This is a genomic window from Actinoallomurus spadix, assembly GCF_024055725.1.
Classification (GTDB): domain Bacteria; phylum Actinomycetota; class Actinomycetes; order Streptosporangiales; family Streptosporangiaceae; genus Actinoallomurus; species Actinoallomurus spadix.
The window spans coordinates 114,212-171,882 of the sequence record NZ_JAMXMX010000001.1 but is presented as its reverse complement, the minus strand read 5'-3'; the positions used below and the strand labels follow the sequence as shown (position 1 = coordinate 171,882).

Annotated in this window: 40 protein-coding genes and 2 pseudogenes (2 of these 42 running past the window's edge); 22 read left to right on the top strand and 20 right to left on the bottom strand. The window is 70.8% G+C overall.

Going from position 1 to position 57,671, the window contains the following annotated elements; all coding sequences use genetic code 11:
* The 3 genes from NE235_RS00710 to NE235_RS00700 all read left to right on the top strand — a co-directional run.
* On the top strand, positions 1–780 hold the 3' portion of the coding sequence (locus tag NE235_RS00710) for a carbohydrate ABC transporter permease (protein ID WP_252798665.1). It extends 165 nt beyond the left edge of the window; only the last 780 of its 945 coding nucleotides appear in the window; its start codon lies beyond the left edge, outside the window; the stop codon is at positions 778–780.
* Positions 781–796: 16 nt separating this feature from the next.
* A complete protein-coding gene (locus NE235_RS00705) occupies positions 797–1,669 on the top strand; it encodes a carbohydrate ABC transporter permease (RefSeq protein ID WP_252798664.1) in 873 nt (290 codons plus the stop codon).
* 106 nt (positions 1,670–1,775) lie between these two features.
* Positions 1,776–3,368, top strand: a complete 1,593-nt coding sequence (locus NE235_RS00700) for a glycoside hydrolase family 13 protein (RefSeq protein ID WP_252798663.1) — start codon at positions 1,776–1,778, stop codon at positions 3,366–3,368.
* A 106-nt stretch (positions 3,369–3,474) separates the two neighbouring features.
* Here NE235_RS00700 and NE235_RS00695 read toward each other — a convergent pair whose 3' ends face one another.
* A complete protein-coding gene (locus NE235_RS00695; protein ID WP_252798662.1) occupies positions 3,475–5,247 on the bottom strand; it encodes an immunity 49 family protein in 1,773 nt (590 codons plus the stop codon).
* 189 nt (positions 5,248–5,436) lie between these two features.
* On the opposite strand from NE235_RS00695, the gene NE235_RS00690 reads away from it, so the two are divergent.
* The 6 genes and pseudogenes from NE235_RS00690 (at position 5,437) to NE235_RS00665 (ending at position 11,360) form a co-directional block, all read left to right on the top strand.
* A complete protein-coding gene (locus tag NE235_RS00690; RefSeq protein ID WP_252798661.1) occupies positions 5,437–6,750 on the top strand; it encodes an ABC transporter substrate-binding protein in 1,314 nt (437 codons plus the stop codon).
* A 2-nt stretch (positions 6,751–6,752) separates the two neighbouring features.
* Entirely contained in the window at positions 6,753–7,763 is a 1,011-nt protein-coding gene (locus NE235_RS00685) for a carbohydrate ABC transporter permease (RefSeq protein ID WP_252798660.1), read from the top strand.
* Complete coding sequence (locus tag NE235_RS00680; RefSeq protein WP_252798659.1) at positions 7,756–8,613, top strand: carbohydrate ABC transporter permease; 858 nt, start codon at positions 7,756–7,758, stop codon at positions 8,611–8,613. The genes NE235_RS00685 and NE235_RS00680 overlap by 8 nt, the downstream gene beginning before the upstream one ends.
* A gap of 29 nt (positions 8,614–8,642) precedes the next feature.
* Positions 8,643–9,989, top strand: coding sequence for a GH1 family beta-glucosidase (locus NE235_RS00675; protein WP_252798658.1), 1,347 nt, complete (start codon positions 8,643–8,645; stop codon positions 9,987–9,989).
* A 323-nt stretch (positions 9,990–10,312) separates the two neighbouring features.
* Positions 10,313–10,591 (top strand): annotated as a pseudogene (locus tag NE235_RS00670) (Uma2 family endonuclease); the annotation flags it as partial.
* Between the two features lie 121 nt (positions 10,592–10,712).
* Positions 10,713–11,360 carry a hypothetical protein gene (locus NE235_RS00665; protein WP_252798657.1) on the top strand — a complete coding sequence of 216 codons (648 nt, stop codon included), beginning with the start codon at positions 10,713–10,715 and terminating at the stop codon, positions 11,358–11,360.
* Here the strand turns inward: NE235_RS00665 and NE235_RS00660 are convergent.
* Complete coding sequence (locus tag NE235_RS00660) at positions 11,333–12,382, bottom strand: helix-turn-helix transcriptional regulator (protein ID WP_252798656.1); 1,050 nt, start codon at positions 12,380–12,382, stop codon at positions 11,333–11,335. The two genes, NE235_RS00665 and NE235_RS00660, sit on opposite strands and share 28 nt — an antisense overlap.
* 169 nt (positions 12,383–12,551) lie before the next feature.
* Between NE235_RS00660 and NE235_RS00655 the strand changes: the two genes are divergently transcribed.
* From NE235_RS00655 to NE235_RS00645, 3 genes and pseudogenes are all read left to right on the top strand, one after another.
* Positions 12,552–12,974, top strand: coding sequence for a VOC family protein (locus NE235_RS00655; protein ID WP_252798655.1), 423 nt, complete (start codon positions 12,552–12,554; stop codon positions 12,972–12,974).
* Between the two features lie 96 nt (positions 12,975–13,070).
* Complete coding sequence (locus tag NE235_RS00650; protein WP_289848033.1) at positions 13,071–14,090, top strand: aldo/keto reductase; 1,020 nt, start codon at positions 13,071–13,073, stop codon at positions 14,088–14,090.
* Positions 14,091–14,121: 31 nt separating this feature from the next.
* A pseudogene (locus NE235_RS00645) lies at positions 14,122–14,364 on the top strand (DNA glycosylase AlkZ-like family protein); the annotation flags it as partial.
* A 65-nt stretch (positions 14,365–14,429) separates the two neighbouring features.
* On the opposite strand, the gene NE235_RS00640 reads toward NE235_RS00645, so the two are convergent.
* Positions 14,430–16,625 (bottom strand): discoidin domain-containing protein, encoded by a 2,196-nt coding sequence (locus tag NE235_RS00640; protein ID WP_252798653.1) that lies wholly within the window; start codon positions 16,623–16,625, stop codon positions 14,430–14,432.
* 208 nt (positions 16,626–16,833) lie between these two features.
* Between NE235_RS00640 and NE235_RS00635 the strand changes: the two genes are divergently transcribed.
* On the top strand, positions 16,834–18,063 hold the full coding sequence (locus tag NE235_RS00635; protein WP_252798652.1) for an ROK family transcriptional regulator: 1,230 nt from the start codon (positions 16,834–16,836) through the stop codon (positions 18,061–18,063).
* 7 nt (positions 18,064–18,070) lie between these two features.
* Here the strand turns inward: NE235_RS00635 and NE235_RS00630 are convergent, their stop codons facing one another.
* The 5 genes from NE235_RS00630 to NE235_RS00610 form a co-directional block, all read right to left on the bottom strand.
* Positions 18,071–21,751: a discoidin domain-containing protein gene (locus NE235_RS00630; RefSeq protein WP_252798651.1), complete on the bottom strand. Its 3,681-nt coding sequence runs from the start codon at positions 21,749–21,751 to the stop codon at positions 18,071–18,073.
* A 211-nt stretch (positions 21,752–21,962) separates the two neighbouring features.
* The gene (locus NE235_RS00625; protein ID WP_252798650.1) at positions 21,963–22,748 is read right to left on the bottom strand and encodes a hypothetical protein; all 786 of its coding nucleotides are present in this window, start codon (positions 22,746–22,748) and stop codon (positions 21,963–21,965) included.
* The gene (locus tag NE235_RS00620; RefSeq protein WP_252798649.1) at positions 22,739–24,085 is read right to left on the bottom strand and encodes an ATP-binding protein; all 1,347 of its coding nucleotides are present in this window, start codon (positions 24,083–24,085) and stop codon (positions 22,739–22,741) included. Before NE235_RS00620 ends, NE235_RS00625 begins: the two co-directional genes overlap by 10 nt.
* Entirely contained in the window at positions 24,075–24,848 is a 774-nt protein-coding gene (locus NE235_RS00615; protein WP_252798648.1) for an AAA family ATPase, read from the bottom strand. Before NE235_RS00615 ends, NE235_RS00620 begins: the two co-directional genes overlap by 11 nt.
* Positions 24,845–26,476, bottom strand: coding sequence for a Mu transposase C-terminal domain-containing protein (locus NE235_RS00610; RefSeq protein WP_252798647.1), 1,632 nt, complete (start codon positions 26,474–26,476; stop codon positions 24,845–24,847). Before NE235_RS00610 ends, NE235_RS00615 begins: the two co-directional genes overlap by 4 nt.
* A gap of 106 nt (positions 26,477–26,582) precedes the next feature.
* On the opposite strand from NE235_RS00610, the gene NE235_RS00605 reads away from it, so the two are divergent.
* Complete coding sequence (locus NE235_RS00605; protein WP_252798646.1) at positions 26,583–27,605, top strand: tyrosine-type recombinase/integrase; 1,023 nt, start codon at positions 26,583–26,585, stop codon at positions 27,603–27,605.
* 231 nt (positions 27,606–27,836) lie between these two features.
* On the opposite strand, the gene NE235_RS00600 is transcribed toward NE235_RS00605, so the two are convergent.
* Positions 27,837–28,457, bottom strand: coding sequence for an HAD family hydrolase (locus NE235_RS00600; protein ID WP_252798645.1), 621 nt, complete (start codon positions 28,455–28,457; stop codon positions 27,837–27,839).
* A gap of 4 nt (positions 28,458–28,461) precedes the next feature.
* On the bottom strand, positions 28,462–29,220 hold the full coding sequence (locus tag NE235_RS00595) for a DeoR/GlpR family DNA-binding transcription regulator (protein ID WP_308205999.1): 759 nt from the start codon (positions 29,218–29,220) through the stop codon (positions 28,462–28,464).
* Positions 29,221–29,294: 74 nt separating this feature from the next.
* Here NE235_RS00595 and NE235_RS00590 point away from each other — a divergent pair, with 74 nt between their 5' ends.
* The 3 genes from NE235_RS00590 to NE235_RS00580 all read left to right on the top strand — a co-directional run bounded on the left by NE235_RS00590 (position 29,295) and on the right by NE235_RS00580 (position 36,350).
* Positions 29,295–30,524 carry an MFS transporter gene (locus NE235_RS00590; protein ID WP_252798643.1) on the top strand — a complete coding sequence of 410 codons (1,230 nt, stop codon included), beginning with the start codon at positions 29,295–29,297 and terminating at the stop codon, positions 30,522–30,524.
* 756 nt (positions 30,525–31,280) lie between these two features.
* Positions 31,281–34,916: a GH92 family glycosyl hydrolase gene (locus tag NE235_RS00585; RefSeq protein ID WP_252798642.1), complete on the top strand. Its 3,636-nt coding sequence runs from the start codon at positions 31,281–31,283 to the stop codon at positions 34,914–34,916.
* A gap of 219 nt (positions 34,917–35,135) precedes the next feature.
* Entirely contained in the window at positions 35,136–36,350 is a 1,215-nt protein-coding gene (locus NE235_RS00580) for a DUF5005 domain-containing protein (RefSeq protein WP_252798641.1), read from the top strand.
* Between the two features lie 119 nt (positions 36,351–36,469).
* On the opposite strand, the gene NE235_RS00575 is transcribed toward NE235_RS00580, so the two are convergent.
* Positions 36,470–37,486 carry a LacI family DNA-binding transcriptional regulator gene (locus NE235_RS00575; RefSeq protein WP_252798640.1) on the bottom strand — a complete coding sequence of 339 codons (1,017 nt, stop codon included), beginning with the start codon at positions 37,484–37,486 and terminating at the stop codon, positions 36,470–36,472.
* Between the two features lie 363 nt (positions 37,487–37,849).
* Here NE235_RS00575 and NE235_RS00570 point away from each other — a divergent pair, with 363 nt between their 5' ends.
* Genes NE235_RS00570 through NE235_RS00560 form a run of 3 tightly spaced genes read left to right on the top strand, consistent with a single transcriptional unit; the run spans position 37,850 to position 40,827 of the window.
* On the top strand, positions 37,850–38,737 hold the full coding sequence (locus NE235_RS00570; protein WP_252798639.1) for an ATP-binding cassette domain-containing protein: 888 nt from the start codon (positions 37,850–37,852) through the stop codon (positions 38,735–38,737).
* On the top strand, positions 38,734–39,792 hold the full coding sequence (locus tag NE235_RS00565) for an ABC transporter permease (protein ID WP_252798638.1): 1,059 nt from the start codon (positions 38,734–38,736) through the stop codon (positions 39,790–39,792). Before NE235_RS00570 ends, NE235_RS00565 begins: the two co-directional genes overlap by 4 nt.
* A gap of 48 nt (positions 39,793–39,840) precedes the next feature.
* The gene (locus NE235_RS00560; RefSeq protein WP_252798637.1) at positions 39,841–40,827 is read left to right on the top strand and encodes an ABC transporter substrate-binding protein; all 987 of its coding nucleotides are present in this window, start codon (positions 39,841–39,843) and stop codon (positions 40,825–40,827) included.
* Between the two features lie 202 nt (positions 40,828–41,029).
* On the opposite strand, the gene NE235_RS00555 is transcribed toward NE235_RS00560, so the two are convergent.
* From NE235_RS00555 to boxC, 6 genes are all read right to left on the bottom strand, one after another.
* Positions 41,030–41,770, bottom strand: a complete 741-nt coding sequence (locus NE235_RS00555; RefSeq protein WP_252798636.1) for an enoyl-CoA hydratase/isomerase family protein — start codon at positions 41,768–41,770, stop codon at positions 41,030–41,032.
* 4 nt (positions 41,771–41,774) lie between these two features.
* On the bottom strand, positions 41,775–43,268 hold the full coding sequence (locus tag NE235_RS00550; RefSeq protein WP_252798635.1) for a 3-hydroxyacyl-CoA dehydrogenase: 1,494 nt from the start codon (positions 43,266–43,268) through the stop codon (positions 41,775–41,777).
* A gap of 10 nt (positions 43,269–43,278) precedes the next feature.
* A complete protein-coding gene (locus NE235_RS00545) occupies positions 43,279–43,800 on the bottom strand; it encodes a gamma carbonic anhydrase family protein (RefSeq protein WP_252798634.1) in 522 nt (173 codons plus the stop codon).
* Positions 43,800–44,660, bottom strand: coding sequence for an amidohydrolase family protein (locus NE235_RS00540; protein WP_252798633.1), 861 nt, complete (start codon positions 44,658–44,660; stop codon positions 43,800–43,802). The genes NE235_RS00545 and NE235_RS00540 overlap by 1 nt, the downstream gene beginning before the upstream one ends.
* A 120-nt stretch (positions 44,661–44,780) precedes the next feature.
* Positions 44,781–46,196, bottom strand: a complete 1,416-nt coding sequence (boxB, locus tag NE235_RS00535) for a benzoyl-CoA 2,3-epoxidase subunit BoxB (RefSeq protein ID WP_252798632.1) — start codon at positions 46,194–46,196, stop codon at positions 44,781–44,783.
* 2 nt (positions 46,197–46,198) lie between these two features.
* A complete protein-coding gene (boxC, locus tag NE235_RS00530; RefSeq protein ID WP_252798631.1) occupies positions 46,199–47,914 on the bottom strand; it encodes a 2,3-epoxybenzoyl-CoA dihydrolase in 1,716 nt (571 codons plus the stop codon).
* Between the two features lie 209 nt (positions 47,915–48,123).
* Here boxC and NE235_RS00525 point away from each other — a divergent pair, with 209 nt between their 5' ends.
* Entirely contained in the window at positions 48,124–51,588 is a 3,465-nt protein-coding gene (locus tag NE235_RS00525) for a GH92 family glycosyl hydrolase (RefSeq protein WP_252798630.1), read from the top strand.
* 170 nt (positions 51,589–51,758) lie between these two features.
* Entirely contained in the window at positions 51,759–53,534 is a 1,776-nt protein-coding gene (locus tag NE235_RS00520; RefSeq protein WP_252798629.1) for a cellulose binding domain-containing protein, read from the top strand.
* A 16-nt stretch (positions 53,535–53,550) separates the two neighbouring features.
* Here NE235_RS00520 and NE235_RS00515 read toward each other — a convergent pair whose 3' ends face one another.
* The 3 genes from NE235_RS00515 to NE235_RS00505 form a co-directional block, all read right to left on the bottom strand.
* Positions 53,551–54,579, bottom strand: a complete 1,029-nt coding sequence (locus NE235_RS00515; RefSeq protein WP_252798628.1) for a metallophosphoesterase family protein — start codon at positions 54,577–54,579, stop codon at positions 53,551–53,553.
* Positions 54,580–54,594: 15 nt separating this feature from the next.
* Positions 54,595–57,174 (bottom strand): SBBP repeat-containing protein, encoded by a 2,580-nt coding sequence (locus tag NE235_RS00510; protein ID WP_252798627.1) that lies wholly within the window; start codon positions 57,172–57,174, stop codon positions 54,595–54,597.
* A gap of 196 nt (positions 57,175–57,370) precedes the next feature.
* On the bottom strand, positions 57,371–57,671 hold the end of the coding sequence (locus tag NE235_RS00505; RefSeq protein WP_252798626.1) for an ABC transporter permease. The gene runs 710 nt beyond the window's last position; only the last 301 of its 1,011 coding nucleotides appear in the window; the start codon falls outside the window, past its right edge; the stop codon is at positions 57,371–57,373.

Here is a 57,671-nt window from a genome sequence, read left to right as displayed (position 1 = left end):
GTGCGAGAGGCGCTGCTCGGGTTCCAGCGGACGAACTTCGTCGGGCGATCCGAGTGGGTGGGCCTGGACAACTTCCACCGGGTGGCCGGCGACCCGGCGTTCGGCAAGGCGTGGCTGAACACCCTGGAGTTCACCGGCCTGGCGCTGCTCTGCGGCTACGTCCTGCCGTTCGTGACGGCGATCGTGCTGAACGAGCTGCGCCACGCCCGCGCCTACCTCAGGTTCGTCGTGTACCTGCCCGTCATGCTGCCGCCCGCGGTCGCGGTGCTGCTGTTCAAGTGGTTCTACGATCCCGGCCCGGGCCTGTTCAACCAGCTGCTGCACCTGGCCCACCTCCCCGGCCTGAACTGGCTGGACTCCACGAGCACCGCGCTGCTGTCCCTCGTCATCGTCTCCACGTGGATGAACATGGGCAGCGGCACGCTCATCTACCTCGCCGCCCTGCAGAGCGTGCGGAGCGAGCTGTACGAGGCGGCGGAGCTGGACGGGGCCGGGCTGCTCCGCCGGATCCGGCACGTCACGATCCCGCAGACGCGGCTGATCCTGCTGGTGATGCTCCTGCTCCAGGTGATCGCCACCATGCAGGTGTTCGTCGAGCCGTACCTGCTCACCGGCGGCGGGCCGCAGGACGCCACGGTCAGCGTCGTCTACCTGATGTACCTGTACGCCTTCCGCTTCAACAGCTACGGCGGGGGCAGCGCCCTCGGGCTGATGCTGATGGTCGTCCTGATGGTGTTCTCCGCGGCGTATCTGCGCGTCACCCGGGACGGCGGCCGATGACACGAGGAGACCGGAGATGACCCGGACGTTGATCTCGGACCGCGCGCTGAACACCCCGCGCGGCCGGGTGATCTACTGGACCGTTCTCGTCACCGTGATCGCGCTGTTCACCGCGATCTTCGTGTTCCCGCTGTACTGGATGGCGACGGGCGCGATGAAGTCCTCCGGTGAGCTGGCGCGGACCCCGCCGACGCTCTTCCCACGGCACCCCCACCCGGGGGTCTACGGCGACGCGTGGCGGCGGCTCTACCTGGGCAGGTTCCTCCTCAACACGCTGGAGTACGCCGCGGGCGCCTGGCTCCTGCAGCTGGCGGTCTGCGTCCCGGCGGCGTACGCCCTGTCCAAGCTGCGGCCGCTGCTCGGCAGAGCGGTGCTCGGCATGATGCTGGCCACCCTGATGATCCCGTCGACCGTCCTGCTCGTCCCGCTCTACCTGACCGTGCGGGACGTGCCGATCCTGCACGTCAACCTGCTGAACACGCCGTTCGCGATCTGGCTCCCGGCCGCGGCCAACGCGTTCAGCGTCTTCCTGCTCAAGCGGTTCTTCGACTCCATCCCCGGGGAGCTGCTGGAGGCGGCGGCCATCGACGGGGCGTCGTCCTGGCGGATCCTCTGGTCGATCGTCCTGCCGATCTCGCGGCCGATCATCGCCGTCGTGTCCATCTTCGCGGTGGTGGGCGTCTGGAAGGACTTCGTGTGGCCGCTGCTGGTGCTGCCCGACGGCAACAAGATGACGGTGAGCGTGGCGATCTCCTCGCTGTCGGAGCAGACGCCGCAGAACATCCTCATCGCCGCCCTCGTGATCGCCGGCATCCCGGCCGTGGCGGTCTTCCTGGTGTTCCAGCGCCACATCATGGCCGGCCTGACCGCCGGCGGGCTGAAGGGATGAGCCGCGCGGACCGGGTCCCCGGACGGCCCGCCGCGGAGAGCCGCGCCGTCCCGTACCCCCCGCCACTCCGTACGCCGCCGACCACGAACGACATCGAGGGAGATCGATGACCGGCACGGCCGAACACGTTCCTTCCGGCACCGCCCCGGACTCCGCGGGATGGTGGCGGGGAGCCGCGATCTACCAGGTCTACCTGCGCAGTTTCGCGGACGGCGACGGGGACGGCGTCGGCGACCTGGCGGGGCTGCGGGCACGCCTCGGCCACCTCGCCGGCCTGGGCGTCGACGCCCTCTGGCTGAACCCCTGGTATCCCTCGCCGATGGTCGACGGCGGTTACGACGTCGCCGACTACCGGGACATCGACCCGGTCTTCGGCACGCTCGCCGAGGCGGAGAAGCTCATCGAGGAGGCGCACGGCCTCGGGATCAGGGTCATCATCGACATCGTCCCGAACCACTGCTCCGACCGCCACGCCTGGTTCCAGGAGGCGCTGCGGTCCGCGCCGGGTTCCGCGGCGCGGAAGCGGTTCTGGTTCCGGCCGGGACGCGGCGACGCGCCGCCGAACGACTGGAGGTCCATCTTCGGCGGCCCGGCGTGGACCCGGGTGCCGGACGGCGAGTGGTACCTCCACCTGTTCGCCCCGGAGCAGCCCGACTTCAACTGGACCGACCCCGAGGTGCGCGAGGAGTTCCTCGACGTCCTGCGCTTCTGGTTCGGCCGGGGCGTGGACGGCATCCGCATCGACTCCGCCGCCGTGCTGGTCAAGGACCCGGACGCGGAGCCCGACGGCCGCGACCCGTACACCGACCGGGACGGCGTGCACGACATCTACCGCGCCTGGCGGCGGACCTCCGACGAGTACGGCGACCGGGCGCTGATCGGCGAGCTGTGGCTGCCCGACCAGGAGCGCTTCGCGGCCTACCTGGCCCCCGATGAGCTGCACACGGCGTTCAACTTCGACTTCCTGGGCTGCCCCTGGGACGCCGCGGCGCTGCGCCGGGTGATCGACACGACACTGGAGACCCACACGCCGCTCGGCGCGCCGCCGACCTGGGTGCTGTCGAACCACGACGTGACCCGGCCGGTGACGCGGTTCGGCCGGGAGGAGACGTCCTTCGACCTGAACGAGCGGCGGCACGGGGCGCCGACGGACCTGGCGCTCGGCCTGCGCCGCGCCCGGGCGGCGGCGTTGCTCGCGATGGCGCTCCCCGGCAGCGTCTACGTCTACCAGGGCGAGGAACTCGGCCTCTGGGAGGTCGAGGACCTGCCCGAGGACGTGCTGCAGGACCCCATCTGGTTCCGCTCCGGCCGTACCGACCGCGGCCGGGACGGCTGCCGTGTGCCCATCCCGTGGACCGGTGACGCGCCCGGCTTCGGCTTCGGCGGCGACCCGTGGCTGCCGCAGCCGCCGGCCTGGCGCGACCTGACGGTCGAGGCGCAGTCGGGTGATCCGTCCTCGACGCTCGGCCTCTACCGGCGCGGGCTGTGGCTCCGGCGCGAACTGCTCGGTGACGGCCGCATGACCTGGCGGCCGATGGGCGAGGACGTCCTGGCCTTCGACCGGGAGAACGGGGTCACCTGCGTCGTGAACCTCGGCGCCACGGCCGTACGCCTCCCGGAGGGACGGGAGATCCTGCTGGCCAGCGCCCCGCTTCAGCAGGGCGGACTTCCCCCCGACGCCGCGGTCTGGCTGCGCTGACCCGGGCATGGCGCGTGCGGCGGGGTTCTGCGCGCGGGCGGCGGACTTCTGCGCGTATGCGGCGGAGTTCTGGGCGCGTAGGCGACCACGCGCACCGCACGCGCGCTCAGGTCGGGAACTCCCCCCACCAGGACCGGACGGCCAGGTGCTTCGGCAGGTACGGCGACGCGGTGTCGACGGGGAACTCCCAGTCTCCGGCGAGGCACGCCATCGCGAGGGGCCCCAGGGCCACGCGGCCGCGCGGATCGCCGCTCCTCGGGCCGTCCCAGTAACGCTCGTGAAGGGCGAGGGCCTCGGTCAGGGCGCCGGCGAAGGCGGCCTTGTCACCGGTGATGAGCCGGTGGAAGAGGGCGACGGGCTGGTAGTCGACCAGGTCGAGGAAGTCCCTGGGGGTGCGGGTCGCCACGTTCGGGTGGGACGTCTCCATGGTGGCCACCAGTTTCGCCACGACGTCGTCCATGGGCCGGCGCAGCCAGTGGCTCTGCAGCGTGTCGATCCAGTGGAAGACGTAGTCGTCCTCGGTGCCGGCCCGGCGCAGGTCGTCCAGGGGAACCCGGCTCAGCGTCGCCAGCCGGTCCCCTTCCCGGCAGATGAGGGCGAGCCACCAGGCGTCGAGCCAGGCGCGGGCGTTCGCGTACGGCGCGGGGCCGGTGGCGGGCAGGTCCAGGACACGGTCGCCGATCCGGCACGGCACGGTGTCCTCCCGCGCGAGGGTGGTCGTGAAGATCGCGGACCCGAGCTGCATGGCGGTGACCCATGCCTCCCAGGTCTCCACCATCGCGGCGTCGGGATCGGCCGCGCAGCGGGCGTGGGCGAGGGTCAGGGCCGCCGCGAAGGCGTCGCCGAGGCGGCCCGGGTCCTGCTCCAGCCGCCCGATGAGCTCACCCGCGGCCCGCGCCGACTCCTCGATGACGCGCGCCGGATCCTCATCGGTCCGCACCGGCTCCCCAGTGCCGTCCGCGGGGCTCCCCGATGAGGTCGTCTGCTCCGCGCGCAGCCGTTTCATCGTCTCCAGCAGCTCCTGCGGCGGCCGCACGGACATGGAGCGGCTCTCGTGGTCGACGACCGTGAGGCAGACCAGGCGTCCCTGGTGCCACCAGTACAGCAGCGGGCTGATCGAGGCGGTCTCGTCCTCGTAGGCGCGGACGGCGTACTCGCTCAGGTCGTTGACCGCGTCCACCGCGGTGCCGTCGACGATCGGATGGAACGCCAGCAGGTGCCTGGTGGGGACGACCACGAGCGCTCCGGCCTCCGGCAGCTCCCGGCCGGTGACGGCCCGGGCCAGTTCGGGCAGGACGAGCGCCTTGCTCGCCACGAAGTGGGAGTCGCCGCTGAGCGCGTGCAGGGGCGCGCCCGAGCGCCCGCGCACCTCCGCGTGCCGCACCGGCTCGTCCAGGAGGTTCGCCCGGCCCGCCGCCCACAGGTCGTCGAGGCCGGCGCGGGCGACGTCGTTGTCGTTCAGGATCCGCACGGAGGTGGGCGAGTCCAGGGCCAGGGCGGCGAGCAGGCCCTCGGCCACCGGCCGGGCGTAGCGGAAGTGGTCGGCGACACGTCCGGGGAAGGCGCCGTCGGGAAGCAGCCGCAGGCGGGTGTGCCGGAGCAGGTCCGCTCTCTCCTCACCGCCCTGGGACGCGTCCTCCAGGTGGGTGAAGTGCGCGGCGACGAGTCGCGGCCATTCGTTCTCCGGAACGGTGCGGCAGCGCTGCGCCAGCGTCGTCAGCGGATATAGGTGCCCGTCCTGCGTGACGGCCTCTCCCTCGACCACCGGGCGCGCGCCCCGCCGGGCGGCGAGGTGGTCGGCCACCAGAGCGCGCAGTCGTTCGGCCTGGGGCACGGTGAGCATCGGCAGGTGGGCGTCGGGGAGGTCGTTCTGGATCATGCGTCAACCTTAGAAGCCCGGTCCCCCTGCGCTGACCGCGTCGGTGCGGGCGGCCGTCCGGGCCCGCTGGGAGCGGGCGGTCGCGGGGATGCGCATTCGTGACATCTCCGCGCTCGTCACGCCCTTGACACGCTTCTCTCAATTCTTAAATCATGCCTTAAAATTAGCCTCATGTGAGGAAGTGGCACTATGAGCGTGCGGGCCCGTACCGCCATCGGCGCCGTGATCGGCGCGACCCTCCTCGCCGTGCTCCCCGGCTGCGGGGGCGGGACGTCGACCGGCGACTCCGGGGGCAACAGCCACCCGAAGACCCTTACGTACTGGGCGAGCAACCAGGGCGCCAGCCTGGAGGACGACAAGGCCAAGCTCACCCCGGAACTGCAGGCGTTCGAGAAGCAGACCGGGATCACGGTGAAGCTCGAGGTCGTCCCCTGGTCCGACCTGCTGAACCGCATCCTCGGCGCCACGTCCTCCGGTCAGGGACCCGACGTCCTCAACATCGGCAACACCTGGTCCGCGTCGCTGCAGACGACCGGCGCGCTCCTCCCCTTCGACGACCAGACCTTCGCCAAGATCGGCGGCAAGGGCCGGTTCCAGGAGTCGGCCCTCGCCTCGACCGGGGCGTCCGGCAAGACGCCGACGGCCGTTCCGCTCTACTCCCTCGCGTACGGGCTCTACTACAACAAGAAGATGTTCGCCGACGCCGGCATCTCCAAGCCGCCGGCCACCTGGGACGAGCTGGTCCAGGACGGCAGGAGGCTGACCACCGGCGGCAGGTACGGCCTGGCCGTCGAGGGCGCCAACGTCTCCGAGAACGTCCACCACGCGTTCGTCTTCGCCAAACAGCACGGCGCCGACTTCTTCGACGCGTCGGGCAACCCGACGTTCACCTCACCGGGGGCGGTCGAGGGCGTCAAGCAGTACGTCGACTTCATCGCCCGCGACAAGATCGCGGCCGCGGGCAACGCGGAGTACGACCAGAACCAGTCCATCCAGGACTTCGCCACCGGCAAGGCCGCCATGCTGCTGTGGCAGGCCGCGGGCCCCAACCTGCAGAAGCACGGCATGAAACCCGACCAGTACGGCGTGGCGCCGGTGCCCGTGCAGTCCGGCACCCCCGGCCCGGGCCAGAACATCGACTCGATGGTCGCCGGCATCAACATGGCCGTCTTCAAGAACTCCCAGAACCTCGACGGCGCGCTGAAGTTCGTGCAGTTCATGACCAGTGACGCCGAGCAGAAGAAGCTCAACGGCGCGTACGGATCGATTCCGCCGGTCAAGACCGCCGCGCAGGACCCGGCGTTCTCGAACCCGGAGCTGACCGTCCTGCGCAACACCATCGCCACCAGCGCCGCGCCGCTCCCGCAGGTGCCGAAGGAGTCCCAGTTCGAGGAGCTCGTCGGCGGCGCGATCAAGGACCTGCTCGCCGACGCCGCGGCCGGCCGCCCCGTGACCACCCAGTCCGTCCAGCAGCGGCTGGCCAAGGCCCAGCAGCAGATGTAGGCGTGCCGGAACCGATGACGACCACCGTGCACCGTCAGGCGCCTCCGGCCGGCCGGGAGCCCCGTCCCGCGCGTGGCCGGAGCGGCCTGTTCCATTTCATCCCCGAGCGGGTCCGCCGGGCCGGCCTGCCGTACCTCCTCCTGCTGCCCGCGCTGTTCTTCGAGCTCATCGTCCACGTCATCCCGATGGTCCTCGGCGTGGTGATGAGCTTCAAGGAGCTCACCCAGGTGTACATCCGCCACTGGTGGGGCGCGCCCTGGTCCGGGACGGGCAACTACCGGGTGGCCGTGCGGTTCAACGCGCCGATCGGCCGGGCACTGCTCGACTCGTTCCTGATCACCTGCGCCTTCACCGTGCTCGCCGTGGGCCTGTGCTGGCTGCTCGGCACCACGGCGGCGATCCTCATGCAGGACCGCTTCCGTGGGCGGGGTGTGCTGCGCGCGGTGTTCCTCACGCCGTACGCGCTGCCGCTGTACGCCTCGGTGATCGTCTGGGCGTTCATGTTCCAGCACGACAACGGGCTGGTCAACCATGTCCTGCACGACCAGCTGGGCGTCACCGGCGACCGGCCGTTCTGGCTCATCGGCGACAACAGCTTCTGGTCCCTGCTGGTCGTCTCGGTCTGGCGGAACTGGCCGTTCGCGTTCCTGTGCGTGATGGCCGGCCTGCAGAACATCCCGCGTGAGCTGTACGAGGCGTCCGCGATCGACGGCGCCGGCATCTGGCAGCAGATCCGGCGCATCACCCTGCCGTCGCTGCGGTCCGTCAACCAGGTGCTCGTGCTGGTGCTGTTCCTTTGGACCTTCAACGACTTCGCGACGCCGTTCGTGCTGTTCGGCCGGTCGGCGCCGGCCGCCGGGGACCTGATCTCCGTGCACATCTACTCGGCCTCGTTCGTCACCTGGAACTTCGGCACCGGCTCGGCGATGTCCGTGCTCATGCTGCTGTTCCTGTCCCTGGTGACGGCCGGATACCTGCTGACCACGAACCGAACGAGGAAGAACCGTGCCTGACCGCTCACCGACGGCACCACCGCCGTCCTTCGTCTGGACCGGGCGGATCGTCCTCACCCTGCTGACCGTCTTCTCGCTGCTGCCGGTGTACGTGATGCTGAGCAGCTCGCTCAAGCCGCTGCGGGACGTCACCGGCGCGTTCCGCTGGATCCCCGACCACCTCACCGCCCGCCCGTACGTCGACATCTGGCGGACCATCCCGCTCGGCCGCTACTTCGTGAACTCGATCATCGTGGCGACCGCGGCGACCGGCCTGTCCGTGCTGGTGGCGACCTTCGCGGCGTACGCCGTGAGCCGGTACCGCTTCCGCGGCAAGCGCGTCTTCACGATCACCGTGCTGTCCACCCAGATGTTCCCCGGCATCCTGTTCCTGCTGCCGCTCTTCCTGCTGTACGTCGGCATCGGCAACACCACCGGGATCGCCCTGTACGGCTCGCGCGGCGGGCTCATCCTGACCTACCTCACCTTCTCCCTGCCCTTCTCCATCTGGATGCTCGTCGGCTACTTCGACTCGATCCCCCGCGGACTCGACGAGGCCGCGCTCGTGGACGGCTGCGGCCCGCTGCGCGCGCTGTTCCGCGTCATCGTCCCGGCCGCGCTCCCCGGCATCGTCGCGGTGGCCATCTACGCCTTCATGACCGCCTGGAGCGAGGTGCTGTTCGCGTCCGTCATGACGAACGACACGACCCGCACCCTCGCCATCGGCCTGCGCGCGTACGCGACCGAGACGGACGTGTACTGGAACCAGGTGATGGCCGCGTCGCTGGTCGTCAGCGTGCCGGTGGTCGCCGGGTTCCTCCTCCTGCAGCGTTACCTCGTCGCCGGCCTCACCGCCGGAGCCGTCAAGTGAACGCCGCCACCACCACAGAAAGGCACTCCGTGGATCACCTCAGCCTGCTGCCCGTGGACTTCGCCTGGGGCGTGGCGACCTCCTCTTACCAGATCGAGGGCGCGGTCGGCGAGGACGGCCGCTCCCCGTCGATCTGGGACACCTTCAGCCACACCCCGGGGAAGGTCGACGGCGGCGACCACGGCGACGTGGCGTGCGACCACTACCACCGCTGGCCCGAGGACATCGCCCTCATGAAGCGGCTCGGGGTGACCGCCTACCGGTTCTCGATCGCCTGGCCCCGCGTGTTCCCCGCCGGGACCGGTCCGGTGAACGCCCCGGGCCTGGCCTTCTACGACCGTCTCGTCGACGCCCTGCTGGAGGCGGGCATCACGCCGTTCCCCACGCTCTACCACTGGGACCTGCCCCAGGTGCTGCAGGACGCCGGCGGCTGGACCGACCGCGACACCGCCCGGCACTTCGCCGACTACGCCGCCTGCGTCGCCGAAGCACTCGGCGACCGCGTCACGGGCTGGGCCACCCTGAACGAGCCGCAGTGCGCCGCCTGGATCGGCCACCTCGAAGGCCGGCACGCGCCGGGCCTCACCGACGTCAAGGCGGCCGTTCCCGCGTCGTACCACATGCTCCTCGGCCACGGACTCGCGGCACAGGCCCTGCGGGCCACCGTGCCCGGCGCCCAGGTCGGCATCGTGCACCTGCTGAACCCGGTGGAGCCCGCGAGCGGCTCCGCCGCCGACGCCGCGGCCGCGGAACGCTTCGACGGCCATACCAACCGCTGGTGGCTCGACCCGGTCTTCGGCCGCGGCTTCCCGGCCGACATGCTCGAGGTGTACGGCGCCGACCTGCCCGAACAGCCCGGAGACCTGGAGACCATCGCCGCGCCGCTGGACTGGCTGGGCGTCAACTACTACCGGCCGGCCGTCGTCGCGGACGACCCCGGCGGCGCCCCGCCGTACGTCCGGGAGACCACACCGGCCGGCCGCCCGCTCACCGGCCTGGACTGGGTGATCGAGCCCGACGGCCTGGCGGACATCCTGACCCGGGTCGCCGAGGAGTACCGGCCGCCGCGGATGTACGTCACCGAGAACGGCTCGGCCTGGACCGACACCGTCGTGGGCGGGCGGGTGCACGACCCCGACCGCGCCGCCTACCTGGAGGGGCACCTCGCGGCGTGCGCGTCCGCGGTCCGCCGCGGCGCCCCCGTGGCCGGGTACTTCGCCTGGTCGCTGCTGGACAACTTCGAATGGGCGGCCGGCTACGCCCCGCGCTTCGGCCTGGTCCACGTCGACTTCGCCACGCAGCGGCGGACCGTGAAGGACAGCGGCCTCCGCTACGCCGAACTGATCCGCTCCCACCGGGAGCGCACCGGCACCTGACGCCTCCCCTGCCGGGCACAGCCGCGGACCACGGCCCTCGCCGGCGCCCACCCCGGCGAGGGCCGTGGTGTTCCCGTTCGCGACGGCCCAGCACCTCGCGCCCCGCGCCGTGTGGGATCGCTCGGTAAGCTGAGCGCGTCACGTTGAGCGCGCGAGACCGACAGGAGGCCGGATGCACGCCCTGCCGGACGACAGCTGGCTCCGCGGCATCCGCCCGCAGCCCTCCCGCGTGACCGCGGAGGAGTACGAAGCCCTACCCGAGGACATCGCCAAGGCGATCGAGATCGTGGACGGCTACATCGTCTACTGCGAGGCCCCCTACCCCCGATCATCCGACCGCTGGACGACGCCTGGCCAACCTCATCGAAACGCACGCGCGCGCCGCGATGGACCGTGGTCACGGGTGCGTCACCGTCAACAACGACGTCGACCTGCGACTGCGGGACGCCCCACTGCTGAACCGGCGTCCCGACGTGGTGCTGTACCGCTGTCTGGACCGCGAGCGCGGCGAGCGGCTCCGCGCGGAACACGCCCTGCTCGTGGTCGAGATCGTCTCCCCTGGCTCGGAGACCCAGGACACCACCGACAAACCAGGTGAGTAGGCGACCCGCCATCGGTGGGCGACCCCATCCCCATCACCATCGATTGGTCCACGCTGACGTTCTGAGCGCTGAAGGTCGGTAAGACCCTGCTCTGTCCGCCCCTTCCGGTTAGGTTCGACGCGTGGGATGGCGAACGTGGGCGGCGTTGGCCGCGGGGCCTGTACTGATCGCCGTAGGTGTGGCGCTGGGCGCGGGGCCCATCGCGGACTTCGAGGCGTACGCGCGGGCGCCGCTCTGCGCGTCGCCGCCGCCGGCCGACACGGGTCACTGCGTCACGCGGCTTCCGATGACCGTCATCAAGCGGTCCACGTACACGACCGACGACCCGGACCCGCCGCAGTTCCCGCAGCAGCCGCCGCCACCGCCCCCACCCCCGCCTCCCATGGGGCCGTTCCGGGTGGCCGCCCCGGCCGTGGCGAGGATGCGGGGGGTGCTCGCCTCGGAGACCACGCACTACAGGATCACCATTCGCATCGCGGACGGGCGGGCCCGCGACTTCGAGGTCGGCCACGGCTTCTACAAGGTGGCCGAGGCCGGTACGACCGGCACCGCCGACCTCTGGCACGGCCGCGTGATGCGGCTGCGGATCGGCACGCACACCGATGACGAGTGGGACGAATGGAGGGTAGGTCTCTCCGTCTGGATCGCACTGGCCGGGATCGTCGTGTTCGTCGTCATGGTGATCCGTTCCATCAGGCGAAGCCTTCGCGTGCGCAGGCGCAAGCGGCGCGTTCCCGGCGGTCAGGGCTCCCCATGGGGTTCCTGGTGACCCGGGGTGTCCCCGCGCGAGATGTCGGTGTCCGGCACCTCGGGCGGGCGGGTGATGCCTGCGGCGTCGGCGTAGCGCGCGGCGAGGCGCGCGAACGCGGCGGCCAGTCCGGGCGGCCCGATGACCTCGATGTCGGCGTCGAAGCGGCCGATCGCGGCGGCCAGACCGGTCCATGACCAGGAGCCGAGGGTGAGCCGGCAGCGGCCCGGGCCGAGTTCCTCGACGATCCCGTCCCGGGCGAAGGGGGCCACGGCGGTGGCGGGGAGGCCGAGCACGACCTCGCCGTGACAGGGCCAGTCGGTGGTGGTGCCGTCGGTGCCCCGGAATCGGCCGGTGACGAAGGCGGACACGCCACCTCCGGGGAGCTCGCGCGGGCTGAAGCGCGGGCCGGTGGGGGTGCGCAGGCGGATGCGGTCGACGCGGAAGGTGCGCCAGTCGTCGCGATCGAGGTCCCAGGCGAGGAGGTACCACCGGCCCTGCCAGGTGACCAGGTGGTGGGGCTGCGCTCTGCGGGGGCGCTCGGCGGGACCGGCGGGGTCCCGGCCGTAGTCGAAGCGAAGCTCCACCTGGGCGTGGATGGCGTTGCCCAGGTCCGTCAGGAGTTGCGGGTGTCCCGATGAGGCGTCATCGTTCCCGCGTGGCCGGACGGCGGTGATCCGGAGCAGGTCGACGCGGTGACGCAGGCGGGGCGGCAGGACCTGGCGGATGGTGGCCAGGGCGCGGGTGGCGTCCTCGCCGATCGTGGGGTCGGTGGCCGCGGTCTGGAGCGCGATGGCCAGGGCGACGGCCTGGCCGTCGTCGAACAGCAGTGGCGGGAGCCGCGAGCCGGCCCCCAGGCGGTAGCCGCCGGAGGGCCCCTTGAAGGACGTGATCGGGTACCCGAGCTCCCGTAGCCGGTCCATGTCCCGGCGCACCGTGCGCGGGGTGACGTCGAGCCGCTCGGCGAGGTCGTCGCCGGACCAGTCACGGTGCGTCTGAAGCAGGGAGAGCAACGCGAGCAACCGCGACGAGGTCTTCTGCATGGTCCTCATTGTGCGCGAAGTACAGGACACAAACTGTCCGCTACCCCTGCGAGGGTGGACACCACAGCCGCCGAGGGGCATCGCCCCTGGTGGCGATGGGTCGCCGCGCTCACAGGGTGCTGTCGTGGCGGGGGCGACCTCCGTCGAACCGAACGCAAGGAGCAGGAACATGTCCATCACCACCACCACTCACCTGAACTTCCGGGGCACCGCGCGGGAGGCGCTCGACTTCTACCGGTCCGTGTTCGGCGGGCGCACCGTCGTCGTCACGTACAAGGACGCCGGCAATGTGCCGAACGAGAACGAGGCGGACTGGGTGATGTGGGGCGAGGTCGCCGGCGACAACGGTTTCCACGTCATGGCCTACGACGTGCCCTCCCCGCTGCCCTGGAGCCAGGGTGACGACCCGTTCTTCGTCTCCGTACGCGGCGATGACGCCGACGAGATCAGCGCCCTGTGGCAGAAGCTGGCCGAGGGTTCGACGGTGGCGCGCCCGCTGGAGCCCGCGCCGTGGGCGCCGCTGTACGGCATGCTCACCGACCGCTTCGGCGTGACCTGGGTCCTCGACGTCGCCGCCCCGTACAACGGCTGAGCCGACCCGGCCAGGCGCGGAAGAACTCCCCCGGGCCGCCGCGTCCCCGCGGCGGCCCGGGCGTCACGAACCGGAAGGGAACGGGTCACCGTGCGAATGCGACAGCTGGGACGTACCGGCATCGAGGTCAGCGCCTACTGCCTGGGCACCATGATGTTCGGGACGGGCAATCCCGACCACGACGACTGCGTGCGCATGATCCACCGGGCGCTGGACGCGGGCATCAACTTCCTCGACACCGCCGACGTGTACGGCTACAGCGAGACCGAGGAGATCGTCGGCAAGGCCCTGAAGGGACGCCGCGACGAGGTGGTGCTGGCCACCAAGTTCAACGGCCCGATGGGCGAGGGCCCCAACCGCAGCGGCAGCTCACGCCGCTGGATCATGGCCGCGGTCGAGGGGTCACTGCGCCGGTTGCGGACCGACCACATCGACCTGTACCAGATCCACCACCCGGACCCGCACACGGACATCGAGGAGACCCTCTCCGCGCTCACCGACCTGGTGCGCGCCGGGAAGGTCCGCGCGATCGGCTCCTCCAACCTGCCGGCGTCGGAGATCGTCGAGGCCCAGTGGGTGTCGCAGCAGCGCGGGCTGCACCGGCTGCGCACCGAGCAGCCGACCTACTCGATCCTCAACCGCGGCATCGAGCGGGAGATCCTGCCGGTCTGCCGCCGCTACGGCATGGGCGTCCTCGTGTGGAGCCCGCTGGCCATGGGCCTGCTGACCGGCCGCTACCGCAAGGGCACCGCGCCGAACGACGCCCGCATGCGGTGGGTCCCCCAGCACCTCACCGACGAGAACAAGCTCGACGCCGTCGAACGGCTCCTGCCCGTCGCCGACGCGGCCGGCGTCTCACTCACCCACCTGGCCATGGCCTTCGCCACCGGCCACCCGGACGTCACGTCCGCGATCATCGGCCCGCGCACCATGGCGCACCTGGACGACCTGATCGCGGGCGCGACCGTCACCCTTGACGACGACGTCCTCGACCGGATCGACGCGATCGTCCCGCCCGGCACCGACCTCGGCCCCCTGGACGTCTCCTACACGCCGCCCGCGCTCACCCGCCCCGCCCTGCGCCGCCGTCCCGTCGGCGAGCGGTCCGCGGCCTGAGCGCCCATGACCGTCCTCAGCGCACCACGATCGCAGCCGCATCATCGACGACGCCCACCGCGGCCTGTCCGTCGCAGGCCACCGGACCGTGCTCGTCGACGGACGCGTCGCCGCCACCTGGACCGCGCGCGACCGGCGGCTCCGCGTGACGCCGCTGCGGTCTCTCTCCGTCCCAGAGCGGGAGGCCGTCCGCGAAGAGGCCCACGACCTCGCCGCCTTCCTGGACGAGGGCATCGAGCACGTGGAGATCACCGCCGTTCACGCCGACCGCTGAACACGTCGTGGGACGGGCCCGCGCGGCGGGGTGCCGCGCGGGCCCGGGGTGCAGGGGTCAGGAGGTCAGGGGTAGCTGACCACGTTGACCGGGGTGGTCTCGGTGCCCTGGGCGGCGCCGCCGGTGTTGTTGATGACGTGGTCGATCGTGCCGTTGCCGCCGAGGGACACCGTCAGCAGGTCGTGGAACTTCACGCCGGAGGCGTTCGGCACCTCGAAGGCGTGCGCCGCGTGGATCGAGGGATCGACGTTGAAGTAGCAGTAGCTGCCGAGGCCCCACCCTTCGTGCGTCGTGACGTTCGCCCCCACCTTGTAGGAGGCGTAGCCGTTGGTGGAGCCGTTCATCCAGGCGGCCTGGTTCGGCGGGTCGTACGGCATCTCGTTCTGGAAGAAGTACGTTCGGCCGCGCTCGCCGTTCCAGACGACCTCGTACTTCTGGTAGTGCTCGACGAACAGGCCGTACGCCGTGACGTCGTTGCCGTTCACGATGAGGCCGGTGTCGGCGGTGTTGCTCGTCCAGCCGACGCCGGTGCCGTGGTCGGCACGCCAGGCCCAGATGTGGTCGATGATCGCGTTGTTGCTGTTGACGACCAGGCTGTTGGTGGCCTTTCCGACGCCCGCGCCGCCGATGCGGAAGAAGACGTCCTGGATCGAGGTCGGGTCGGCGGAGTGGTCGGCCGTGGACCCGCTCGGCCCGACCTGGAGCAGGTTGGGCGAGTTGGTGGCCCCGGCGTCGAACAGCAGCCCCGCGATCTTCACGCCGTTGACGTCGGCGACGGACATCGGCGTGACGCCGTTCAGCGGCACCAGCGTGGCGTAGCCGAGGCCGAGGACGACCGTGTCGGCGCGGGTCACGTTGAGCGTCTGGTCGATCCTGTAGACGCCCGGGGTGAACAGCAGGTTGAGGCCCTGGGCCAGTGCCTGGTTCAGGGTCGCCGCGCTGTCGGACGGCTTGGCGACGTAGAACTGGCTGAGCGGGATCGACGAGCCGGGCGTGTTCCCGCCGCTCCAGGTCGTGCCCTGGGTGTTCTGCCGCAGCGACGGCACGAACACCCGGTACGCGCCGGCGGAGTCGACGTACAGGAACGGTTTCTCCCGCGTCAGCGGCGCGTTCGCCACGGTCGTGTACGGCGGGTTCGCGAAGCTCTGCGCCGGTGCGCCCGCGACGCCGGTGAACACCATGTTCCACACGCCGTTCAGCCAGCCGCCGATCTGGCTGTTACGGGTGAACCACTGCTGCTGGGAGTACGGCTGTACCTGGCCGTCGACCTTGGAGTCGGCGATGTAGCCGCCGCTGGCCCAGCCGTAGCCGGAGGGCGCGAGGTTCAGGTCGCCCTTGATGTGCATGCGGCGGAACGGCGCGGCCTGGGCGACCGCCCAGCGGTCGGACCCGCCGGAGGGCTGCACCGCCAGGTTCTCCGCGGACCGCCAGAAGTTCTGGGTGGCGTTCCCGTTGAACCAGCCGGCGTCGACGTTGACCGCGCCGTTGATGGTGACGTCGTCGGGATTCGCGCCGAGCCCGGCGATGGAGGTGTAGAAGCCGATGTCGGCGTTGACGTTGTAGCTGCCCGGCTTGAACAGCAGCGCGTACCGCTGGCCGCCGAACTGGTTGCTCTCCTGCTGGCCGAACACGCTGTCCAGCCGGCTCTGGATGGTGGCCGACGACATCGATGGGTCGAAGACGTACACGTTGGGCCCGAGGTCGCCGCCACCGGGGAGGGTGCCGCCGCCCCCGCTCGTGGTGTGGACGGCGAACTCCCAGAGCGAGTAGCCGTATCCGGTGGTGCGTGCGGTGCCGTACATGCGAACGTAGCGGCCGGTGCCGCTGACGTTCAGCGTCTCGGTGCCGCCCTGACCGGTCGTGGTGGAGTAGACGGTGGTCCAGGTGCTGCCATCGGAGGAGGTCTGGAGCTGGTACGCCTTGCCGGCGGCGGCCTCCCACTGCAGCACCACCTGGCAGATGGACTGCGAGGAGCCGAGGTCGACCTGGAGCCACTGCGGGTCGCTGAAGGCACTGGACCAGCGGGTGCCGGCGTCGCCGTCGACCGCGCTCGACGCGGGGGTGCCGGCGTTCTCGGTGGAGGACGCGGTGGCGGGCCGGCCCTGGGCGGCATTGGCGGTGCCGCAGGTCGCCGCGCCGGAGGACGGCGCGAGGGCGACGAAGAGACCGGCGAGGAGGGCGATGACCGCGGCGACCGATACCGGCAGGCGCCGTGGGGGTCGCGGCCTGGTCCGGTCACCTGGGACGAAGGCGGGTTTCATGAACGTCTCCCGGGTTTCGGGGGGCGGGGAGGGAGAGGACGCGCGCAACACCTTCGTCGCACGCGCGGAGGCGGGGCCCTTTGTTCCAGGGCTTAATTAATGACGTGATTTAACCTCGGCGGCCTGCCATCGTCAAGGCTGCGCAACACCCGGGAGCCCGGCTTTTCGACTGCTTGTTATAAGATCTGAACTAATCGGGGAGGTCGGTATGCGGGAGCACGTCACACCGGAACGACGGCGAGGCACGGTACGGGACCTTCGCCGTGACAACCGGTCGGTCCTGCTCTGGTCGCTGTACTTCGACCAGCCCTGCACCCGCCAGGAGCTCAGCCGGGCGACCGGCCTGTCCCCCGCGTCGGTCAGCAACGTGGTCCGCGAGCTGATCGAGGAGGGTGTCGTCGCCGAGGCCGGCGCGATCGACTCCGACGGCGGCCGCCCGCGCGTCCTGCTGCGCATGAACAGCGACTACGGCTACGTCATCGGAGTCGACGTGGGCGAGACCCGCGTCCGCGTCGAGCTGTTCGACCTGGCGATGACCGAACGGGCGCGCGTGGACTCCCCGCTGGACCCACGCGAGCACGGCGTCACGACGATCGTCGAGCGGATCCACGAGGGTCTGTCGGCCGTGCTCGCCGACGCGGGCGTCGACGCCTCCGCGGTCCTCGGGGTCGGCATCGGCGTCCCCGGCGTGGTCGAGCAGGGCGACGAGGTCCTCGTCCACGGCCAGACGTACGGCTGGGAGGCCGTCCCCCTGGAGCGCCTGCTGCGGGCCGGGACCGACCTGCCGCTGCACATCGACAACGGCGCCAACACGATGGGCCGCGCCGAGATGTGGTTCGGCGCCGGCCAGGGCGCCCAGCACGCCGTCGTCTGCCTGATCGGCTCGGGCGTCGGCGCCAGCATCATCGCGCACGGCCGGACCCACCGCGGGTCCACCTCCAGCGCCGGCGAGTGGGGCCACACCACCGTCGTGGTCGGCGGGCGCAGCTGCCGATGCGGCTCCACGGGCTGCCTCGAGGCGTACGTCGGCGCCGAGGCGGTCCTCGACCGGTACGGAAGGACACCCGGCCAGGACGAGGAGACCGCCCTGGCCGCCCTGCTCGACGCGGCCGGCCGCGGCGAGGGAGACGCGGCACGCGTCCTGGAGGAGACCGCGCTGTACCTCGGCGTCGGCCTCGCCGACCTGATCAACCTCTTCAACCCCGAACGCATCATCCTCGGCGGCTGGGCCGGCCTGCTGCTCGGCGAGCGGCTGCTCCCGGCCATCCGCGACGCGGCCCGGAGCAACTCCCTCAAGCACGCCTTCTCCTCGACGTCGATCGAGCTCGGCAAGCTGGGCCCCGAAGCCGTCGCCCTCGGCGCCGCGACCCTCCCCATCGAACTGTTCCTCAACGGCGCCCAGCTCTCCGTCGCGGACCGCCGCCGCTCCGCCGGCTGATGATGATTCAGCGTCCCGTCCGGGCCGAGACGGCGGAGGTGCCGTAGCCCTGGGCCGTGACCTCCAGGTGCCCGGGAGACAGCTCGCCGCGTGGGCAGGAGATCGTCACGGTCCGCTGCTCTCCGGGCAGCAACCACAGGTAGTTGTCGGAGTATCGGGCAGGCAGCACCCGAGCGCCCGACCGGTGGTCGCGGAGCGAGAGCCGTACCATCGGCGCGACGACGTCGCCGGCGTTGCGCACGGTCACCGTGGTCGTCAGGCGGCCGTCGCGTCCCGCGCGGGCGTGGCCTCCGGTGAGGCGCAAGACGGCTCCGGACAGCTTGGTCAGCGCCTGAAGGTCCTTCGGCGCGGCATACCGCCAGTAGGTGTTCTCCGACAGCGTCCTCCCGTCGGCGCCCGTGAGGCGCAGCCGGACCAGGTGCAGAGGGTGGTCGCCGCCCGGCTGGGCGACGGTGAATGCGGACGCCGTCGACGAGGCGGCGATGTCGACGGTCTGCCGTTGGTGCGCCGCCAGCCGCCCCCCGGACAGGTCCAGCACGTCGGCCTCGACGACCGCGGCGCGTAGTTCGTCGGCGGTGTGGTTGACCGCGATCACGTTCCAGTGCTGCGGGTCGGCCTGCACGTGGTGCGGCTCGCAGCCGACGCGTGCGCCGTAGTAACTGCCGTTGACGTCGAGGTCGTAGTCGTAGGTCTGCCACACGGTGCTGTGCCAGGCCGGGTTGGACATCCACAGCAACAGGCCGCTGGCGTCCTTCCACAGGTTGGCGTTCCATGCCTCGAACATCGCGCGCATGGACTCGAAGTTGACCAGTTGTGCCTTGGCGCAGAACTCCTCCAGGCCGGCGGACTCGCCGAGGCGTTCGTCGATCGCCGCCTTGTAATTCTGCGGGTACTGGTTACCGCGGGTGGACCAGTCGTGGTAATTCCACACCGTGCCGATGGGCCAGCCCTCCTCGTCGCCCACCAGATTGCGCATGCTCTCGACGACCGACACGGTCGGAATGCCGATCTCGGTGTGGAATCCGAACGTGCCGGCGCCGTAGGTCCGCGGCGAGTAGTACTGCGCGGGATCGATCCAGGCGTACGGCCCGCCGCCGCTGACGACGCCGGCCGCCGAGTTGCTGACGTAGCGCACGCCGGGATGCTCCTCGGCGACGGCGGTCCTGGCACCCTCGTCGATCTCGCTTGAAGGAGTGCCCTCGTTGGCACCGCACCACACCGCGATGCACGGGTGCGAGCGGTACCGCCGCACGGTGTCGCGTACGTGCTCGAGGTAGAGCGCGTGGTCCGGCGGGTCGAGGAACCACGCGTTCCAGAAGTCGTTCCACACCAGCAGTCCGTTCTCGTCGCAACGGGCGTAGAACTCCTCGCGGTCGCTGCTGCCGAGCCAGTTGCGGATCATCGTGAAGTTCATGTCACGGTGCATCTCGACCACGGCCTCCATCCGGCCGTCTCCCATGCGGCGCAGCAGCTCGTCCCAGCCCCAGTTGCCGCCGCGGCACATGATCTTCACGCCGTTGACGCTGATCTGGAGTTGGTGCGGCCGGTTGTCGACGGCCTGAACGTCGGTCCACCTCTGGCCGTCGTCGGAGACCTGGATGGTGAAGGTCAGGGCGTACGCGACCTCCCAGAGCAGGGTGATCCGGTTGAAGGATCGCGTCTTGCCCAGATCCACCTGGATCCATTGGTCGTCGGAGTAGGCGGACGACCAGCGGGTCTTAGAGTCGCCGTCCACCGCGGCCGAGGCGGGATGGTCGGCGGTGTCGGTGGAGGAGGCGGAGGCGTCGCCGTGCAGAGCGAGGTCGGTCTGGGGCTGCGCGCTGTCGATGACGGACAGCGTCCACAGGGAGACGCCCCAGCCCGTGGCGCGACGACCGGCCCGTATACGGACGTATCGGGCCTGCTGCGTTGGGATGTCGACGGTCTGCTCGACGCGGTCGGCGCCAGGCTCGAAGGTGATGGGGTTCTCGGAGGCGTACTGCAATTGGCGCAGTCCGGTGCGTACGGTGCGCCGGTCGCTCGTGACGGCGCCGACCGAGGCGGAGACCTCCAGGTCGTGGAGGGTGGGATCACCGTAGCCGTTGGGCCACCACAGGGCCGGGTCGGACAGGCGCAGGGCGGGGAACTCATCCGGGGAGAAGACCGCCTCGGCGCTCTTCCCGCCATCGATCGGGATGTTCTTGCGGACGCGGACGTCACCGAGCGTGGCCTGGACCGTCACCGTGCGCCTGGTCGCGGCGACGTTGCGGATCGGCACGGTGAGGGTGACGTCGGCGCGGGAGCGTTCCGGCAGATCGGGAAGCACGGTGTCCACCCGCGGATCGCCGATGACGGCCGGGCCGGTGGAACGCAGCCGCACATGGTTCCAGATGCCCATGACGCGGTCGCGTACCGCGGGCATCCAGTCCCAGCCGGACACCGCCAGGTAGGTGGGGCCGTTGCGCATCATCATGGCGGAGCCGGCGTCGGCATAGGGACTGCCGTCCGGACCCTTGTCGCCGGGGCTGCCCGGATAGGGCATGGGGTCGATGCGGACGGCCAGCACGTGCTGCCCGCCGCGCCGGAGCCGGGCGGTGACGTCGAAGGCGCCGCGCGCGGACGGGTGGGTGAGTTCGCCCACCTTGGCGCCGTCGAGCCAGATCTCGGCCTTGTGGTTGACGCCGTCCAGTTCCAGCCAGACGTGGTCATGGCCGCGGGCGCCGAAACCGTGCGGGACGTCAAAGACGCGGCGGTACCACCAGGAATTGCGGCTGAGCGCCTCGGGAACGCGAAGGTTGTCGAGGCCCCGCACGGGGTCGGGCAGGTGACCCTCCTCCACCAGGGAGGCCAGCACCGTGCCCGGCACCTGCCCGCGCAACCAGCGCGAGGTGTCCACCCCGGGGGACGACAGCCGCGATCCGTCACCGGTGCCGGCGAAACCGTCGAGGGTGAGGTTCCAGCCCGACTCGATCGGCACGGTGCCGTCGTCCGCGACCTTGAGCGGGGGGACCGGCCGGGCGCCGCTCGTCCAGTCGGTCCATCCCGTCGACTGCGGACGGCCGGCCAGGGCGGTGCCGAGAACCTGGAAGGAGTTCAGGCCCAGCGGGTTCGGATTGGACAGTGCGGTGCCGACCATGCGGATCCATCGCGTCGTGACGGGCTGGTCGAAGACCACCTCGACGGTGCCGCCCTTGTCCGTGCTGCCCTCCTTGACCGGCTTCCACGTTCTCCCGTCGGACGAGATCTCGATGCGGAAGCGGGAGGCGTAGCTGGACAGGACCTCCCAGCCCGTGGTGTTCACGCGCGGGTTGACGTCGTCGGCGGGCTTGAACACGACGTCGCCCTCGGCCGCCTCGAAGACGAGGACGACCGAGGTGACGCGGCACGCCCCCTGCAGGTCGACGGCCACCCACTGCGGCGTGTCGGTGCCGGCCGCACGCCATCCGCTGCCGCGGGGACCGCTGCTCGCCATGCGGTCGACGACGAAGTGACCGGGAGTGGGCGCGTAAGCGGTCGAGGAGACCTGTACGGGGCGGTAGAGCGCGAGGTCGCGGGCCCCCGCGCTCGGGGTGGGGGGCGACGCGACCGCCCGGTCCTCGAACGCCCCGACCAGGCTGACGCTCGCGAGCACCGTGGTTCCCGCGCGCAGTATGTCGCGGCGCGACAACCGCGCTCTCTCGCGTCTGTCCTCGGCGTGCTCGTCGAGCATCGGCGCTCCCTGGTTCATGGTGCGGAGGCACGTTTCAACATGAATCGATGAATGACATCGTTGTCATCCACCGCGCCTAGTTTTGGCCTCAGGGCCGCCGCGCGTCAAGACCACGACTCCGCCAGAAGACCTCAGGTGCGGCGGCGCCCGCGACGTGCCAAGCGACACGAGAGTGTCAGTAGAAGCGACACGAGAGTGTCAGTGACCTGGGTCACTCGGTCTTCGGCTCCAGTAGCAGGGTGTCGTGGAGGTTGACCGGGATGTTCAGGCTGAAGGCGACCTCGGGTGTCAGCTTGATTTGTGTTGGCTGGCCGTGGGGGTCGATGCGGCAGGTGATGTATCCGGCGTCGACGGCGGCGTCGAGGAGTTCGGGGTCGCTGGTCAGGATGTCTTTGATGCGCTGGTGGTCTCGGTGGCCGGCGCGGTAGGCGATGAAGGCCATGCCGGGCGCGGGGCCTTGTTGCTGGTTGAGGACGTGCTGGATCCGGGTGCGGACGTCTGGGCCGAGGAGGTTGGGCTGCACGGCGAGTCGCAGGATGGTGCCTTCGCCGGCGGTGAGGCGAAGGACCGGGTGTTCGTGGAGTAGTGCGGCGAGGTGGTCGGCGGCGTTCTGAGCGCGTTCGAGCGGCCAGTCCAGCACGTGCGCGATCTGGTCCACTCCCATGGGGTGGGCGAGGGCCAGGATCAGGACGGCGTGCACACGATCGGCGTCGTCGAGCGAGTCGGTCGAGTTGGTTGCGGGGCTGGCCTGGACGGTGTGGTCATCAGGGCGGGTGGGGCTGTGGTCCAGCCATCCGGGCCAGGGCAGGTCGAGTCGCCTGGCTACGGCGCGGACGGCTCGTACGGGTAGGTCGTCGAGGTCGGCGCCGTCGGTGAGGCGGCGGATCCGGTGGACGGGTAGCCCGAGCAGGTCGGCGAGTTGCTCGCTGGTCATGCCGTGGTCGCGGGCCCGGCGCAGGAGCCAGGTTCCCAGCGGGTCGGGTTGCCTCATGTCCATGCGGGGGTGCTCAGGTCGAGGGTGTGGGCGTTGCCGACCAGGTTGCGCAGGATGAGGCGGCGCTGCCGCATCCAGAGGGTGCCGTGCCCGGCGGGCGGCTCGACGCGGTCGGCAGAAGGGTCACCGGCGGCGGTGGTGGCGGTCAGGGCGCGGTCGGCCTGGGTGCGGACGTCGTCGTGCGGTGGGGTGAGGTCGAAGAACGGGTCGCCGGGGTGGCGGGGGCCCTGCATCTGGCGGAAGGCGAGGTGCGCGGCGATTGCGGGCCGGGCGTGGGCGGGGATGGGAAGGTACTCGCCGTTGATCTTGATGCCGGTTGCGGTGCTGGTGACGTCGTCCATGGTGAGCGTGCTGGGGTGCCAGTACCGTTCGTCGCCGCGGCGGTCGAAGGGGAACAACAGGAACAGGGTCGCGGCGGCGGCCGGGCCGGTGGCGATGGTGGCCCGGTTGATGGCCGCGACCGCGGTGGAGGTGAGGCGGTGGCCCAGGCCGGGGGCGCCGGGCCATGTCTGGTGGTGGAGGAGGAGCCCGTCGCGTAGGAAGGCCGCTTGAGTGGCGCGGAGCCGGACCAGGGCTTCGCCGTCGGAGGCGCACCGGTAGAGGCGGGCGGCCAGGTGGATGCTGAGCGGCAGCGCGAGCCGGTCGGGTGCCTGGCCGGCCTCCCCGACCTTCCGATGGGCGCGCAGCCAGGTGCGGGCGGCCTGGAAGGTCTTGAGCCACAGCTGGTCGACGCGGGCGGCGGTGTTGCGGTCAAGGGCGCGGATGCAGGCGGCTCGAAAGGTCAAGAAGTTGTCGGCGGGCAGGTCATCAGGGATCGGCTCGCCGATCGCCTTGGCCCTGGTCGCGGCCGGCGGGCGGGGCCGTATCCGGTCGAGTTCGCGCGGGTCGACGGTCCTGACCTGGCTGTCGGGGTCGCGGCCGAACGCGGTGACGACCGAGCTGGCGGTGGTGCGGGAGGCGTCGATCAGCCACAGCCGGGTTCGGTGCGGGCGGTGGGGGCCGAGGAGTGCACGCAGGTAGGGCGCGAATTCTGCTGGCATGGTGTGGGCGCGGTCGACCACCAGGTGCGCCAGACGGTAGCCGGTGACCCATGCTTTGGCCTGGTCCCAGGGGCGTTGCGGGGACGACAGCCGGGCGGGCAGGTGCTTGCCGAGCCCTTCCAGAACGCAAAACAGGAAGTCGTTGATCGAGCCGCTGTAGGGGACCGGGCGCAGCACCACGATCCCGCCGTCGGGGTCGGTGAGTTCCCGCAGCCGCCGTCCGGTGGTGGGCAGGTCGTCGGTGTCGCGGATCACGGTGACTTGGGCCGGCTCGGCCGGGCCGGGGCCCTCAGCGGGCACGGTTGGGTCCCCCGCCATGCAGCGCGAACGCGTTGGTGATGATCTCCTCGTCGATGGCCGTGCGGCCGGCGCGCTGGGCGAGCAGGTGCGCGGTTGAGGAGAACGACGCCCAGTTGCGCCAGATGCCGTGGGCGAACCGGTCGTCGATGTAGTGCAGCAGCTCGTCGTCGGCGTCTTCGTACATCGGGTGGTAGCCGCGGATCGCCTCAGGGACGATGTCGCGGTCCAGCGGGGTGATGGCCAGGCGCCGCCAGATCCTCGAGGCGAGCATCGGCTCGCGGGCGAGCACCTCCCAGCAGCCGTGACCGCCGACGTACAGCAGCCCGAGCCGGGTGTCGGGGTCGTCGTGCAAGTGCCGCAGCAGCTCGATCCCGTGCCCGGTCAGCCGCTGGGCCTCATCGACCACGATCAACCGCGGGATGCGGGCCAGCTCGGCGATCAGCTCGCGGGTGAGATGGAAGCGGCTCTTGGACGAGCCGTGACTGCCGGTCAGCGTCAGCAGCAGCGCGTCGACGACTTGTCGCAGCGTGGGCTGCGGGCTGAACGACACCGTGCACACCTGGGGTGCTTCCAACCGGCCGGTGCCGGCGGCCAGCGCCTGCGCACACGTCCGCACGGCGAAGGTCTTGCCCAGCCCGGCATGGCCGTGGATTACCCCAACCGCCTCGTGCGAGGTGACATCGGTGACCACGTGCCGGGCCAACTGCAGCTGCGGGGTGGAGATGATCCGTGCCCCGGGCGGCCCGGCCTGCGGCGCCCTCACCACGGCCGGTGTTCCCGGTCGACGTCCAGATCGGCCAGATCGACCGGTTCGATAGGGCCGATCGGGACGATGCCCAGCAGACTGGTGCTGGTCTCGGGCCGAGGCCTTCCCCCGCTCCCACCGGCCCGGTTGAGGCGCTCGGCTTCAGCGGGACTGATCTTGCGCACCGACTCGGTGCTGGTGTCGGTGGCCGACAGAGCCGCCAGGCGCATCCGGCCACGCCGGCGGGCGGCGGAGCGCTGCGCTGCGGCCTGTTTCTCCTGGGCGCGGGCGGCGGCGTAGAACTCGGCTTCCTGCTCGGCGGTGAGCGCGTTGGTCGGGTAGCAGGTCGCCAGGAACTCCCCGTCGAGGTAGACGTCGATGAACCGGTCATCGTGCGGCATGTACCGGATCTGCACCTGCGTGCCGCGCCGCTCGCGGATCAACCCACCGGGATCAAGCCACTTGAGGTTGCGGAACCGAATGCCGTGCGGGCCGATCGTGCGCGGCCGGCTGGCCAGCAGCAGATGCCGTAGGTGTTCGGCGGGCACATCCTCCAGCGGGCTGGCGTCGGCGGCCCAGGCCTCGGCCGGGGTCCGGCCGAGCTCGCTGTGGACGTGCTCGGTGTTGTAGGCCTGCACCCAGTTACCGAAGATCCGCGCGAAGCTCTCCAGACCCAACGGCAGCCCGGCCTCTTGCCCGGCGGCAGCGGCATCGCCATAGCCGACGCGAGCCTTGACCCGGTCATCCAGCGGCCCCGCCAGCCGGCCGTTGACCTCGCGTGGCCCGCCGGTGTAGCCGGGCAGCGTGCACAGCAGCATCTCATCGACGGTCAAGAACGCCCTCTCGATCTTGCCCTTCTGGTTCGGGCTGTAGCCGGGAAGAACGTGCGGCACGGTGCCCAGCGCGGCAGTCGCCGCCGTCACGGCCGCCGCGGCGAACTCCAGTCCCTGGTCCAGGCGCAGCACCCCGGAGATCCCGTGTGCCGGGCCGGTGGCCGGATCATCGACCATCCCCATGCGCAACGCGGTCAGCACGGTGCCGGTGTGCGGGGTGAGCGCGATCGCCCAGCCGGTGATGACGCGGGTGGCATCGTCGATGAACATCGTCACCCACGGCGTGACGGCCTTGCCGCGCGGCGGTAGGACCAGGATCGGCAGGTTCTTGTGATCGCCTTCCCACACCTGGTTGCGCCAGGTCGCCTCACGCTCGAGGTAGACCAGCTTGGCGCGGCGGGCCCGTTCCCCGCCGGTCACCCCGGCGACGAACGCCGGCGTCAGCTGCTCGGTGAACGCCCGCTGCAAGGTGCGGGCTGTCACCGGGGCCGCCCCGGCCCAGCCGGCCAGCAGGTCGGGGTCGATCGGTACCCCGGCGCTGGTGGTCCGCCCGGCGATTGCGGCCGACCGGGCCCGGTGCACCGCCGAGACGTTCCCGCAGAAGTCGACGAAGGCGGCGATGTCGGTCTGCGACAGTGCGAACCGCGGACGCGGACGCGGAGACGACCCGAGCCGGCGCCACACCGTCCGCTCGGCCACTCCCAGCGCCGCCGCCGTCGCACTAACCTCGGCGGTGATGGACTCGCCTCGATCGCTCAGCCGCCGCAGCCGGTACAGCGCCGCGTCCCATTCCTCGCGCGTCAGCCTGCCCACCGCGGCACCCTCCCGGCACGGCGTGGGCGCCGACCGCACAGACGATGATCGAACGGACCCTATCGGAGCTTCCGATACTTGTGAATATCGGCAGTAGGCTCCAGGGATGACTTCCGATACTTCGGCGCAGGCGGGATCACAGGCCGCCGGAACAGCTTCCGATACTGGGGGAGCTCTCGCCGAGGGAACGACACCGGCTCCCCGTCGCGGCAAACAGCCGACCCCGATCCCGGCCGCCTACGCCGCGGCCTACGACGACTACGAGCAAGAGCTCACCCGAGCGGGCGGGCCGCTCGACCCCGACACCGTCCGCGCCTACCTGTCCAGGGTCCGCCAATTCCTGGCCTGGCTTCCCGACGCCGATGTCGGCGGTGACCCGCTTACCGGCCCGGCCGCCCGTGACGGAGCCGCCCGCGACTACCGCGCCTTCCTGCTGACGGTCGCCAAGCGCAAGGCCTCAACCGTCAACGCGCACCTGACCGCGATCGACGACTTCTTCCGCCGGCTCGGGCTCGGGCCTGCCGCCGCCAAACGCCAGGAACTGCCCCAGGCCGCCCCCCGCGCCCTGTCCGAACGCGGCCTCACCCGCTGGCTACGCGCCGCCGAACGCGCCAGCGCCCGCGACCGGGCCCTGGCCTTCACCGAGCTGTACGCCGGCACCCGCGGCGGAGAGACCGTCGCCCTGGACCTCGGCGACGTCCGCACCTCAGCCCGCAAAGGCCACCTGATCATCCGCTACGGCAAGAACGGCAAATATCGCGAGGTCCCGCTGCACCCCAAGCTCCGCACCGCCCTGGACGACTGGCGCGCAGAACGCGCTAGCTGGCCCGCCGCCGACACCAACCCGGCGCTGTTCCTCAACGCCCGCGGCGGCCGGCTCTCCACCCGCGGGGCCTACGACATCCTCAAAGCCATCGCCGAGGACGCCAACCTCGAAGTCGGCATCGACGGCGAATTCACGCCTCACACCTTGCGGCACTCCGCCGGGACGATCATGGTCCGCAGCGGCGAAGACATCGTCGTCGTCGCCGAACTCCTCGGCCACAGCGTCGAAACCGCCCGCCGCTACAGCCTGCCCACCGAGCACGACAAACAGCGCGCCATCCGCCGGATCCCCGTCGACGAGTAGCGCGCTCCTCCACACCGGGCACTGACACTCTCGTGTCCGCGGCTGGGGACGATGCGCCGGTCATGGGCGATGCGTACTTACTTGAGGTAGCCGCGCAGCCCGTGGCGGGGGTCACGGCCTTCGTCGATCTTGCGGCAAGCGGATGTCGGCGGGTGCGTCGACGTAGACGGCCGCGTTCAGGAATCGGGGCCTCGGCGCTGGGGTTACGGCGAGCCGGGTGGAGGTAGTGGCTCACGATGGCGACCGGGCGGCGTCCCACTGGGCGAGGCTTTCCCTCAGCCGGGTGGGGGTGGTGAAGAGGTGACCGCGCATGCCGGTTGCCTCGGCGGCTTGGATGTTGTTCTGGCGGTCGTCGACGAAGAGGATGCGAGCCGGGTCCTCGCGCAGCGCGTTCTGGCACCACCGGTAGGCGTCCGGCTCGGGTTTGGCGTGGCCGATGCGGCAGGAGAAGGCACGTACCTGAAAGTGCTGGAGCCAGCGGTGGTGTGTTTCGTAGTGGACGGCCAACTCCTCGGGGATGTTGGACAGCAGCGCGATCCGCCGGCCGGATGCCACGAGCTCTTCCACCAGGGCGACCATGGTCTCGTTGACGGCGCTGCACGTGGCGATGTCGGCCTCAATGAGTTCCGCGATCCGGCGGCGGTCGAAGCGGGCGCCGAGGGCGCCGGCCACCTGGGACCAGTAACCGGGGCCGGTCACCTCTCCACGGTCATAGGACGGGCGCAGCGCCCAGTACGCCTCCCAGAAGGCCGGGCCCGAGACGCCCGCCGTCCGGGCCAGCCGGTACTTCCCTTCGGTGGACTGGTGGTGTGCGAGCACGCCGAACAGGTCGAAGAGCACGGTGCCGGTCACGGGGTCACACCTTCCGTACGGTCACGCCCGCCGCAGCCAGTGCGTCGGTCTCCTCGCGAGGGGCGGCCTCGTCGGTGACAACAGCGTGCAGAGCGGAGGCGGGGGCGACGAAGGCGAGCGCGGTGCGGGAGAGCTTGGCGGCCTCCGTAACGGCGATGACGCGGCGGGCCGACGCGATCGCGGCACGCTTGACGGCGGCGTCGTCCAGGTCGTAAGCGGTCAGGCCGTTCGTCGCGTTCAGTCCGCAGCAGCCGATGAGCGCGGTGTCGAAACGCAGGGCGGCCAGCGACGCCGCGGTCAGAGGGCCGGTCAACGTCAACTCGCCCGGCCGCGGCTGGCCGCCGGGCACCAGCAGCGTCAGTTGCGGTGCCCCGGTCAGTGCGCTCACCGCGTGTAGGGACAGCGGCATCACGGTCAGGCGGCGGTACTCCAGTGCATGGGCCACCTGCAGGCAGGTGGTGCCGCTGTCGAGGACGACGGACTCCCCGTCGGCGATCAGCCCGGCCACCTCGGCGGCGATGCGCCGCTTGGCCTCCAGCCCCTCCTGCGCCCGCAGCGCGAAGGGGGGCCCTTCACCGCGCAGCAACAGGCTTCTCGCTCCTCCGCGATAGCGCTCCAGGACGCCCTGGTCGGCCAGAATCTCCAGGTCGCGGCGGATGGTCATCTCCGACGCGCCGGTCAGGCCGGCCAGCTCCGCGACGCCGATGCGACCCGCCTCGCGCACGGCCTCGGTGATCTGCCTCAGTCGATCTGTACTCGCCACACCTGCGATAGAACATCAAACGTGTTCTAAAGTCAATCTTTCAAACACTAGAACTGTTCGATATGTTCGCACGCATGGAGAGATCGCTGCGGACCGGCCGACGGGCGACCTTCGCCTACTTCGCCCTGAACGGCTTCCTCATGGGGATGTGGGTCGTCCACATCCCCGCCGTCGAGCACCGCGTGGGGATCAGCCATGCCGTGCTCGGCTGGCTCCTGCTGCTGCTCGGCGGGGGCGCTTTCGCGGGCATGCAGATCGTCGGCCCGCTCACCGACCGCTTCGGCGCCCGCAGCGTCGTACCGGTCAGCGCGGCACTGTGCAGCGCGGCCGTGGTCCTGCCGGGCCTGGCCAGGAACGTCTGGATGCTGGGGGCGGCGCTCCTGATGCTCGGTGTCGGCAACGGCTGCCTGGACGTCAGCATGAACGCTCATGCCGTCCAAGTCGAGCGCGGCTACCGGCGGCCCGTCATGTCCGCCTTCCATGCCACCTTCTCCATCGGTGGTGTCCTCGCCGCGCTAGCCGGCGCCCGCACGCTCAGCTGGGGCTGGAGCCCGGCGATGACCCTCGGGGCGGTGGCACTCCTCGGCCTCGCCGCCGCCGCGTCGGCAGCGCCCGCGCTGCTGCGGGCCGAGCACGCCCGCCCCGCGGAAGCTCCCGCAGCCGCGTTGAAGCCCCGGCGCCGGACTCCCCGGCGCATCTGGGTGCTGGCCGCTCTCGCGTTGATGCTCATGCTCTGCGAAGGTGTGGCCAACGACTGGAGCGTGCTGCACCTGCGGGACGTCCTGGAGGCGCCCGCCGCCACTGCGGCCCTCGCCTACGGGGCCTTCTCCACCGCCATGACTGCCGGTCGGCTGCTCGCCGACCGGGTGGCCGCGCGCTTCGGGCCGGTGGCCATCCTCCGCTACGGCACGTCCCTGGCCGCACTCGGCCTGACCGCGGCGGCGCTGTCCCCCTGGATCCCGCTGGCCCTCGTTGGCTGGGCTGTGTTCGGAAGCGGGATGTCCGGCTGCGTCCCCCAGCTCTTCAGCGCCGCCGGCCACATCGACCAGAACGCGGCCGGAGTCAATGTCTCGCGCGTCGCCGGCCTCGGCTATCTCGGCATGCTCGCCGGGCCCACCATCATCGGACCACTGACCTACTTCATCCCGCTCAACCTCACCTTCTTCCTGCCCGTGGCGTTCTGCGTCATCGCCGCCCGCGCGGCCGACATCCTGCGTTCCCGGCCCCCGGCGACACACGCGGACAAGGAACGCCGGCCGATCTGGCGAGGCTCGGCCGACTCGGTGCGGCCGCAACCGGAGTAGCGACAGCTCGGGGTCGGGCAGCGGGTGAGTGCGGGCGGGCGTCGGCAGGTAGCGACCGTGGGCGGAGATCCTTGGGGAAGTCGTCGGCTGCCGGAGTCGTTCGTCGGGTGCCACCGGAATCACCGTACGAGCACCGCCGACGGCAGCCCTCGCGTTCGTCTCACGTTCGCGGCTCGACGACCTGAATCAGGTGAATGATCACGGGTCCTCGCGCGACCCCGGAACGGGCCCCCATCTACTGACAATTTCGTGTCGCGGCGACTGACACTCTCGTGTCGGGGTCGCTGACATTCCACGTCGCAGGCCACTGACACTCTCGTGTCGCTTGGCACGACGGAGGGTTGACAGGCGAATCCCGTGCGTCTGAGACTGATCAACTGTTGTCAACGTTGTCATCGATTCCCCTCCGGCCGAGCGTCGATCATCGACCGCGCAAACCGCCAGCAGAACCCCTCCCCCTGCCGAGGAGCCCTGGTCGTGTCCCGACATCTTCATCGCCTCTCCCGAAGGCCCCTTTCCCGACATCCCGCACCCGTTCCGCTGGCGGCGCTGGCCGGCATCGTATTGTCCCTGCTCCCGGCGCAGAGCGCGTTGGCCGAGCCCGCGCCGCATTCCGCCGCACGCGGTACCTTCGCGACATCGTTCGAACCGAGCGACCCCGTCCCCGACTGGCAGAGCACACCGGACGGCGGCCACGGCGACCACCGAACGGCGGGCGTGTATCCCGACACCGGTGCCGGGCTACCCGGTTCGGCGATGTCCACGGTGACGGGCGTCACCGCGAGTGACGAGGCCCTGCCCGACCACGGCGCGGCGCGTGCCACCGACGGCGACGCCGGCAGCAGCTGGCAGGCCGCGAGCCGGACGCCCTCGCTGACGGTCGCCTTCGCCGCTCCCACCCGGATCGAGAGCTACGCGATGACCTCGGCGGCCGACTGGCCCGAGCGGGATCCCGAGTCCTGGCGGCTGGAGGGCTCGGCCGACGGCCGGACCTGGCAGACCGTGGACGCCGAGAGCGGGCAGCGGTTCGGTCAGCGCTCGCAGACGAGGCTCTTCACCGTCCGGCACGCGGGGGCGTACTCCCACTACCGGCTGGCGATCTCCGCCAATCACGGTGACGGTCACACGCAGCTCGCCGAACTGGCGCTCGGCGGAGCGCCGCCGGGGGACGCCGGGATGACGACCGCCACCGGGGACGGTCCGGCGTCGAGCCCCACGGCCAAGACGCACGTCGGCTTCACCGGAACGCACGCTCTCCACTACGCGGGCTGGCAGCTCACCGGCCACGGCACGGCGTACGACAAGATCTACCAGGTCGCCCTGCCGGTCCGCCGTGACACCCGGTTGTCCTACAAGATCTTCCCGGAGTTCACGGGCAAGGACCTCGCGTACCCGAGTACGTACGTCGCGGTCGACCTGACCTTCAGCGACGGCACCCACCTCGGCGAACTCGGCGCCACCGACCAGAGCGGCAAGGGCCTGAGCCCGCGGGCGCAGGGAGCGGCGAAGGTACTGCACACCGACCAGTGGAACGCGGTGACCGCCGACATCGGCCGGGTCGCGGCCGGCAAGACCATCACCCGCATCCTGGTCGGATACGACGACCCCTCCGGTCCCGCGCACTTCGCCGGCTGGCTGGACGACATCGACATCGGGCCGGCACCCCCGGCGAACGACTGTGCCCGCCACCCGTCGGCGTGCGTCATCACCACTCGGGGCACCAACTCCACCGGTGACTACTCGCGCGGCAACGACATCCCGGCCGCCGCTCTCCCGCACGGTTTCAACTTCTGGACGCCGGTCACCGACGCGGGCAGCACCGGCATCATCTACGCGTACCAGAAAGGCAACAACGCCGCGAACGAGCCCGAGCTCCAGGCGTTCTCCGTCAGCCACGAGCCCAGCATCTGGGTCGCCGATCACCAGACGTTCCAGGTGATGCCGTCCACCACCGCCGTCCCGGCGACGGCCGACCGTGCCGCCCGCGCGCTCGCGTTCAGCCACGACCGTGAGACCGCTCGCGCCGACTACTACGGCGTGACCTTCGACAACGGCCTCCGCGGGGAGATCACGCCGACCGACCACGCCGCCGTGATGCGGTTCGGTTTTCCCTCCGGCCGGAACAGCCTGATCTTTGACAACGTCAACGACAACGGCGGCCTGACGATCGACCGCGCGCACGGCGTGGTCAGCGGCTACTCCGACGTCGCGGGATTCTGGGGCGCCCCCCGCATGTTCGTCTACGCCACCTTCGACCGGCCGATGACCGGTAGCGGTCCACTGACCGGCGGCGGCGGCGCGCACGTCTCCGGGTACGCGGGCTTCGACCTGGGCGCCGACCACCGGCTGACCATGCGGATCGCCACGTCCTTCATCAGCGTCGACCAGGCGAGGCACAACCTCGAACTCGAGGTGGGCGACGCCGATTTCGACCAGGTCCACGCCGCGGCGCAGCGGACCTGGGATGAGGCACTGGGCGTGATCAGGCCGGAGGGCGCGAGCCAGGACCAGCTCACCACGCTCTACTCCAGCCTCTACCGCCTGAACCTGTACCCGAACGAGCTGTTCGAGAACACCGGCACACCGGCCGCCCCCGACCATCGCTACGCCAGCCCGTACCGGCCGGCCACCGGCCACGCGACCCCCACGACCACCGGATCTGCGGTGGTGAAGGGCAAACCGTACGCCAACGAGGGGTTCTGGGACACCTACCGGACCGCCTGGTCGCTGGACGCGCTGCTCTACCCGAAGCTGACCGGCGAGATGATCGACGGCTTCGTACAGCAGTACCGGGACGGCGGCTGGATCGGGCAGTGGACGGCGCCCGGCTACCTCGGCTTCAGCGGCACCAACTCGGACGTGGCCATCGCCGACGCCTACCTGCGCGGGGTGACGAACTTCGACGTCCGCGGCGCGTACGAGGCCGCGGTCAAGAACGCCACCATCCCGTCGTCCGGGCTGACCGGCCGTCCCGACGTGGCGCATTCGACCTTCCTGGGCTACACCCCGCAGACGACCGGCTCCAGCGCGTCGGTGTCGCTGGAGGACTACATCGCCGACTACGGCATCTCCCAGATGTCGCTGAAGCTATACCGGACCAGTGCGGCCGACGACCCGCACCGGCGTGAGTATCAGGACAACTACCGGTACTTCCGCGACCGGGCCCGGCACTACGTAGACCTGTTCGACAAGTCCACCGGCTTCTTCCAGCCGCGCAACGCTGATGGCGGCTGGGAGCACGCGCCGGGCACGTACAACCCACTGGACTGGAACGCCACCGACTACACCGAGGGCGACGGATGGACGTACGCCTTCCTCGTTCCCCAGGACGGCAACGGCCTGGCCAACCTCTACGGCGGCCGGGCCGGCCTCGCCGCCAGGCTCGACCAGTTCTTCGCCACCCCGGAGACCGCGCAGTACGGCGGCGGCTGGGGTGGCGCCTACCACGAGATGTTCGAGTCCCGGGACGACCGGATCGGGCAGTGGGCCTTCAACGACCAGCCGTCGATGCACGTGCCTTACATGTACGCCTACGTGGGACAGCCGGCCAAGACCGCCGAGCACGTACGGGACGCGCTCGGCCGGCTCTTCACCGGCAGCACGATCGGCCAGGGCTACCCCGGTGACGAGGACAACGGCTCGATGTCGGCGTTCTACATCGATAACGCGCTCGGCATCTACCCGCTGCAGCCGGGCTCACCCATCTTCGCCATCGGATCGCCGCTGTACGACCGCGTCACCATCCGGCCGGCCGGCGGTCGTGCGCTGACCATCACCGCCCACCATGACTCCGACCGCGACATCTACGTCCAGTCGATGCGGATCAACGGCAAGAGCTGGGACAAGACCTATGTCCAGCACGCGGACCTGACCCGCGGTGGGCACATCGATCTCCAGCTGGGCCCGCGGCCCTCGGCCTGGGGTACCGCGCCGTCGGCCGCACCGCCGTCGCTGACCACCGATTCCAAGATCGCCGATCCGCCGGCCGACCAGACCGGTTCCGGAAGGGGGACGGCCACGACGAACGACGGCACGGACCTGGCCGCACTGTTCGACAACGACTCGAACACCGCGGTCGCCTTCCCCGCCGGACCACGATCCGTCACCTACCGGTTCGACCAGCCGCACTCCATCGCCCAGTACACGCTCACCAGCGCCGCCCAATCCGGCGGTGATCCGGCGGGCTGGAAGGTCAGTGTCTCCGCCGACGGTACGCACTGGACGGAGGTGGACCGCAGAAGCGGCGAGCAGTTCACCTGGCGCCAGCAGACGCGGGCCTTCACGCCGAGCGATACGACCGGCGGCCACCAGTACGTACGGTTCGACTTCGACCCGCCGGCAGGCGGCCAGGGGCTGAGACTGTCCGAGGTGGAACTGCTCGCTCAGCACTGACGACGCGGACGGCACACGGGCGCCGCCCCGGTGCCGGCACCACGAGGAGAGGCCATGGTGCCGGCACCGGCCGCTCGCCCTGTCGGCCCATCATGACGACCCTGAACAGGCCGATCTCTCGGCGATCCGGATTCCTGACCGTGTACGACCTGCCCTGGCCCGATCAGGGCGCTCGCTGATGACAACGATGTCAGCGAGGAGCTATCAGGAGGAGATCTCATGACGCGTAGTGGATGGCCCGCTCATCGCTCCCGAGCCGCCGGGCGCCGTCGCCGGCGTGCTCGCGTCGGGCCGGCGGCGGCCGTCCTGGCCGCGGCGGTGCTCGGTACCGGCGTCCTGGCGCCGAACGCCCTCGCGAGCGCCCCGCCGCAACCCGGGCCCGGCGCCGGTCTCCGGCAGGCACCAGTGGTGACGAGCGTCGTGCCTGATGAGCGGCTGAACGCCGCCTGGCGCGCGTTCGGTGACAGCGGCGGAGGCTGGAGCAACCATCGCGGCTGGGCCGCCTCGGACGGCACGTACTCGGCGACGCTGCCGGGCGGGCGCGTCGCGTGGCTCCTCAACGACACCTTCCTCGGCCCGGTCAACGCCGACGAGAGCCTGCCGAGAGACGCGGGCTTCGTGCACAACACCATCGTCACGGCCGGACGTGACGGGCTTCCGCGGACCACGCTGACCGGAGGGACGCACGACGCGCCGCGGTCGCTCGTCGGTGAGACGCCGACGGCGCCACCGTGGGACCCCTCGGGGACGAACGATGGCTGGTACTGGAACGGCGACGGCATCATGGACGGCGGCAGGCTACGCCTGTTCGAGTACGCCCAGGTTCCCACGGACGACCCGCCGCCGTGGAACTTCACGTGGGTCAGGACCGACATCGCGTCCTTCTCGCCTGATCTGGGTGGTGCGAAGGTGACCCACAGCTACGACGAGGGCAATGTGTCGTGGGGCGTCGAGCTGACGCGCGTCGGCGGCTACATCTACATCTACGGCGCCGAGTCGGGTCACATGCACGTCGCGCGCGCCCGCGCCGGCCACCTCGTCGATCGCTCGTGGGAGTTCTACACCGGATCCGGCTGGTCGCACGACCCGACCGCGTCGGCGCGCGTGACCGACAACGTCGGCGCCTCGTACAGCGTCACCGAGGTGAACGGCTTCTACGTCCTCACCACCTCCGACGCCTACCTCGGTCACGACATCTACGTGGCGACCGCGCCGACACCCGTCGGCCCGTTCACGAACCGCACCGATGTGTACACGGCCCCCGAGGGCGGCGGCAACATCTACGCGCCGTACAACATCGCCGCGCACCCGGAGCTGAGCCGCCCCGGTGAGCTGGTGATCTCCTACAACGTCAACAGCCAGAAGATCGACGACCTGTACGCGAACGTCAACAACAACCGCGCTCGCTTCCTCGACCTGCGCTTCGCGCCGTAGGACACCGGATCGCGGAGGGAGCATCGGTCACCGAAGTGGTGCTCCCTCCCCCGTCGGCTCGGTCGGCTCTCCCCGCCGACGCGCGGGTGCCCGCCGGCGCCACGTCGCGGACGAGAGCGTCAGGACTTCAAGAGCTGGACGCCACGCTGAACCAGGTGCGTGGGGATCACGGTCTCCGATGGCCAGGAGGTGTCCCCGCCGATCCGTTCGAACAGCCGGCGAGCGGCGGCGCGGCCGAGTTCCTGCACGTCGTACGCGATCACGGTCAGCGGGCGCGGCATCAGTGTGGCCAGTTCGAAGTCGTCGAAGCCCAGCAGCGCGGCGTCGCTGTCGCGGCGGTACAGCTCCTGGATCGCGCCGATGGTGCTCCGGTTGTTGCCAGTGAAGAATGCGGTGGGCGGATCGACGCCGTCGAGCATGGTGGCGATGGCGTGGGCGGCCTCCTCGGGATTCGTGACACCGACCTTGACCAGAGCGTCGTCGTAGGGGATGCCCGCCTCGGCCAGCGCGGAGCGTACGCCGGCCAGCCGTTCCCGCGCGGTGTAGATGACCGGGGAGTCGATGACGACTCCGATACGGCGGTGTCCGTCCTCCAGCAGGCTCATGATGCCGGACCGAGCCCCCGCCGCGTTGTCGATGACAACGCTGTCGGCCAGGATGCCCGAGGGTGGGCGGTCCAGGAAGACCATCCGCATGCCCATCTCGACCTCGGACCGGGTATAGGAGTGGTCCGAGCCGGCGGGCACGATGATCATGCCGTCCACCCGGCGCTGGCACAGCTGGAGGAACTGGCGTTGCTCGAGGTCAGGGTCCTCTTCGGAGCTGACGGTGATCAGATGGGTGTCGTGAGCGCGCGCTACGTTGGCCACCGTCGCCGCGATCGTGGAATAGAACGGGTTGGCCAGGTCTTCGATGATCAGCCCGATGGTCGCGGTCTGCCGGCCGGAGCGCAGTGAGCTGGCCATGGTGTTGCGGCGGAACCCGAGCTTGCTGATCGCCGCGAGCACTTGATCGGCCAGTTCGGCGCGCACGCCCGGCTCGTTGTTGATGACACGGGACACCGTCTTCGGGCTGACTCCGGCGGCGGCCGCCACATCTGAGATCGTCGGCCTGCGCCGCCTGTCCTGCTTGTCCACCAGAGCCCTTCTGCCAGAGATCGCTCAGCCCTGTTCGTCGCACCCTAACCACGGTGGGTTGACGGCCGTTCGACAGCATAACCCGACCAGGTTCAGACATCGTTATCAGCCCTGCCTTGGCATCGTCCGCCCACCCGAAGGGTCAACGGTCGAGCGGGCCAGGGAGTTCCGTTCATTGAACCACCAGGTCAGAGCCGATTATTCGCATCATCGAAGCGGCCAGGACGAGAAGAACCGCAGTCACAAGAAGATTACGACGGTGATCTCGTCGTTGACAACGTTGTCTCTATCCGGCGACCTTTGACCGCAGCACCGTGGTTCGCCTACAGCCGATCACCCTGACCCCGCGATCGGAAGGACGTCATGACAGGGCCACTACTGGAAGCCAAGGGCATCGAGAAGAGCTACGGCCATGTCGACGCCCTGCGCGGCGCCGACTTCACCCTCATGGAAGGCGAGGTCGTCTCACTCATCGGTGACAACGGCGCGGGCAAGTCGACGCTGGTGAAGATCCTTTCCGGGGTGGAGAGTCCGGATGCCGGGCAGATCCTCATCGACGGGGATCCGGTCCGGTTCGAGTCGGTCGAGCAGGCCCGCGTGGCGGGTATCGAGACCGTCCACCAGGACCTCGCGCTGTGCGCCGACCTCACACCGGCCGCCAACTTCTTCCTCGGTCGCGAGGTGCTGCGGCCCGGACTGCTCGGCCGGCTCGGCTTCCTCGACCATGCCGCCATGCGGACCCGGGCGAGGCAGGAGTGCGAGCGGCTCGGCGTCCGCCTCAAGTCGGACACGGTGTCGGTGTCCACGTTGTCGGGCGGACAACGGCAGGGCGTCGCCGTGGCCCGGGCGGTCACCTGGGCCCGCCGGGTGGTGTTCATGGACGAGCCGACCGCCGCGCTCGGCGTGGTGCAGACCGAGCGGGTGCTGGACCTGATCCGCAGCGTTCGTGACTCCGGGGTGGCGGTCGTCCTGATCACCCACAACATGCAGGACGTCAAGGCTGTCTCCGACCGGATCGAGGTCCTGCGCCTGGGTCGCCGCGTAGCGCGTTTCTCGGGTGCCGACGTGTCGATGGAGGAACTGGTCGGCGCGATGACCGGCGCGTTGGAGCAGGACCCGGCCGGCTCCGATTCCAACGGTCTCGACGACCCCGACCGTCCCGGCACCGCCGAACCGCGGGCGAGCGGCCGGGATCTCGACGCGCCGGACACCGGCGCACTGGAATCTCTGGACGAGGAGCAGAACCGATGACCGCGCCCAGTCGTTCGTCGAAGTCGCAGCGGACCGAAACCGAGGACGCCGGGCCCGACGGGGTGGCCGCGCGCGCGGGCTCGCCGGGCGCCGGGCTGACCCGCCGTCTGGGCAGCGCGCAGGAGGTATGGATCGGCCTGGTGCTGGTCGCGCTGCTGGTGGTGTTCTCACTGCTCGAGCCGGACAGTTTCGCGACCTCTTTCAACCTGCTGAACCTGGTCGCCGACGCCGCGATCCTGCTGCTGCTCGCCGTCGGCATGACCTACGTGATCATCACGTCGGGCATCGACCTGTCGGTCGGCGGTCTGCTGGTCTTCTCCGGTGTCACCGCGACGAAGGTGATGGAGGCGACCGGCGCCACCTCCACCGGCTCACTGCTGCTGGGCGTCGTGGTCGCGATGCTCACCGGGCTGGTGTGGGGTGTGCTCAACGGCGCTCTCGTCGCCTACGGCCGGATTCCCCCACTGATCGTGACCTTGGGGACGCTCGGGATGTCGCTCGGCGGCGCGCTGCTGCTCACCGGCGGCGTGGACATGCGGGCGCCGGGCCGGCTCAACCTCGGCCTCGGGCTTGACAAGTTCGTCGGCGTACCGGTGATCGTTTGGATCTCCGTCGCGGTCACGCTCGTCCTCGGTGTCATTCTCGCCCAGTGCCGGTTCGGCCGTCACACCTATGCGATCGGCTCGAACAGCAAGGCCGCCCGCAACTCCGGGGTCCTGGTCAACAAGCACCTGGTCAAGGTGTACGCGCTGGCCGGGCTGCTCGCCGGGCTCGCGGGCTACCTGTCGCTGGCCAAGTACGGCGTGACCGGCGTGTCGGCCCACTCCACCGACAACCTGCAGGCGATCGCCGCCGTGGTGATCGGTGGCACCAGCCTGTTCGGTGGCGCCGGCACCGTGACCGGCACGGTCATCGGCGTGTTCATCCCGGCCGTGCTGCAGAACGGCTTCCAGATCCTCGGCGTGAAGCCGTTCTGGCAGCAGGTCGTCGTCGGGGCGGTCCTCATCGCCGCCGTCTATCTCGACCAATGGCGCCGGAAGGCGCGCGACAACTGAGTGCCCGCCCGGCAGGCAGCACTCGGCGGATCTAGCGGAAGGCAGACAATGCGCAAGGTGATGGGCCTGACCATGGCAGCGCTGCTCGCGGTGGGCGCCACGGCGTGCAGTAACGGCGACGACGGCTCCGGCACGAAGGACGGCGGCTCGGGCAAGAAGATCAAACTGACGCTCGTCCAGGGCATGGCGGGCGAGGAGTTCTACGAGACCATGGCCTGCGGCGCGAGGGCGGAAGCGGCCAGACTCGGTGTGGACCTCAAGGTGCAGGGCCCGCAGAAGTTCGACTCGACCCTGCAGACCCCGATCGTCAACTCTGTGGTGGCGAGCAGGCCTGACGGGCTGCTCATCGCACCCACCGACACCAAGGCGCTGATCGCGCCGCTGACCCAGGCCAAGGCGGCCGGCATCAAGACGATCCTCGTGGACACCGTGGTGGACGACCCGAACATCGGGTTGTCGCGCATCAGCACGGACAACGCCAAGGGCGGCCAAGCGGCGGCCACCGCCCTGACCCGGGAGATCGGCGACAAGGGCAAGGTGCTGGTCATCTCCAGCGACCCGGGTGTCAGCACCGTGGACGCCCGGGTTCAGGGCTTCGAACAGGCCGTCAAGGCATCTCACCCCGGCGTCCAGTTCGTCGGCGTGCAGTACTCGCACAATGACGTCGGTGAAGCCAGCAAGGTCATGAACTCTGCGCTCGCGAAAAATCCCGACCTGGCCGGCGTGTTCGCGACCAACCTCAACTCCGCGACCGGCGCGGGCTCGGCGCTGCAGCAGGCCGGCAAGCTCGGCAAGGTCAAGATGATCGGATTCGACGCCGGCCCGGCGCAGGTCAAGCAGCTGCGCGACGGAGTCGTACAAGGACTGATCGCTCAGCTGCCCGGCGAGATCGGCGCCAAGGGCGTCGACCAGGCGGTCGCAGCGGTGAAGCACCAGCCGGTCACCAAGTCCATCCCGACCGACGCCACCATCGTCACGAAGGACAACCTCGACAAACCGGAGGGCCAGAAGGTCCTCTACAAGGCCGGCTGCTGAGGAGGATCGGACGGCCCGGATCACAATGTCCGGCGAAGCCCCGGTCGATCTGATCGGGGAGCCCGTTGGACGCCGGCTCCGGGCCGATCTCGGCGGCGGTCCGCGGAGCCACCGACCACCGAGGAGTTCGGAGCCTTCTGTGACCCGATCGTCACGACCCGGTGATCCGCACGCGGGCGGGGTAGGCCGCGGCAGGGTCGCGTCAGCGCTTCCGGCGTTCGAGGAAGGCCGTCATGCGGGCCTGCTTGTCGTCGCTCTCGAAGAGCAGGGCCTGGGCGGCCAGGTCAAAGGTCGTGGTGGCGGGGCGGGTGCTGCGCAGCGCGAGCTTGGTCAGTTCCAGGGCCCGCCAGGAGCGCTCGGCGATGGTCGTCGCCAGGGCCCGGCCGCGCTCGGGCAGGTCCTCGCCGCTGTCGGCGACCTCGTCGACCAGGCCGGCGGCCAAGGCCTCGTCGGCGTTGAGCCGGGCTCCGGCGTACAGCATGCGGCGGGCCGTCGCCAGGCCGACGAGCTGCGGCAGCCGCCAGTTCGCTCCGGCGCCGGCGATGATGCCCAGTGACAGCTCGGGCTGGGCGAACCGGGCGGCGGGCGAGGCGATGCGGAGGTCGCAGGCCAGCGCCAGCTCGCAGCCGCCGCCGAAGGCGGGACCGTCGACGAGGGCGATGGTCGGCCAGCGGTGGGCCTCCAGTCGTTCGAACAGGCCGGCGTTGATGGCCAGCAGCGCCGCGTCGGCGTCGCGGTCGCGCAGCTCGGCGATGTCGGCCCCGGCGGCGAACATGCCGGGCGTCGTGGAGTGCACGATCAGGATGCACGGCTCGCGGCGGGCCTCGTCCAGCACCGCCGTCAGCTCGGTGACCATCGCCTGGTCGAGCGCGTTGTGCTTGGCGGGCCGGTCGAGGCCGACCCACCACAGGTGGTCCTCGCGGCGGACCTTAACCAGCGTCATGACGTCACTCCGTTCCCGTCAGGGTCGTTCCGGTGCGGGCACGGCGGCGCAGCAGCGGGGCGGGGCGATAGCGCGGATCCCCGTAGACCTCCTGGAGGATGGTCACGATGTCGTCTACGGTATCGGCGCCCCAGCGGTCGCCCCAGGCCAGCGGGCCGAGGGGGTGGCCGGCGCCCAGCCGCATGGCCGTGTCGAGGTCGGCGGCGGTGGCGATCCCCTGCTGGAGGGCGTCGACGGCCAGGTTGACCAGCATCGCGACGGTCCGGGTGACGATGAGGCCGGGGGCGTCGTCGATGACGTGCACGGCCAGACCGGCGGCCTGCAGGAGGCCGATCGCCTCGTCCAGAGCGTCCTCGGGACAGTCGTCGCAGGGGGCGATGGCGATCGCGGTGGCGGTGGCGTCGTCCAGCGTACGGTCGACGACGATCACCGCCCGACCGTAGTCCCCGACCAGTTCGGTGGCCGTCTCGCCGTTGCTGCGGACGAGCAGCGCGCCGCTCGGCAGGACGACCGTGCCGTTGGACGGCTCACCCTCACGGACGTCGATCCCGGCTCGGATCAGGAGCGGGCGCAGGTCGACCGCGCCGTTGTCGGTGATCTCGCCGGACGGTGCCGGGCGGGGCGCGGCCGGGGTCGCCGCGGGCGGGCGCGCGTCCTCGCCGTAGGCGTAGACGCCCCGTCCGCTCTTGCGGCCGAGCCGGCCCGCCTCGACCAGGGCGCGCTGCGCCAGGGAGGGCGCGAAGCGCGGGTCCTGGGCGAACGCCGTCCACACCGAGCGGGTGACGGCCTCGTTGACGTCGTGGCCGATCAGGTCCATCAGCGCGAACGGGCCCATCGGGAAGCCGCCGGCGCCGGTGAGGACGGCGTCGATGGTCTCGGGCGTGGCGGCGCGCTCCTCGTACAGGCGCCAGGCCTCGGCGTAGTACGGCCGGGCGATCCGGTTGACGATGAACCCCGGGGTCGCGGCGGCGCGTACGACCGTCTTGCCCCACCGGTCGACGAGGGCGGCCGTCCGGTCGGCGAGCTCCGGCGACGTGTCGGCGCCGGCGATCAGTTCGACGAGGCGCATGCGCGGCACCGGGTTGAAGAAGTGCAGGCCGAGGACGCGCTCGGGATGTTCCAGGCCGGCCGCGATCGCCGTGGGTGACAGGGAGGAGGTGTTGCTGGCCAGCACGCACTCGGGGCCGACGGCCCGCTCCAGGTCGGCGAACAGGTTCCGTTTGACCGCCAGGTCCTCGACGATCGCCTCGATCACCAACCCGGCGGGGGCGAGCGCGTCGACGGAGTCGACGGCGGTCAGGTCGAGGGACTCCGGGTCCGCTTCGATCTTTCCTCGGGCCACGAGGGTCTTCACGCGCTCGCGGATGCCGGACAGCGCGCGGTCGGCGGCGCCGGGGACGGCGTCCAGTAGCAGGACCCGGTGGCCGGCCAGCGCGGCGACCTGGGCGATGCCGGCGCCCATGGTGCCCGCGCCGACTACGGCGACGACATCGTGCATGGTGTCCCTTTCAGCCGATCCTGCGCAGGTCCGTACGGTAGCGCGCCGCGTTGTTCTCGTAGAGGGTGACCGCCTCGGCGATCCACTTGCCGAGGCCGTCCGGCGCGGGCCGGGCCCGGGCCGGGACGCCCACCGCGATGTGGCCGGCGGGGATCCGGGCGTCCTCGGGCACCAGGGCGGCGGCGCCGACCGCGGCGCCCGGCTCGACGACGGCGCGGTTGAGGACGATGGACCCGGAGCCGATGAGGCAGTCGTCGCCGACCGTGCAGCCCTCCAGGTGGGCGTTGTGGCCGACGACGCAGCGGTCGCCGATGAGCGTCGGCCACTCCTCGGTGGTGTGCAGCACGGTGCCGTCCTGGATGGAGGTGGCCGCCCCGACCTCGATGCGCCCGTAGTCGCCGCGCAGCACGGCGGCGGGCCAGATGGAGGCGCGGGGTCCGATCGTGACCGCGCCGATCACGGTCGCGTCGGGGTGCACGAACGCGTCGGGGTGGATGTCGGGGGTCAGCCCGCCGAGGGCGTAGATCGCCATCAGGTCGCCGGCTTGAGGTTGTAGACGCGGGCGGCGTTGCCGGCGAGGACGAGCGCGGCGGTCTCCTCGTCGGGGCACAGCGCGGCGACCGCCCGGGCGTTCTTCGCGATCCCCGGGACTCCCGGCCAGTCCGTGCCGAAGATCATGCGGCGGGTGAGGCGGTTCCAGTTGTGCTTGGCGTAGTAGTCGCGGAGCCGGGACGGGGGCAGGCCGGACAGCTCGATCCAGACGCGCTCGTTGGACAGGGCCATGAAGGCGGCCGCGTCGTACCACCAGCCCCGGCCGCCGTGCGCGAGCGCGACGTTCAGCCGCCGGAAGTCGCGCAGCACGTCGTCGAGCAGGACCGGGTCGGCGAAGCGGTTGGACGAGCCGGGGAACGTGCTGGTGCCGCAGTGGACGACCAGCGGGATCCCGGCCGCCTGGCAGACCTCGTACGCGGGGTACAGGGCGCGGTCGTTGGCCGCGACGCCCGCGTGCACCGGGTGCAGTTTGCACGCGACCGCGCCAAGGTCGAGCTGGCGCCGCAGCTCCTCCTCGATCGGGTAGTGCAGGTGCGGGTTGATGTTGGCGATCAGCTTGATCCGCGCGGGGTTGTGCCGGGTGAGCGGCAGCATGTCCTCGACCGGCTGGTACCCGGTGGCCTTCGGGCTGTACTCGGCCAGGACCAGCGCGACGTCCACGCCCTCGTCGGCGAGGTACGCGTCGAACCGTGCGGGGTCGACCGTGCCGGAGTCGTCGTAGACCCGGTCGAGGACGGCCCGGTCGCCGAAGTCGTGCGCCCACTGCCGCCACGCGGGTTTGAGCGTGGGCAGCCGGGCGGCGTGCAGGTGGACGTCGACCAGGGGCATGCCGTCGAGCATCAGACCGCCTCGTACGCGGCGACGGAGTCGATGGGGTCTGCGATCACCCTTCCATCCTTCCGGATCGCCGTACGCCCGGTGAACCCGGTGGCGCTGTGATTCACGACAAGGCGACCGGCCTCAGGCGAGGTGGACGTAGTCGTAGTCGAAGGGCTTGCCGTTGATGCCCTGGCGGGGCGGGGCGATCCAGGCGGCGATCTTCCCGCGTTCGTACACCGGCCGCATGAGCGACCGGACGTAGGTCTTGTCGACCTCCGTGGGCAGCCACTCGCCCTTGCGCCGGTCCCACTCCTCCTGCGGGATGATCTCGCCGTCGGGGGTGGCCTGGATCCCGGCGAACGCGCCGACCTGCCGGTTGAAGGCGACGCTCGGCAGGCGCAGCCGCTGCGGCAGTCCGGCCTCCTCCAGGATTCGGTTCCACCGGTTGACGCCGCTCTGGCAGTCGGCGATGTACTCGCGCCGCAGGTCGGTGTTGAGGCCGACCAGCGCGGCGACCTCGGTCTGCCCGATCCGGCCGTCGACGACCGCGTCGACCATGATCGAGTCGTCGGTGAGGCGGTGGTCGTCACTGCGGCGCTCCTCCGACCAGCGGCCCTTGATGCCGGCGGTGAAGTAGTTCGCGACGTTGGTGGAGGTCTCCGAGCCGAACAGGTCCAGGGACACCGAGTAGTGGAAGTTGAGGTACTTCTGGATCATGCGCAGGGGGATGCCGCCGTGCCCGATGACGTCGTCGGTGTCGTGCTCGCGCATCAGCTCGACGGTCCGCCGCACCACCCGGTCGATGCCGGTGGTGCCCACGAACATGTGGTGCGCCTCCTCCTTCAGCATGAACTCGCACGTCCGCGACAGCGGGTCGAAGCCGCTCTCCTTCAGTGTGCCGAGCTGGTACTTGCCGTCCCGGTCGGTGAAGTAGGTGAACATGAAGAACGACAGCCAGTCGGGCGTCTCCTCGTTGAACGCCCCCAGGATGCGCGGGGCGTCCTCGCTGCCGGAGTTGCGGTGCAGCAGTTCCTCGGCCTCCTCGCGGCCCTCGCGGCCGAAGTAGGCGTGCAGGAGGTACACCATCGCCCACAGGTGGCGGCCCTCCTCGACGTTCACCTGGAACAGGTTGCGCAGGTCGTACAGGCTCGGGGCGGTCGCGCCGAGGTTGCGCTGCTGCTCGACGGAGGCGGGCTCGGTGTCGCCCTGGATGACGATGAGGCGCTGCAGTTCCGCGCGGTACTCCCCCGGGACCTTCTGCCAGACCGGTTCGCCCTTGTGCTCGCCGAAGGCGATGCGCCGGTCATGGCGGGGCTCGGCCAGGAAGATGCCCCAGCGGTAGTCGCGCATGGCGACGTGGCCGAAGTGCGCCCAGCCCTCGCGGCCGACGTTGACGGCGGTGCGCAGGTAGACGTCCTCGGTGGGCAGGGTCGGCCCCATCGACTCCCACCAGGACAGGAAGTTCGGCTGCCAGGACTCCAGGGCGCGCTGCAGCCGGCGGTCCTCACGCAGGTCGACGTTGTTGGGGATCTTCTCGCCGTAGTCCGCGGTCGTCATGGTCAGACTCGCTCCTGCTCGAAGTGGGCGCGCCGGCCGGTGCCGAACCTGCGCAGTGCGCCGTCCGGCCCGGAGGCGTTGGGACGGTTGAAGATCCAGTTCTGCCAGGCGGACAGCCTGCCGAAGATCTTGGTCTCCATCGTCTCAGGACCGGCGAAGCGGTAGTTCGCCTCCAGGCCGGTCAGCGCGTCCGGGCTGAACCCGGCCCGCTCCTCGACCGCGATGCGGACCTCTTCGTCCCAGTCGATGTCGTCGGGGGCGAAGGTGACCAGGCCGAGCCGCTCGGCGTCCTCGGCCCGCAGCGCCTTGCCGTCGGTGGCCTCGGCGGCGGCCAGCGCGCCGGGGTCGCCGTGGAAGCGGGTGGCCAGGCGGCTGAGGCCGTTGCCCATCGGCAGCGGGCCGCGGTTCATCGGGCCGACGGTGATCGCGGCCGGCTCGGCGTCGGGGTCGACGTCCTCGAACACGCCGGTGAGCTGGAAGGACCGGTCGGCGGCCAGCGCGAGTTCCAGGAGCGAGCCGGCGAAGCAGCTGCCGGGTTCGATGAGCGCGATGAGGCTGCGGCTGGTGACGTCGAGACGTTTCAGCGTGCGCTTGAGGTAGAGGATGATCTCGCGGGCCAGCCAGTCGCCGGAGTGCTCCAGCAGCAGCGCGTCGTACGCCAGCACCCGGGCGGCGTCGCCTCTCGTGCGGAACACCCAGGTGCCCAGCCCGGTCTCGTTGGCGCGCAGGTCCAGGATCAGGTCGTCCAGCTCGCGGGTGAACGCGAGGGTCCAGAAGTCCGCGCCCTGGTCGTGGACGCCGGCGACGTCGGCCGGGGCGTCGCCGTCCGGGCCGAGGACGGTGATCTCCACGACGCCGCGTTCCCGGTCGAGGGCGGCCTCGACGTACCGGTAGCCGACGCGGTCGCCGGTGCGCGTCTTCGTCAGCGGGGTCAGCGCGATGCCCCGCGCGTCGGCGGGCCGGTCCGAGCGCGTCGCGAGGGCCGCGGCGCGCTCGGCGACCGTACGGTCCCAGGCGGTGCGCGGCACGGCCTCGTCCACCAGCCGCCACCGCACGGCCTTCTGCCCGCCGACGCCCTCCGTCCTGGTGGAGAAGTAGTCGGCCAGGTCACGCCGCACGTGCCGTTTGTCGACGACGCGGGTGAGCCCGCCGGTGCCGGGGAGCACGCCGAGCAGCGGCAGCTCGGGCAGCGACACCGTCGAGGACCGGTCGTCGACGAGCATGATGTGGTCGCAGGCCAGGGCCAGCTCATAGCCGCCGCCGGAGGCGGTGCCGTTCAGCGCGGCGAGGTAGGTCTGCCCGGAGTTCGCCGTGGCGTCCTCGATGCCGTTGCGGGTCTCGTTGGTGAACTTGCAGAAGTTCACCTTCCACGCGTGGGAGGAGGCGGCGAGCATGCGGATGTTGGCGCCCGCGCAGAACACCTTCTCCTTGCCTCCGGTGACGACGACGGTACGGACCTCGGCGTGCTCGAAGCGGAGCCGCTGCACCGCGTCGTACAGCTCGATGTCCACGCCCAGGTCGTAGGAGTTGAGCTTCAGCTCGTATCCCGGCACCAGGCCGCCCTGCTCGTCCACGTCCATCGTGAGGGTGGCGACGGGTCCCTCGCGGCTCAGCCGCCAGTGCCGGTACCGCGACGGGTCGGTCCGGAAGTCGACACCGCCGGGCTCCTCGGTCGCGGGGTCCGGCTGGACGGTGGGTTCCCCGGCCACGCTGCTCATCAGGAGATCCTCCCGCAAAGATCCAGACGAACAACACTCTACAGAGTCATCGATGCCCGGCAAGGCTACGTAGAAGTTTGGCCGGGCCGTGGACCGCTCGGTCGGCGCGGACTCCCCCGGTCGCCGAGTCAGGTCTTGTAAGACGGCGATCAAAGGCGTACAACCCTCGTGACAGACAACGTTGTCATCCCAGGGAGAGGTAACCCCCCATGCCCTCTCGTCATGACCCCTCACGACGCCGGCTGCGGGCCCTGGTGGTGGTCGTCGCGGCCGCCGGCACGCTCACGGCCGGCGGCGGCGCGGCGGCCGGGGCCCTGCCCCTCTCCCCGCCGGCCGGTGCCGCCGGGGACGCGCTCGTGCGCGACCCCGCGTCCCTGGTCGATCCCCTGATCGGCACGGGCTCCGGAGGCGCCACGGTCGGACAGGTCGACACCTACCCGGGCGCGACGGCGCCGTTCGGCATGGTCTCCTTCAGCCCCGACACCCCCTCCCGGCCCGACGGCGGGGGCTACAACCACGACGACTCCGCCACCACCGGCTTCAGCCTCACGCACATGTCCGGCCCAGGCTGCGGCGCCTTCGGCGACTTCCCGATCCTGCCCACCGTGGGCGCCCTGGACGACAACCCGGCGAACACCACGGCGGCGTTCCAGCACGGCGACGAGCACGCCGCGCCGGGCTCGTACTCGGTCGGGCTCGAACCGGGCACGCCCGCGGCGGTCCACGCCGACCTGGCGGCCACGACCCGTACCGGCATCGCGCGGTTCGCCTATCCCCGCACGACCGCGGCGAACGTCCTGTTCAAGATGGGCGCCGCGCAGTCCGGCAACCAGTCGGCGAGCGTCCAGGTGGTCGGCGACGACACGGTGACCGGCACGGAGACGGCCGGGCAGTTCTGCGGCACGCCGGGAACGTACCCGGTGCACTTCGTCGCGAAGTTCTCCCGCCCGTTCTCCTCCTACGGCACCTGGCACACCGCGCCGACCGGCGACAACGTCTTCCCGCAGCCCACCGGCGACCTGTCGTGGAGCTACCACGAGGCGGCGAGCGGCGGGACCGCGGCGACCATCACCCCCGCGAAGACGCCGGACGGGAGCAGCGCGGTCGCCTGGAAACAGAGCGACGCGCCGGCCAACGCCTGGATCGAGACCACTCCCCCGGCCCTGACCCAGGGCGACACCTACCAGGCCGGCGTGACGCTGCAGGGCAGCGGGAAGGTCTACCTCAACTTCTACAACGGACGCCAGGACGTCGGCGGGAAGGCCGTCGATCTCACGTCCACGCCGGTCACCCTCACCGTCGACGCCGCGATCCCGACCGGGCCCATCGGCAGGCCGCAGTTCCAGGTGCGCACCGCGGGCGCGGGCCCGGTCGACCTGCTGGCCTCGGCGGCGTCCATCCGCCGGGAGGCCGTCGTCAAGACGCCCGGCAGCACGAAGATGAGCACGCACGGCACCGGCGTTCCGCGCGTGCCCGCCGGACCCGACGGCAGGCCGGCCGGCAACACCCGGACCCCGGTGGCCCCGCGCGGAGTCGAGGCGAAGGGCGCGCAGTCGCGCACCCGGGTCGCGGGCACCGAGGGCCTGCAGTCGGGCGCCTGGGTCGGCTTCGACACCACGGAACACCAGCAGGTGACCATGAAGGTCGCCCTGTCGTACGTGAGCGAGAAGGACGCCGCCGCCAACCTGGCCGCCGAGAACCCCGGCTGGAGCGTCCCCGCGGTCGCCAGGCGCACGTACGCGGAGTGGAACACCCTGCTGTCCCGCATCCGCGTCGGCGGCGGCACCGCCGCACAGCGCAGGACGTTCTACACCGCGCTCTACCACACCCTGCTCGAGCCGAGCGTCTTCTCCGACGCGAACGGCGACTACCTCGGCTTCGACGACAAGGTCCACCGGACCCCCCACGGCACGGTCCAGTACGCCAACTTCTCGGGCTGGGACGTCTACCGCTCCGAGATCCCCCTGCTCGCCGTGATCGCGCCCGAGCAGACGAGCCAGATGATGACCTCACTGCTCAACGACCAGGCGCAGGGCGGCTGGCTGCCCAAGTGGGGATTCGCCAACGACTACACCGACGTCATGAACGGTGACGCCGCCGACGCGATGCTCGCCGAGGCGTACGCGATGGGCGCCCGGCACTTCGACGCGAAGGCCGCGCTGGCCGCCATGGTCAAGGGCGCCACCCAGGTGCCGTCCTCGCCCGCCGAGATGGGGCAGGGCTGGTACGTCGAACGGCCCCAGCTCTCCTCCTATACCTCCCTCGGGTACGTCCCGAACACGACGAAGAGCTCCCTGTCCCCCGAGAACAACGGCGCCTCGGAGACCATCGAGTACGCCACCGCCGACTTCGGCATCGCCCGGCTCGCCAAGGCGCTCGGGCAGGACTCGACCTACAGGACGTTCCTGCGGCGGTCGCAGAACTGGACGAACATCTTCAACACCGCCACCGGCTACATCCAGCCGCGCGACGGCGACGGGCGGTTCCCGAAGTTCGGCCCGACCACGGACGGGATGGGCAACTTCGGGCAGTCCGGGTTCCAGGAGGGCAACGCCGCGCAGTACACCTGGGCGATCCCGCAGAACATCCACGGCCTGATCACGGCGATGGGCGGCAACGAGGCCGCGATCCAGCGCCTGGACACCTACTTCCAGCAGCTCAACGCGGGTCCGAACCTGCCGTACGAGTGGGCCGGCAACGAGCCCGCGTTCCTCACGCCGTGGGTGTACGGCTACGCCGGCGCGCCGTACAAGAGCGAGGAGATCGTCCACCGCCTGCTCACCACGGTCTACTCGGACACTCCCGGCGGTGAGCCCGGCAATGACGACCTCGGCGCCATGAGCTCCTGGTACGTCTGGTCAAGCCTCGGCATGTACCCGGCGACCCCGGGCACGCCGGTGCTCGCGCTGGGCGCGCCGATCTTCTCCCGGGCCGAGTTCGACCTGCCCGGCGGTCACCGGCTGAGGCTGACCGCGCCGGGTGCCTCGACGACCACCTACGTCCACAGTGTGTCGGTCAACGGCAAGACCTGGACCCCGGCCTGGCTGTCCGCGTCGCTGCTCACCGGGGCCGACGCGCCGCCGGGCCGGCACACCACGGAGCTGGCGTTCCACCTCACGCCCACCGCCGACACGTCGTGGGGCGCCACGGCGGCCGACGCACCGCCGTCCTACCCGGCCGGACCGCTGACGTTCCCGCCGGGACGCAAGCCGATCATCCTCACGCCGACCGGACCCGACCTGCTCGGCGGCGCGCCCACCGGCGAACTGTCCTGGAACGGGCCGGTGCAGAACGGCGTGGGCTCGGTGCCCGGAACCGTCGCCTCCGCCACCACTCCCGAAGGCAAGAGCGCGGTCCACTGGACCGAGACCAACGCCGCGCCCAACACCTGGATCTGGGTCGATCCGGCGTCCCCGCTGCCCGCGGGCCAGAGCTACCAGGCCTCGGTGACCCTCCAGGGCAGGGGAACGGTCTACCTGGACTTCTGGAACGGCCGGCAGGACCTGACCAGCCAGACCGTGCAGCTGACCGGCACCCCGCAGACGGTCACGGTCCAGGGCGCGGTCCCGTCGGCGGCGGACACCCACGTCCAGATCCGTACGGGGGACAGCGGCCCGGTCGACCTGTACGCGACCGACGCGTCCCTCCGAGTGCTGACGGAGCAGCAGGGCTGACGACCCGCTGAAGAGCCCGCCCGCCGCTTCCCCGGTTCCTGGGGGGAAGCGGCGGGCGTTCTGAAAACCGGTGAAAGCCCTGTTGCCCGGTTCCCCGACCCGGCTTAGTTTCGCCATGCGTATCACCGAACGATGTTCGGGATCTCGAAAAGCACGCCGTGGAGGGTCCCATGAGGCGAACCGCACGCCAGGTCCGGCTGATGGCCGCCACGGCTCTCGGCCTCGGTTCGATGGTCGCGTTGACCCACCTGCCGGCGCACGCCGCGTCGACGGTCGCGATCAACGGCGGCACGACGTACCAGAAGATCGACGGGTTCGGCGTCTCGGAGGCCTTCGGCCAGGCCAACTCGATCCGCACCGCCGCGAGCGCGACGCGGCAGCAGGCCCTCGACCTGCTGTTCAGCACGACCAAGGGCGCCGGATTCAGCATCCTGCGCAGCATCATCCCCTCCGGCAGCGACTCCATCGAGCCGAAGGCCCCCGCCGGTCCCTCGGCCACCCCCACGTACGTCTGGAACGGGAGCAACGACGCCCAGGACCAGGGGCAGGTGTGGCTGGCCAAGCAGGCGAAGAGCTACGGCGTCACCAACTTCTACAACGACGCCTGGAGCGCGCCGGGGTTCATGAAGACCAACGGCAGCGATTCGAACGGCGGCTCGCTGTGCGGCACCCCGGGAGCCTCGTGCGGCTCCGGCGACTGGCGGCAGGCCTACGCGAACTACCTGGTCCAGCACGCGAGGTTCTGGGCGTCGGCCGGGCTCACCCCCTCCGCGGTCGGTTTCGTGAACGAGCCGACCCTCACCACGAGCTACTCCAGCATGCTGGTGAACCCGTCACAGGCCGCGAGCCTCCTGTCCGTCCTCGGCCCCACGATGAAGGCCTCCGGCCTGTCCACGAAGGTCGCGTGCTGTGACGCCCTCGGCTTTAACAACCTGCCCGGCTACGTCAGCGCCGTCCAGGGCAACGCGACCGCGAACGCGGGCGTCGGACTGTTCACGAGCCACGGCTACTCCGGCGCGCCGTCATCCCCGATCGACACCGGCGGGCGACCGCTCTGGGAGTCCGAGTGGTCGATCAACGGAAGCACCTGGAACACCTCGTGGGACGACGGCAGCGAGGGCTCCGGGCTCACCTGGGCGCAGCGGATCCACACCGGCCTGACCCAGGCGAACCTCAACGCGTTCCTGTACTGGTGGGGGGTCAGCTCGACCAGCCACGACAGCTCCCTGATCGGCCTCAACGGCTCGACGCTGACGCCGTCGAAGCGGTACTACGCGCTCGCCGGCTACAGCCGGTTCATCCGCCCCGGCGCCACCCGGATCTCGGCCACCACCGGCGACGCCGGCCTCAAGGTCTCCGCCTACCGGAACACCGACGGCTCCGTCGCCCTCGTGGTCCTCAACACCGGCACGAGCAGCACGTCGGCCACCTACACGCTCAGCAACGCCGGCCTGTCGAACGGGACCGTGGCCCCCTACCTGACGAACGGGAGCAACAGCCTCGCCCCGCAGGGCACGATCGCACTGGGCGGAGGGGCGTTCACGGCGAACTTACCGGCGCGATCCCTCGTCACCTACCAGATCAGCGGCGGCGGGACCGGCACGTCGTCACCGACGCCTCCGGCGGGCGCCGCCTGCAAGGTCGGCGCGACGGTCAACGCCTGGAACACCGGCCTGACCGAGGACCTCACCATCACCAACACCGGAACGACGCCGATCGACGGCTGGTCGCTGAAGTTCACCCTCCCCGCCGGGCAGACGATCGTCTCGGGCTGGAACGCGACCTTCAGCTCCTCCGGGAGCCAGGTGACCGCCACGAACGCCTCCTACAACGGCTCGCTGGCGCCCGGCGCGTCCGCCGGCATCGGCTTCCAGGCCGGCCACACCGGCGACACGGCCGCGCCGACGGCGTTCACGCTCAACGGCTCGCCCTGCGAGGTGGCCTGACCACGCGGATCCGTCGCTATTGAGGGCAGGCGTGGTCGACTCCTGAATCACGGATCTTGCCGGTCGTGTCGTAGAAGGCCCAGTCGTACGCGCGATCCTTGAGAGTGAGCAGCATGACGCCCGGCACGAAGGTGAGACGCACCTGGCTGTGGACGGCCGGCGGGGAGAGGAATCCGTAGAAGTTCGAGCCGCCGGTGGCGACCACGAACTCCCGGATTCCCCCGGCCTGGTCGAGCACGTGATTCGGCGTCTGCGGAGCGAACCGCTCATAGCCGTGAAAATGCCCGTTCATGACGATGGCGGCATTGGCCGCATAGAGGTCCTGCCAGAACGGGTAGACCTGCGGAGTCTTGTACTCCGCCTGGGGAGTCGCGTCCGATGAAGAGAAGAGCGGACGGTGCCAGTAGGCCAGGATGCAGCGGTGCGGATGGGCTTTGCGGTAGGCGGTGAGGTGGGTCCGCAGCCAGGTCTCCTGCGGCGAGCCCGCCTGGCATCCCCCCGCGAACTGGCATTCCGAGTCCAGCGCGATGAAGTGCCAGATGGTACCGACGTCGAAGGCGTAATAAGGTTTCGCCGCCGAGCCCGCCGCCCCATCGAAGTACTTGAAGTAACCGGCGGCATTCGCATTACCCGCGTACTGCTCGTGATTTCCGAGCGACGGACGGGTCACGGATTTCAGGGCCCCCCAGCCGCTCTTGGCGTAGCAGTCCGTGTACTCCTTGAACGTTCCGGTGCCGTTGCTCTGGTCGCCGAGTCCGATGAATCCCAGCGAGGAATGGAGCTTTCTGAGCGACAGGGCGAGTTTCGCCGTGGCGATCGCCCTCGGCGAAGGCGTGTTGAAACCCAGCCCGCAGGGCGGGATGTCCCCCACCGCGATCATGTACCTGGGGTCGGCGGCGGCCGCCCCGTCCTCGCCGGGGCCGGACGCGCGACCCGCGGTCGCCGCCCGTGAGCGGGCCATCGCCGGAGTGCCCGCCGGCAGGGCGCTCGCCGCGACGGCCAGGGGCAGGGCCAGCGCCACCGGTGCCAGCATCCGTGTGAGCATGAGGATCTCCTTGTCTCATCGCCCGCTGCGCGCGAGCGGCGCCGTCCGCCGGTACGAGTGACCGCGCCGCAGCCGATGGAGGCGTGACCGCGCGGAGTCCACGCCCACGTGGTCCGCGCCGGATCTGACGTTCCCGGTCACCGCCGAGTCGTTGGTGTTGTCCGCCACCGCGTTCCCTCCCCCTGCCTGCCGGTGTCTCGCCTGCTGCGACTGAGACTCGCGCTGCCGCCGGGACACGCGCCTCGGCGCGGTGGCCGGCGTGGGAGCGGGTGCGGCGAGGTTCGGCCTCAGCACGAACGCGTCGGCGATCCCGCCGCCGTACGCGGTCTGGAAGGCCCCGGACGTGCGCGGGAAGTTCCTGGAGTCGGTGACGCCCGTGAGGTACGGGCTGCCGGACGCGTCCACCGCGATCCCATCGCCCTCGTCGTACGCGGTGCCGCCGATGTACGTGGAGTGGACCGGCGCACTGCCGGCCGGGTCGAACTCGGTCACGTACGCGTCGCTGCCCCCGCCGCCGTACGCGGGCTGCAACGCTCCGGTGGTGGCCGGGAAGTTCCTGGAGTCGGTGGCCCCGGTGACGAAGGCGTCGCCGGACGCGTCCACCGCGATCCCGTCGCCCTGATCGTCGCGTGCGCCCCCGAGGTAGGTCGAGTACACGAGCGCGCCGCCGGTCGGACCGAGCGCGGTCACGAACGCGTCGGTGTACCCGCCGCGGAACGTGGTCTGGAAGGCGCCGGCCGTGGTCGGGAAGTCGGTGGAGTCGGTGACCCCGGTCACGTAGGCGTTGCCGGAGGACCCGACGGCGATCTCGTAGCCGAGCTCGCTGCCGGTACCACCGAGATAGGTCGAGTAGATCAGTGCGCCGTCGGCCGGGGATAGCTCGGTCACGAACGCGTCGAGGGCGCCGCCCGGCGAGCCCTGGACCGCCCCTGCCGTCGTCGGGAAGTCCGAGGACGCGGTGAGGCCGGTGAGGTAGGCGTTACCGGAGGCGTCCACCGCGAGCCCGTCGGCCTCGGTGTAGTCGCTGCCGCCGAGGTACCTGGAGTAGAGGAGCGTGCCGCCGGTGGGGCCGAGCCTGGCGGCGAAGGCGTCGGTGCCCCCGGACATCGATGGACCGGTCGTACGCGGGAAGTCGCCGGAGTAGGTGTACCCGGCGACGTAGGCGTCGCCGGAGGCGTCCACTCCGATCCCGTCGGCCTGGTCGTTCTCGCCGCCCCCCAGGTAGGTGGAGTAGGCGAGGGCGCCGCCGCTGGGGTCGAGCTTGGTGACGAAGGCGTCCCCGTTGCCGTGGTAGCCGGTCTGGAAGGCCCCGGACGTGACCGGGAAGTCGTCGGAGTCCGTCTCTCCGGTGACATAGGCCGCGCCGGCGGAGTCCAGCGCGATCCCGATGCCCAGGTCTTCGCCGCTGCCGCCGAGGTATGTGGAGTAGACCAGCGCCGTGCCGGTCGGGTCGAGCTTGGTGATGAACGTGTCGAAGCCGCCCCTCAGCCGGCGCTGGACCGCTCTCTCGACGGGGAAGTCCGCCGAGTTGGTGTCGCCGGTGACATAGGCGCTGCCGGCGGAGTCCACCACGATCCCGTTGCCCTCGTCGTAGCCGGTACCGCCGAGGTAGGTCGAGTAGTCGAGCCGGGGATCGATGATCAACGGCCGGCCGCGGTCGTGGTCCGCCAGCGCGAAACCGACCTGATCGGCGCCCGCGAGGGTGAAGCGCGCCGCCACCGGCCGCGGTCTGCCGTTCACGACCTGGTAGGCCTGGGGTGCCCGCTGTACGACATCCCCGAGCGCGGTGGGCAGCACCAGGTCCCCGCGGCCGGTCAGGTGCGGTCGTGCGCGCAGACCGCCGATCGCGAACCGCACCTTCCCCGGATCGACGCCGGGCGCGACGGTGACGTCGTACTCCAGGCCCTGCCGCGTGCCGTACCAGCGCAGGTCGACGCCCCGGTACACGCCCCGCTCGGTCACCTCGCGGTAGGTCGGGATGTTCGTCCGCCAGGCTGCGCGGTCACGCCCGCGCAGGTAGTTGACCCGTCCGGCCAGCGGGCTCCCCCCGGCGATCACCGGATCCGCGGCGCCGCCGACCGCGCGGAAGGACAGCACCGCCCGCCGGTCGCGCTCGGCACGTCTCAGGTGCCGTGTCCGCATCGCGTACGCGCGGCCGCCGGCCTTCGCGGCCGCGTGCGGCGCCAGGGTGACGACCGTACGGTCCGCCGTGATGAACACCCCGTATCCAGGGCCGTGCGCCAGATAGCGGATCCCGGCCGCCGCCTGCCCGCGGTTGGGCTCGAACGCCAGCGGCAGGCGCCCGTACGCCTCGGCCACTCGTCCCTTCGCCGCCGCGACCTCGCGACCGGCCGTGGCTCTCACGCCGCTCTCGGCGGGCGCGGACACCGCCCCCGCCCCCAGCAGACCACCCGTGACGGCGATCAGGCCGGCGGTGCACGCTCGGAGCCCGCGGCGACGACCCGGTCTGCGCTCCGCGCCCACCGTGGTGGGGCCACCGCCGCCGCGACCAGCGGTTCCATCAGCAGCAACGGCATCGGCGAAGCCGCCCGCCTGATCCCCCATCTCGCCCCCCGGCGCGTTGATCGGATGCACGCCAGGCGATCATCGCCTGCGTGCCTCCCCGCGCCCCGTCGGGCTCGTGGCCGTTGACCGAGATTTGCCCGCGCGGTGGCGATCGGCAGGGACGGCCTTCTCCGCATCTGGGCCGACCCCGCCCGGGGGCCGTCCGGCGGCGGCCGGACGCGTCATCCGCACGCCGCCGGACCTGACACGGCCTCCGGGGGATCCGTCACAACCGGCGGGCGCGGCTGAGGTAGGTCTGCGCCACCACGACGACGGCGAGGAACGCGCCGCTGACGACCTGCTGGTAGGAGGAGGACAGGTCGCCGATCTGGTTGATGAGGTTCTGGATGACGCCGAGGAGGAGGACGCCCGCGATCGTGCCGCTGACCGAGCCCGCGCCGCCGGTCAGCAGCGTGCCGCCGATGACGACCGCGGCGATGACGTCGAGCTCCATGCCGGTGCCGAGGATGGTGACGCCCGAGGACAGGCGGGCGGCGTTCAGCGTGCCGGACAGCCCGGCCAGCATG

What these genes read in the sequence shown, in the direction of transcription:
- NE235_RS00705 (WP_252798664.1), top strand. Translation starts at nt 797, where the DNA reads ATGACCCGGACGTTGATCTCGGACCGCGCGCTGAACACCCCGCGCGGC.
- NE235_RS00700 (WP_252798663.1), top strand. Translation starts at nt 1,776, where the DNA reads ATGACCGGCACGGCCGAACACGTTCCTTCCGGCACCGCCCCGGACTCC.
- NE235_RS00695 (WP_252798662.1), bottom strand. Translation starts at nt 5,247, where the DNA reads ATGATCCAGAACGACCTCCCCGACGCCCACCTGCCGATGCTCACCGTG.
- NE235_RS00690 (WP_252798661.1), top strand. Translation starts at nt 5,437, where the DNA reads ATGAGCGTGCGGGCCCGTACCGCCATCGGCGCCGTGATCGGCGCGACC.
- NE235_RS00660 (WP_252798656.1), bottom strand. Translation starts at nt 12,382, where the DNA reads ATGCAGAAGACCTCGTCGCGGTTGCTCGCGTTGCTCTCCCTGCTTCAG.
- NE235_RS00655 (WP_252798655.1), top strand. Translation starts at nt 12,552, where the DNA reads ATGTCCATCACCACCACCACTCACCTGAACTTCCGGGGCACCGCGCGG.
- NE235_RS00650 (WP_289848033.1), top strand. Translation starts at nt 13,071, where the DNA reads ATGCGACAGCTGGGACGTACCGGCATCGAGGTCAGCGCCTACTGCCTG.
- NE235_RS00640 (WP_252798653.1), bottom strand. Translation starts at nt 16,625, where the DNA reads ATGAAACCCGCCTTCGTCCCAGGTGACCGGACCAGGCCGCGACCCCCA.
- NE235_RS00635 (WP_252798652.1), top strand. Translation starts at nt 16,834, where the DNA reads ATGCGGGAGCACGTCACACCGGAACGACGGCGAGGCACGGTACGGGAC.
- NE235_RS00630 (WP_252798651.1), bottom strand. Translation starts at nt 21,751, where the DNA reads ATGCTCGACGAGCACGCCGAGGACAGACGCGAGAGAGCGCGGTTGTCG.
- NE235_RS00625 (WP_252798650.1), bottom strand. Translation starts at nt 22,748, where the DNA reads ATGGACATGAGGCAACCCGACCCGCTGGGAACCTGGCTCCTGCGCCGG.
- NE235_RS00605 (WP_252798646.1), top strand. Translation starts at nt 26,583, where the DNA reads ATGACTTCCGATACTTCGGCGCAGGCGGGATCACAGGCCGCCGGAACA.
- NE235_RS00590 (WP_252798643.1), top strand. Translation starts at nt 29,295, where the DNA reads ATGGAGAGATCGCTGCGGACCGGCCGACGGGCGACCTTCGCCTACTTC.
- NE235_RS00585 (WP_252798642.1), top strand. Translation starts at nt 31,281, where the DNA reads ATGTCCACGGTGACGGGCGTCACCGCGAGTGACGAGGCCCTGCCCGAC.
- NE235_RS00580 (WP_252798641.1), top strand. Translation starts at nt 35,136, where the DNA reads ATGACGCGTAGTGGATGGCCCGCTCATCGCTCCCGAGCCGCCGGGCGC.
- NE235_RS00570 (WP_252798639.1), top strand. Translation starts at nt 37,850, where the DNA reads ATGACAGGGCCACTACTGGAAGCCAAGGGCATCGAGAAGAGCTACGGC.
- NE235_RS00565 (WP_252798638.1), top strand. Translation starts at nt 38,734, where the DNA reads ATGACCGCGCCCAGTCGTTCGTCGAAGTCGCAGCGGACCGAAACCGAG.
- NE235_RS00560 (WP_252798637.1), top strand. Translation starts at nt 39,841, where the DNA reads ATGCGCAAGGTGATGGGCCTGACCATGGCAGCGCTGCTCGCGGTGGGC.
- NE235_RS00555 (WP_252798636.1), bottom strand. Translation starts at nt 41,770, where the DNA reads ATGACGCTGGTTAAGGTCCGCCGCGAGGACCACCTGTGGTGGGTCGGC.
- NE235_RS00550 (WP_252798635.1), bottom strand. Translation starts at nt 43,268, where the DNA reads ATGCACGATGTCGTCGCCGTAGTCGGCGCGGGCACCATGGGCGCCGGC.
- NE235_RS00545 (WP_252798634.1), bottom strand. Translation starts at nt 43,800, where the DNA reads ATGGCGATCTACGCCCTCGGCGGGCTGACCCCCGACATCCACCCCGAC.
- NE235_RS00540 (WP_252798633.1), bottom strand. Translation starts at nt 44,660, where the DNA reads ATGCTCGACGGCATGCCCCTGGTCGACGTCCACCTGCACGCCGCCCGG.
- boxB (WP_252798632.1), bottom strand. Translation starts at nt 46,196, where the DNA reads ATGACGACCGCGGACTACGGCGAGAAGATCCCCAACAACGTCGACCTG.
- boxC (WP_252798631.1), bottom strand. Translation starts at nt 47,914, where the DNA reads ATGAGCAGCGTGGCCGGGGAACCCACCGTCCAGCCGGACCCCGCGACC.
- NE235_RS00525 (WP_252798630.1), top strand. Translation starts at nt 48,124, where the DNA reads ATGCCCTCTCGTCATGACCCCTCACGACGCCGGCTGCGGGCCCTGGTG.
- NE235_RS00520 (WP_252798629.1), top strand. Translation starts at nt 51,759, where the DNA reads ATGAGGCGAACCGCACGCCAGGTCCGGCTGATGGCCGCCACGGCTCTC.
- NE235_RS00515 (WP_252798628.1), bottom strand. Translation starts at nt 54,579, where the DNA reads ATGCTCACACGGATGCTGGCACCGGTGGCGCTGGCCCTGCCCCTGGCC.